The following is a 57671-nucleotide window of genomic DNA, read 5'->3' as shown; positions in this document are numbered from 1 at the left end:
TGCACAAAGGAGACTGTTTGCCCAGTTCTTGCGCAGCCTGTTGATTTTGCAGGCGAGTTGTCGCTTCCCGTGCCCTGTTACTGGGCCCGTGACAGGGAGGTGCAGGCCTCCGGGGTAGCAAAACGGCCGTAGATGTAGCGCAATCTCGCCCCCAGCATCAGGGCGGCACTGGTGAGGCCGACGATAAAGCCAATCCAGAAGCCCTGCGGCCCCATCCGCGGTACCAGCCAGTCGGTCAGACCCAGGATCATGCCGGTGGGCAGCCCCAGTCCCCAGTAGGCGACGATGGTGACGTAGAAGATCGCCTGGGTATCCTTGTAACCGCGCAGCGCAGCGGCCGCGACCACCTGCACCGAATCGGAGAGCTGGTAGATGGCTGCGAAGAACAGCAAGGTGGCCGCCAGGGCGATCACCTGCAGGTCATCGGTATAGATGCTGGCGATGTGCTCCCGTAGCAGCACGGTCACCGTAGCGGTGAGTGCAGCGACACTCACGCCCAGCATAAGACCGGTGCGGGCGGCCACCCGGGCGTGATGGGGCTGGCCTTCACCGATGCTGTGGCCCACCCGGATGGTGACACCCACCCCGATGGAGAGTGGCAGCATAAAGACCAGACTGGAGAAGTTGAGCGCAATCTGGTGGCTCGCCACCGTTTCGGCGCCAAAGGGGGCCAGCATCAGCGCCACCACGGCAAACAGGGTCACCTCGCAGAAGATCGCCATGGCGATGGGGAAGCCCAAGCGAAACAGGCGCCAGATTTGGCTGCCGTTGGGGCGAGCCAGCTGGGAGAAGAGACGGATCTCGGTGAAGTGACGGGAGAGCTTCACATAGAGGATCATCGCCAGCAGCATGGCCCACAGTACGATGGCGGTGGCCACACCACAACCCACCCCGCCCAGTTTCGGCATGCCGAAGTGGCCGTGAATGAAGATGTAGTTGGCGGGAATATTGACCGCCAGCCCGACAAAGCCGATCACCATGGTGGGCATGGTGTGGGAGAGCCCTTCGCTGAAGTTGCGCAGCACCTGGAACATCGCAAAGGCGGGCAGGCCCCACAGAATGGCATGCAGATAGCCGCTGGTCTTGGCGGCCATCACCGGCTCCACATCCATAAATTGCAACGCCAGCGGGCTGTAATAGAGCGCGATCATTGCCAGCGGTGTGACGATCAGTGTCAGCCAGAAGCCCTGATGAACGGCCGGGCGCAACTCTTCCCGTTTGCGAGCACCGTTAAGCTGGGAGACGATGGGGGTCAGCGCCATGATGATGCCCTGCACCAGCAGGATCACCGGTAGCCAGAAGCTGGACGCCACCGACACGGCCGCCAGATCGACCGCGCTCACCTGTCCCGCCATCACGGTATCGACGAAGTTCATGGCGACCTGGGCCACCTGGGCGACCAGAATGGGGCTGGCTAGACGGACGAGCTGCTTCGCCTCGGACCAATAACGTTGCACTGACACCTCCGAGTGGATCAGATAAGAGTAAAAAAGAGCGGAAATCGGGAAGAGCCTTTGCACTTTCGGACGAAAGTGCAAAGGGTGGGGGAGGCATTCTAGCCTGAAATTCATCCAGGACGAAATAGTTGCCGCCCCGGGGGGCAGGATCAGGCGTCTTCGTGATCGCTGATCAGCAGGTTGGCCGCGGCATAGGCAGCCTGCTCACGCAGTTCGGCGGGTACCCGCTCATCGGCGGCTACCGCGTTGAGAGCGCGGATGGTGGCGGCAATGGCGTTTGGCACATAGCCCTGCTCGCCGGAGCCGATCTGGTTATAGGCGATGCGAATAGCTTCACAACATTGATATACCTGCATTTCTTTTTTCCTTGTTTACCCGGATGTGAACGGCGTCACTATAGCGATCGGGCGCAAGCTTGTCAGCCGGTACCCTTGTCTCACTCTCTGCCCGAGGTTAACCTGCCCTTTTTGCCGTCGCAGGAGACGAGAGATGTTCACTGGCATAGTGCAGGGGACCGCCGAACTGGTGGCCATCGAGCAGCAACCCAACTTCCGTACCCATGTGATCCGCATGCCGAGCCCGGCGTGGGGGGAAGGGCTGGCCCTCGGTGCCTCGGTTGCCCACAACGGCTGCTGCTTGACCGTCACCCGGGTCGAGGGGGCGCTGGTCAGCTTCGATCTGATGCAGGAGACCCTGCGCCTCACCAACCTCGGCCTGTTGCAGGTGGGGGACAAGGTCAATGTGGAGCGGGCCGCCCGCTTTGGTGATGAGATCGGCGGTCATGCCATGTCCGGTCATATCATCGGCATGGCAGAGGTCACCTCGGTGATCGACACCCCCAACAACCGTCAGGTGTGGTATCGCCTCGCCCCCGAGTTGATGAAATATGTGCTGACCAAGGGCTACATCGGCATTGATGGCATCAGTCTGACCATCGGTGAGGTGCGCGAGCGGGAGTTTTGCGTTCATCTGATCCCCGAGACCCTGGCCCGCACCAACCTCGGTTGGGTCAAGGCGGGTTGGCAGACCAATATCGAGATCGATCCCCAGACCCAGGCCATCGTCGATACCGTGGAGCGGGTGCTGGCGGCGCGCCAATAGTGGTATCACCGCCCTGGCACTGTGCCGTGTCAGGGCGGTGAGCGCGCATCTCATTTGTATCTGCCTGCTCGAAGAGGCATCGATAACCTTCAGCACCAGGACGGGGTTTATCTCATTCCAACGTTTTGCTGATCCCTGTTTCAACCAGGCTGGATCCTGGACCAGATGGAATACATGGCGGGCAGGAACACGAGCGTCAGGATCGTGCCCGCAAAGGTGCCGCCGATCAGCGTGTAAGCCAGCGTTCCCCAAAACACCGAATGGGTTAGCGGAATAAAGGCGAGGATCGCCGCCAACGCAGTCAGAATGACCGGACGAGCACGCTGCACGGTCGCTTCAACGAGCGCATGGAAAGGGTCTAGCCCGGCCTGCTCGTTTTCACGGATCTGCCCGATCAATATCAGCGTGTTGCGCATCAGGATGCCCGACAGTGCAATCAGGCCAACCAGCGCATTGATGCCGAAGGGCTGCTGGAACAGCAACAGTGTCGGCACCACGCCGATCAGACCCAGCGGACTGGTCAGAAAGACCATGACCATGCCCGCCATCGAGCGCACCTGCAGGATGATGATGAGCAAGGTGATGGCCAGCATGATGGGGAAGACTGGCAACATGGCCGCCATTGCCTTGCCTGACTCTTCGATGGATCCGGCCTCTACGATGCTGTAACCAGCTGGCAGCGCAGCGATGAGGGGTTGCAATTGCCGGGTGATCGCCGTCGATACGTCTGGCGGCTGCAAGTTTTCGGCGATATCACCCCGTACCGTGATGGTCGGTACCCGATCGCGTCGGCGCATGACCGGCTCTTCCATGCGGACATCGACCTTGCCCACTTGCGACAACGGGATCCGCTGTCCATTGGCTCCAACCAGTGTGAAATCGCCAATTCTGGCCGGATCGAGCCGGTTGTTGCCCGCCGATCGCGCAACGACCTGTACCGTGCGAATGTCTTCCCGCACCGCAGTGACCGGTATGCCGCTGAGCAGGAATTGCAGTTGCTGTGCCACCGAGCTTGAGTTCAGCCCCAGCGCTTGCAGTCGATCCTGTTGCAAAGTGAAGTGCAGCGTCGGCACGCGGGCTCCCCAGTCAGTGTTGACCGTGCGCATCAGTGGACTGGCGTGCATGATCTGTTGCACGTCAGCCGCAATGTTGCGCAGCACAGCCGGATCCGGTCCTGCCACCCGGTAGGCCACAGGGAAGGGCGAGTAGGGGCCGAACACCAGTTGGGTGACGCGAACACGTGCCTCGGGGGCCAGTCCCTCGGCAATGGCTTGGCGTAGTCTTAGTTTTAACGCTTCGCGTTCGTTCTGGTTGTCCGTCCGTACCACTATCTTGGCAAACGACGGATCGGGCAGCTCAGGTCCCATCGAGAAAAAGAAACGGGGAGCACCCTGGCCGATGTAGGCGGTGACGATCCTGGCCTCCTCCTGCCTGGCCAGCCAGGCTTCCACCTTGTCTGCCGCCAAGCTGGTCTGGGTAATCGAGGTGCCATAGGGCATCTGTACTTCGATCAGGACTTCAGGGCGGTCCGAGATCGGGAAGAACTGCTTCTTCACCATGCTCATACCCAGCACCGATGCGACGAACAGCGCGCTCACCGAGCCTGCCACGAGCCACTTGCGGGCGATGACGTTGCCCAGCAGTTTGCGAAAGCGGTGATAGTACGGCGTGTTGTAGAGAGCATGGTGGCTGCCTGCGACTTTCTTGACATCGGGTAACAGCTTGACCCCGAGGTATGGCGTGAACACCACGGCCACTACCCAGGAGGCAATCAGCGCGATGCCGACGATCCAGAACATGTTGCTGGTGTACTCACCCGCCGAGGAGCGCGCAAAGCCATTGGGCATGAATCCGACGGCCGTGACCAAGGTGCCAGAGAGCATGGGCGCTGCGGTGTGACTCCAGGCGTAAGCCGACGCCGCGATACGGTCATAGCCCTCTTCCATTTTCACCACCATCATTTCGATGGCGATGATGGCGTCATCCACCAGCAACCCCAGGGCCAGGATCAGTGACCCCAGGGTGATGCGGTCGAAGTTCTTGCCGGTCGCGAGCATCACGGCAAAGACCACAGCCAGCGTCAATGGCACGGCCGCGGCGACCACGACACCAACACGCCAGCCCATGCTGACAAAACTCACCAGCATGACCACGAGTACCGCCGCGAAAAACTTGATCATGAACTCATCGACCGCCGAACTGATGTTGATGGCCTGGTCGGTCACCTTGCTCAAGCTCATGCCCAGCGGTTGCTCGGCATTGATAGCGGTGATTTCGTTATCCAGGGCTTCGCCCAGATTGAGCCCGTTCCAGCCGTCGCGCATCACGACCCCCAGCAGCAGCGCAGGTTCACCGCCGTTGCGGATGAGCAAGGTCGCCGGATCTTCATAACCCCGTTTCACCGTTGCGATATCAGATAGCGTCAGCGTGCGTCCCTGCGCCACGACGGGGGTGTCGCGTATTTTTTGCAGCTCGTCAAAGGCGCCGTCCAGGCGAATGAACACCTCTGGTCCCCTGGTTTCGATGGCGCCGGCTGGCGTCAAGGCATTCTGGCCGTTCAGGGCTGCGAACACGTCTTGCGGGCTGATGCCTAACGTGGCCAGGCGCTCATGGGAAAACTCGACATAGATCCGCTCGGACTGCTCGCCAACGATGTTGACCTTCTTCACCCCGGGCACATGCAGCAAGCGCTGGCGTAGCATTTCCGCATCCCGGACCAGCTCACGCTGCGGTACGCCCCTTGCCTTGAGTGCGAACAGGGCAAAGGTCACATCGGCATATTCATCGTTGAGAAATGGCCCCATCACGCCGGGTGGCAGATTGCGCACTTCGTCGCCGACCTTTTTACGGGCTTGATAGAACTCATCCTGTACTTGCGACGGCGGGGTGCTATCCAGCAAGGTCAGCGTGGTGAAGGCCAGCCCCGGACGGGTGTAGGTTTCGCTGCGGTCATACCAGCGCAGCTCCTGCAGTCGCTTTTCGATCTTCTCGGCGACCTGATCTTGCATCTCCTGCGCAGTGGCGCCGGGCCAGGCGGTGATGATGGTCATGACCTTGATGGTGAATGAGGGATCCTCGGCCCGCCCCAGTTTGAAGAAGGCCGTGACCCCGCCCAGCGAGATCAGCAGGATCAGAAACAGCGTGATGGCGCGTTCGCGTACCGCAAGCGCCGACAGATTGAAGCGGCGTTCGCTCATGGGCGTGCATCCTCTGTTGTCACATCGGCAGAGGGGGCGAGCGTGCGTACCAACTCCCCTTCATGGAGCAAGTGCGCACCCATGGCGACCACCAGATCGCCTTGCTTGATATGGCCTGCAACGCGGGCAGCGTCACTGCCAAGGTTCAACACCGTAATAGGGCTCCATGAGACCCTTGTCGGTTGGCCGTGGACACGCCACACGCCAGGGCCTTTACCGGTATCGAACAAGGCGCTGACCGGGATCTGAATGCCCGCAGTTGCCGCAACCGGATCCTCGGTCAGATGGAGGGTAACCGTGGAGCCCAAAGGTGCATTTTGCAGTGAACCCGTCAGCACATATCGTGCTTCAAAGGTGCGAGTGCTCGGGTCTGCTGCGTCCGACAGCTGCCTTAACGTTGCCGCCGATGTGCCATCGCGCCTTCCGAAGAGTGTTGCCTGACCCAGGGATCCCAATGGCGGGCGCAATATTTCTGGCAATTGAATGACGGCTTCACGCGCCCCCGCGTGGGCAATGCGCACAACGGCTTGTCCGGCATTAACGACTTGCCCAGGCTCCACCAGCGTTGCGATTACGGTGCCATCAACATCGGCGATCAGATCTGTATAACCGGTGGAATTACGGGCCACAGCCGCTTGTGCTTCAGCGGCTCGCAGTTCGGCTTGGGCTGTCTCCATCATCGCCTTGGCCTGATCGTAAGTGGCAACAGAGATCGCACCTGTGCCGCGTAAATTTCGGTAACGGATTTCATCTTCCGCGGTTTGTTTCGCTCTTGCTCTGGCCGCCGCAACGAACGCCTGTTGTGCGTGTGCGGCGAGTTTCAAATCAACAGGGTCAATACGCATCAGCAGTTGACCCTGTTTAACGGTTTGCCCTGTGTCTACGAGGCGTTGCTGTACCTTGCCAGAGACACGAAATCCCAAGTCACTCTCAACGCGAGCTGCGACGACCCCGGTAAAAGAGCGTGATCCAACCTCAGCATCATGGACCGTGACGGTGCGCACCAGCGGTACTTGCGTACGTGGATCAGATGGTTGTTGCTCACCACAAGCCGTCAGGGCCAGCGGTAGCGAAGTGATAATTGCAAGTATGCGGTGACGAGACATACACAAGCCTCCATGAAGAACGGTTCAGGAGGCAATGTAATTCAAGTGACCAAATTGATCAATGGTCACTATTATGGTGCGAGGCTGCGCAGCACCAGGTTAGACAACTGGGTCGGTGCCTTGTCAATGCAGTCGAAGTTGTGTTGCAGCATGAGGGGGTTTAAATAGGGCCTCATAACAAGATAAATTGCCGCAGTTATTTCATCCAACGGGGTTTTTCGCTCAAAGTCACCGGTTTTACGCCCCTCCAGCAGGATATCTTGCAGTAATGTCTGGATGTTCTGCTCATAGACGAGGGTGGCTTGCCAGCGTTCTGCTGCGGCTGAAGCCGCTATTTCATAGAGATTTCGATCAGCGGAGAACAACCGACAACTTGCCTTGATGATCTCTTGAAACATCCGGCGCAGCTTCTCGGGCGGCTGATCAACCTGTTCAATCGCTCTTCGAACATCCTCCTGGATTTCATCGAGGCAGTTTGCACAAATACTCTCGCCAATCGCCTGCTTGGATGCGAAGAATTTGTAAATGTATGCCTTTGAAAATCCGATTGATTTTGCCAAATCAGACACTGTGGTCTTGCCATAGCCGTAGCGGCGGAAATGCTCGGTGGCTGCAACCATAATCTGATCCCGTACATCGTGATCAACAGGGCCTCGATTCAGCGCAGGAGTGCTGTTTTCTTCACTCATCATCTTTCTCTCTGACTGCCATACAGGGGATTTGGAATGTTAACGCGCCATAGTCAGATTGACAACGAGTGACCAATTTGAGATTTGGTTTTGGTTGTTATCTGCAAGTGGTTATCTGCAAGTGGTTATCTGCAAGTTGTTATCTGCAATAAGAATATGTTTCCAAAATACTCTTCATCACGTTTGCAATGGTCAGCTTGCTGACAGGCAGTGTTGATGGGCCTGACGATACCCTTCGGCACTCTCCGCTTTTGGGCAAGTTATAGGGGCAGTTCTCCCGAGCAACCAGTGAGGAGGATGAGAAACGCAGCTGGCAACCGACAGGGGCTTGACCTGCGCAGCAAGAAGGCGAGAGGAATACGGCAAGAGCGGTGGGAGGCGCTTCGGACCAACCTGCAGCACTGGCAGCAAAGCGATTCAAAAGCTAATAAAAACAATGCCAGCCAGACTTGACTGACTGGCATTTTACCCGTTGGGTTGCCTGTGTTCCGGACATCGACTGTTCAGGACCATTGTTCAGGACATAGATTCAAAACATCTGCTCGTCGTCCGCATCCACAAACAACTGCAAACAGTCGCGGGCTTCGTCGCGATGGAGCCGCAGATGGATCGGATTGCAACAGGCCATGCAATCTTCGTAGAACTCCTGATCACCCTGGCTGGCATCCAGCTCGACCATGGTGTGGTGGCCACAGTGGGGGCAGACGATGCGCTTGCTGGTGTACTCGATCATGATAACCTCCTCGGGCCCTGGGGCCGCCTATCTACCCTGATTCTAGTCGGGCTGAAGGGGGTTAACCGCGAGCAAACGCACGTTTATGACAGAGATCAAGCCAGAGAGATGACCGATTGCGACTGATTGGGCGGGTCGTGTGTGAGAGGGGGAATCTGGTTGCGAATGACCGGTGAAAAGAGGGGATTGCCAATGGTTGTTTGGCAATCACAGGGGGCTGGATGCCCCCTGTGAGCATGAGAATGTGTGTGCTAAGAGGCGCCGGGAGGCGTTACTTGACCCAGCTGGCCAGAATCTCGCTATTGAGCTCGGCCAGTGAGCGGAGCTGGTAGTTGGCGATGGCCAGACGCGGATCTCCGACCAACGCCGGGTACATGGAACGATCAGCGCCTCTCGCTGGCTTATTTGACCCAGCTGTCCAGCATCTCGCTATTGAGTTCGGCCAGTGAGCCGAGCTGGTAGTTGGCGATGGCAAGGCGTGGGTCGCCGACTAAAGCAGGATCCGGCACGATCAGCGCGGTCATGGAGGCCGCCTTGGCTGCCAGCAGGCCGGTGAAGCTGTCCTCGATGGCCAGACAATGAACCGGTTCCACCCCCAGCTTTTCGGCGGCGTGGATATAGACATCCGGGTGCGGTTTGCCGAAACGCTCGATTTCCGCGGAGTGAACCGCCATAAAGCGATCGCGAATGCCGAGTTTGCCGAGCACCGCCTCTGCCATGGCAAAGGGGGATGAGGTGGCCAGACCCACTTTCAGCCCGCGCGCTTCGATAAGGTCGAGCGCGTCCAGCACACCGGCTTTGGCCTGACCTTCGCTCAGAATGAGGGCGTTGACCCGATCCAGAATGCGCTGTACCACCTCTTCCTGGGTCGGGCCGCTCCACGGGCGCAGGCGATACCAGTGGGCGACCAGCTGATCGATGCGCACGCCGATGGTCGATTCACAATCCTCGACGGTGTGGGGGTGACCCAGTTCGGAGAAAACGGCGATCTGGGCACGTTGCCAAAATGGTTCCGAGTCGATCAGAACACCATCCATATCGAAGATCACGGCAGCTAACATCTTGTACTCCTGACAAATTTGAAGAGGGGATTATAAGCCTGACGGGGAAATGCAAAAGGGGCATTGCCATGCCCCTTGCGCCCGATCACATCGGCAAACGTTTGTTTTGCTGTGGCAAAAAAAGCCCTTAGAACATCACCTCGACCCTGGCGGCCACGGCTTTGGCGTTTTCCACCGCATCCTGGCAATCCTCTGCGCGGGCCAGCGCCACGCCAAGACGGCGGCGACCGGCGATCTCCGGTTTGCCAAACAGCCGCAGCTGGGCGCCCGGCACCAGCGCCAACGCCTCGCAAATCCCCTGATAGCGGATATTCTGGCTGTGCCCTTCGCGCAGCACCACGGCAGATGCGCTCGGCCCGTACTGGGTGATGGTGCCAACCGGCAGCCCCAGAATGGCGCGCACATGCAGGGCGAATTCGGAGAGATCCTGCGAGATCAGGGTCACCATGCCGGTGTCGTGGGGGCGGGGTGAGACTTCGCTGAACCACACCTCGTCGCCTTTGATAAAGAGTTCGACCCCGAACAGGCCGTAACCACCGAGGGCTTCAACCACCTTGGCGGCCACCTCTTTGGAGCGGGCCAGCGCCAGCTCGCTCATCGCCTGCGGCTGCCAGGATTCGCGGTAGTCGCCATCTTCCTGCCGGTGGCCGATCGGCTCGCAGAAGTGAATGCCATCGATGGCGCGTACCGTGAGCAGGGTGATTTCGTATTCGAAGGGGACGAAGCCTTCGACGATCACCTTGCCACGACCGGCGCGACCACCCTCCTGGGCGTAAGTCCAGCTGTCATCGATCTTGACGAGATCGCGCAAAACGCTCTGCCCTTTGCCGGATGAACTCATCACCGGTTTCACCACGCAGGGCAGGCCGATGGCCTCGACGGCGGCGACAAACTCCTCCTTGCTCTGGGCAAAGCGGTAGGGGGAGGTGGGCAGACCCAGGGTCTCGGCGGCGAGGCGGCGGATCCCTTCCCGATTCATGGTGAGCTGGGTGGCGCAGGCGTTGGGCACTACCTTGACCCCCTCTTGCTCGAGAGCGGCCAGGGTATCGGTGGCGATCGCTTCAATCTCGGGGATGATGAGGTCGGGGTTAACCTCGGCAACCAGGGCACGCAGTGCGTTGCCATCGAGCATGTCCAGCACATGGGCTGCGTGGGCCACCTGCATGGCGGGGGCATTGGGGTAGCGGTCGGCGGCGATCACTTCGATCCCGAACCGTTGCAACTCGATGGCGACCTCCTTGCCAAGTTCGCCGGAGCCCAGCAGCAGGGCACGGGTGGCACCGGGGCGGGTTGCGGTTCCAAACATACGATCTCTCCTGATGTCGTTGGTCACTGTTGATGGCCGCTATTGCACACGTGATTGCGGGAATAGCGGGCAAAAAAAGAGGCACGCATGGCGTACCTCAGGAAACGGGTTTGTGAGCGCGCTGCTCCAGATGGGTCAGCAAGGTAATGGCGCCAATGATGATGGCGGCGCCAAGCCACAGACGGCCGGGGGGCGCCCAGCCAAATACCAGCCAGCCAGCCAGCACGTTCATCGGCAGCTTGGCAAAATCGAAAGGCTGTACGAAGGAGGCCTCCGCCACGCTGTAAGCGCGGGCGATGGACATCTGGGCCAGCGCCGTCAGCACGCCGGAGGCGGCTACCAGCAGCCATTGGCTCTCACTCGGCCACTGCCACTCCGGCAGCGCCAGCATGACGTTGAACGGGGTGCTGAAGATCAGCAGGTAGACCACTATGGTGTGGGATGATTCGTTGGCTGCCTGATAGCGCACCATCAGGGAGTAACCGGCCCAGAACAGCGCCGCCGCCACCGGCAGCAGGGAGGCCCAGTTGAATTCGTCAGTCCAGGGGGCGAGGATCACCATGGCACCGGCAAAGCCCGCCAGGGTGGCCAGTATGCGGGCGCGGCTCACCTGCTCCTTGAGCAGCAGGGCAGAACCCAGGGTGGCAAACAGCGGTGAGGTCATCAGCAGGGCGATCCCCTGCCAGATGGGGACGGGGAACGCCAGTGCCCAGAGCCAGAGCTGGATGCCGACTACCGCCAGCAATACCCGCAACAGGTGCAGCCGGAACTGATTGGTCATCAGGGATTGGCGCAAGCCGTGACGAACCAGCCAGGGCAGCAGGCAGACCAGGGCGATCAGGTATTGATGGAAGGCGACCTGGGTAGAGGCAAGGCCGAGTTTGAAGCTGACATACTGGCTCAGGCTGTTGACGGCGGCGAAGCAGAGTCCTGCCACCATCATCCAGACTGCACCGGCCAAAGGAGAGTGCCTGCGCGAGGGTATCATGGGATCCGGGTCGCTGGAAAAAAGTGCGGCGGATCATAACGGCAATCGTTTGTTCTGCCAAGGGTTGAAGCGCGGCCGCGAGGCTGGCTGGCGAGGAAATGGCCTTGCATCAAAAATTTTGAACAAGTTGAGCATCTATTTTCGCTATCAGCAAATAAGCACAATGTTTAGAGTGACCTCCATCGACAGCAACGCTGTTCAACCGACAACCAAATGGAGTTTCACCATGGCCAATATCCTCGTACTCAAATCCAGCATCCTGGGTCAATATTCCCAATCCAACGCCCTGATCGACGGTTTCCTGGCTGACCATCAAGATGATGCCGTCACCGTGCGGGATCTGGCCGCCCTCAACCTGCCGGTACTGGATGGCGAGCTGGCCTCCGGCCTGCGCGGTGGTGATAACCTGAGCGAACGTCAGCTGGCGGTGATCGCCCAGTCCGACGAGCTGATCGCCGAACTCAAAGCGAGCGATCTGGTGGTGATTGCTGCCCCTATGTACAACTTCAACATCCCGACCCAGCTGAAAAACTGGATCGATCTGGTGGCTCGCGCCGGTGTTACTTTCCGCTACACCGAGACCGGCCCGGTCGGCATGGTTGAGAATACCCGTGCGCTGGTGATCAGCCCCCGCGGCGGCATGCACGTCGGCAGCACCACCGATCTGGTGACCCCCTACATGCGTACCGTGCTCGGTTTCATCGGTATCAAAGAGGTGGATTTCATCTACGCCGAAGGGATGGGGATGGGGCCGGATGCCCAGAGCAAGGGGATGGAAGCAGCCAAGGCGCAGCTGGAAACCCTGGCTATCTAAGGGCTCTATAACAAGGAAAGGGCTTTCTCTTTAAGAGGTAGCCCCGCCAGATACCACAACGCAGCCATCAGGCTGCGTTTGTTTTTTGGTTCGATGTATTGCTACAAAGAGTATCGCGGCAAGCGACCCATCTAAAAGCTCTGGCGGAGTCACTACTCCATCATAAAACGGCGACAACCACGCACCAGCAGCATTGCCACCGCGACCAGCAGGCCAAGCAACAGGGTGGTCAGCCACTGTTCGGTGCTTTGCGGCAATTGGGGCGTGAAGAGGCTGATCATCAACAGAGTACATAGCGTGATCAACAGGCTCTGTCGGGTCATCAATATCATGGGGTCATCCTTGGTTTGCTCACCTGAAACGATGTTAATGCCCTCTTGTGACAGGGTGATGTATCCGTGCATCACCCTGTTGGGGCTCTTCAGACCATATCAGGTTTTTACCGCAGAGCCAGCGCCATCACTGGCGCTGTGATCCCGATCCCGCTACCTATCCTTATCTGAACTGTTTCTGCGCTGGTTGGTAGTGAAAATCGCCGCTGGCGAGTCGCGCTTTCAGTGCTTCCTGATCGATCTCCTGCGCCTTGCAGAGATCATCCAGATCGTCATAGCGATCACGCAGCTGCATATTGACGACGCTCAGCAGCATGTTGATATCCATGGTGGCGAACTTTTTCAAATCCATGATCACTTCTCCCGATCCAGCGATTGCAGTTGCTCGATGGCGGCGCTGACGCTGTGCAGATGCTGGCGGATCGCCTCGCGGGATTCGCTCGGCAGATAGTCGGTCAGGGTATGTTGCCAGCTGCCAGCTTCACTCTTGAGCTGCAGGAAAAGAGCGAGACCGGCATTGGTGAGGGAGACCAGGCTGATGCGTTTGTCTTGCTCGCTGCTCTCGGTGAAGATGATCCCTTTTTCGACCAGGCGGCGGATCTCGCGGGAGATGCGCACCTTGTCCATGCCGCTCGCCTCGACCAGCTCTTTCTGGCTGATGGGGTAGTTGGGGCCGAGCACCATCATCAGGCGCCATTGCGGCACGGTCAGCTGGTAACGTTGTTCATAAAACTGTTCGAAGGTATCCCGTAGCATCTCGGCGGCATGTACCAACTGATAGGGCGGGTAGTGAGCGAGTAACGCTATGATTTTTGACATATTACACCCTGCTGTGACGGCTGCATCAGATGCAGTTTCTTTTGATACTTTGACATTGATGATACGAAACTCAAGCTGATTTGTCTGACCCGGTTGCGATGAAATGTGCGGTGGCGCACGCCCTCAAGGAAAAACCGGGTCTGACCGACGGGATTTTAAGCCATCGTTGTTCAGCCTTTACGCAACCAGATGAGGGCATTCTGCTTGAGCCAGGCCTCGCGGGTGTGCAGGGCGTAGAGCGCGGCCTCATCACGGCTGCCCGCTTGCCAGCTCTGCGGCTCCTGTTTGGGCAGCTTGCGCTGACCCAGCAGGCAGGCCGGAATGTGCGGGTTGGCCTCGATGGCGACCATCAAGTGGGGCTTGGCCGCCTCGGCACCCTCGGTGGCAAAGACCATCAGCGCCTTGTTATAGAGCAACCAGCTGGAAGCTTCATCGAAGCGCACCAGCAGGGCGGCCAGCGCCTGCCAATCCCCTTGCAGTGCATAGAGGGTGGAGAGGTTGTAGCGGCAACCCGGTTCGTCGGCTACGCAGATTGTCAGCAGCGCCAGATACTCCGCTTTGGCTTCACCCAGTTTGCCAAGGCGCAACAGGCAGTCGGCGCGGCCGGCTCTGGCGGCCAGCAGAGGGCGCAGTTCGGGGGCACTCCAGCCGTGGCCGGCGATTTGTTGCCAGAAGGCTTCATCAAAGAGCGGAGTGGCATCGGCGATGATCTTCTCGAACCAGCCGAGGCGGGCCTGATGATCGCGGCAGCTGTCGGCCAGCTCGAACCAGCTCTGCCACTGCTGGGCCTGCTCGCCATTAAGGGCGACATTAGCGCTGGGGGCGGCCTGATACTGGTCGAGGTTGAGCAACTGGTTGAGGGCGGTTTTCATGTTCTGGCGCTGGCGTTTGCAGAACTCGACAAAGGGGAGTTCGCTGGCGGCGGCGCTATAGAGCATCTGGGCCATCTGTTTGTCGCGAAACAGGCTCAGCTCGGCGGCCAGACTGAAGCGGTACTGGGTAGTCGGGTCGTTCAAATCCTTCGGCTTGGGCCAGGTGGCAAAGCCCTGGCTGAAACCGTAGCACCACTGACCGAGGGGATGGCTCTGCTCGAACACCTGCTCCGGGTTATCGCTGGGCAGGCGGCATTGGCTAGGCAGAGCCAGCTGGGCGTCGTCGGCCTGGGCTTCCAGCTCGGCGATCAGGTGGTTGAGGGCCTCTGCACTCTTCTCATCCAGCTCGGCATCCTGTTCCAGCAAACCAGCCAGCGGGCGTTGCCAGTCAGGGCTTGTCGGCCCCAGCAGACGGGCACAGAGAAAACCGTGCAGGGCCGGGTAGGTCATGTCTTGCTGGCTGTGGCTCTGGATCCATTGATTGAGCAGGCGGGTACGAGTGGATGGGTTCATCGACAGTTCCTCTGGATTTGAACAGCCGCGAAGTCTACCTAAAAGTGGGGTTATTTGCAGTAAATGGCCGCCTGTTTGGCGATTTAATCACCATTGGCGGGTAAGATAGCGGCGAAATGGCGGCCCTTGGTGGCTTGGGGACTAGGCCAGATCACCGCTCTTGAGGTAACATGCGCGCCCATAGGGGCCATGGATCAGTTGGCCCATCCGGGTAATGAAAAAAGAGAGCACCATGATACAGATTGGCAAGATGAACACCCTCACCGTCGTTGAACTCGAAGACCGTGGCGCCTGGCTTGCGGCCGATGAATACGGTGAACTGCTGCTGCCCAAGCGTCAACTGCCGGAAGGGGTGAAAGAGGGGGATAGCGTGCAGGTCTTCCTCTATCTGGATGCCGATTGCGAGCCGGTGATCACCACCGACAAGCCATTTGCCATGGTGGACGAATTTGCCGGTCTGAAAGTGGTCAATGCCAACAAGATTGGTGCCTTCCTCGACTGGGGCATGAAAAAGGATCTGTTCGTGCCCAGCCGCGAGCAGAACAAGCCGATGCAGGTGGGCCACGTCTATCTGGTGCGTCTGCAACTGGATAACGAAGGGCGCATGGTTGGCACCAGCCGCATCGAGCGTTTCCTGACCCCGGCCGGCAGCAATTTCAAAGTCGGTGACGAAGTGACCGCGCTGCCGGGTGAACACTCGCCCCTTGGCATCAAGGTGATCGTCAACGGCCAGTATCCCGGCATGCTGTTCAAGAACGAAGTGTTTGGCCGGGTGATGACCGGTCGGCCGCAAACTGCCTGGGTCAAGCAGGTGCGCGAAGATGGCAAGCTGGATCTGACCCTGCAAAAACCGGGTCTGGCGCGGGTCGATGACGCCGGTGAGCGCATTCTGAGCCGGATGAGAAAGCAGGGCGGCAGCCTGGCGGTGGGTGACAAGAGCGAACCCGAGCTCATCTACAAGCTGTTCAGCATGAGCAAGGGCACCTTCAAGAAGGCGATCGGCGGCCTCTACAAGCAGGGCAAGATTGTCATCGAAGATAACGCCATCACCCTGACCGATGCCGGTGCCGCGCAGGCGCAAGCAGGCGAACAGGCGCAGGATAGCGAATAAGATGCCGAGCCCCTGTGTTGGCCTCTGCAAGGCGAAAGATGGGCTTTGCCTTGGTTGTGGCCGCACCCTGACCGAGATTGGTCACTGGTCGGCGATGGAGAGCAAGGCCCAGCTGGCGGTGATTGCCGAGCTGAATGGCTCGAGAAGCACCCACCGCTGTCCGGGTTGTGGCGAACCGGCCTATTGCGCCGTCTCTGCCGGTCAGACCATAGCCCAGTGCTGGTGCAGTCAGTTGCCGGTATTGCCGATGCAGGAGGCCAGCGCCTGCTGGTGCCGCCGCTGTCTGGCCAAGGCCATCGCGGCGCAGGATTAGCAGAAACACGAGAGCACAAAAACAACAAAGGCGCCGATGGCGCCTTTTTTATGCCTGCTGCTGGCGATGCCAGCGCACATGCACTTGATCTTCAGTCAGCAGACGGGGCAGCAGGAAGGTGGCGAAGATCACCTCAAACTCATCCTGATGATCCAGCAAACCGACCCACACTTCGACCCAGCGCTCCATATCGACCGGCTCACCCAGCTCGGTCGACCAGTCGGCATTGGGCAGGGTTGCCTCCACGGCGCCACGCTGCTCAAACTCCAGGGTGATGTCGACTATTTGTTCGGGGGCCAGCATATCGGCGGCCTGCTCAAGAAACTGATCATAGGCCCATTCGACCAGCTGATCCGGGGTACGCTGTTCCATGAAATCACTCCAGATACATCGAGGTTCGCTACTGTAACAATTATTGGCAGTGGCGGCCAGACCAGTGCGCCTAGCGTGCCTGGCCTGTCCAAGTTGCCATTGGGGGAGTATGGTTAAGGCGCGGATCATCTGGCAGGGAGTGAGGGGATGAAACAGCGGGGACGGCGGCAACAGATCAAGCGACGGCGCGAGGCCTGGTGGTGGCACTATCTGCCGCTCCACCGCGAGACGGTGGGCGGTCATCTGGGCCCACCGGAGAAACCCGATGAGCCCTGAGGATCAGTCGGCCTGATGCACCCGATTGAGGGTGATCTGGCCCAGTTGCCCCATCTGGCGGCGGATCCAGACCGAGCGCTTCTGCACATAGGGCGAAGGGGGCTTGACCCGATAGCGCCACGGATTGGGCAGGGCGGCGGCCAGCAGGGATGACTCGTAGCGAGTCAAGCGGCTGGCCGGTTTGCCAAAATAGGTGCGGGCGGCGGCTTCGGCGCCATAGATGCCGGGGCCGAACTCCACGATATTGAGATAGACCTCGAGAATACGGGCCTTGTCCCACCCCAGCTCCATCAGCAGGGTAAACCAGGCCTCCAGCCCCTTGCGCAGGAAGCTGCGATCACTCCACATAAAGAGGTTCTTGGCGGTCTGCTGGCTGAGGGTGCTGGCGCCGCGCACCCGCTCGCTGTGCTGGTTGTGCTTGAGCGCGGCGTTGATGGCATCCATGTCAAAGCCGTTGTGCTCGGCAAAGCGCTGATCCTCGGCGGCGATCACCGCCAGTTGCAGCTCTTTGGAGATGGACTCCAGATCCACCCACTCATGGCGCACCTCGGTGATCTTGGCAGGCGGAAACAGGGCCCGCTCGATACGCCAGCTCCACATCGGCGGATCGATAAAACGCAGTAAGGCGACCGAGCCGACCGAGCAGAGCAGCCCGGCCAGCGCGATCTTGCCTGCCCACCTCAGCACCCGGCGGCCGAGCGATGCAGATGGGCGCTCGGGGGCCACGGCGTCAGGGTCTGACGCCCACTGATAGTGGCTGGGATCATCGGGATCCGGAATTATTGGGGCAGCCATTCGATGTGGCAGAACTTCTCGTCAACACGGCGGGAGAGCAGCATGCGGGCAAACAGGTGCTCATACTCTTGTTCTTCGTTACCAAGGCCAACCCAGATCTCGGCATAGTCGGTGTCGCTCACCGCAAAACCCACGTCCGCTTCCCAGTCATCGGCCGGGTCGGTTTCGGCCAGCAGGCCGCGGTCGTTGAACTCCTGATTGAAGCGGGCGATCTCCTGCTCCGGCAGGTTGTCAGAGGCCAGCTCCATAAAGAGTCCGAGGGCGGTATCGAGCAGTTCCTCGACGCTGTGCATTTCGTCATTCATAGACATAAGCGGTCTGTTCCAGAAAAGAGAAAAAGGTGCCGACGCAGGTCACTGACTGCGGGGCGGCGCTATTCTAGCGGTCGGCAGGCCCCTTGGCGAGATGAGGCGAGCCGCTGTGGCCTGTTTTTGTGCCAATAAAAAACCGGATCCAGTGACAGGATCCGGTCTTCATTGGGGGAAGGGGTCACGCATAGGGCGTCAGCTCATCCCTTCTTGTCATCGGCGAAGGTGATGTTGAGCTCCAGTACCGACAGCTCATCACTCTTCTGATCCAGTTGGACGGTTATCTTCTCCGGATCAATGTTGACGTATTTGCGGATCACATCGAGGATATCCTGCTTGAGCTGGGGCAGGTAATCCGGCCCCCCTCTGGATGAACGCTCGTGAGCAACAATGATCTGCAACCGCTCTTTGGCCAGTTGTGCGGTGTTCTGTTTCTTGTTGGAACGAAAATAATCCAATAATGACATGTTTAACTCCCGAACAGTCGGCTAAAGAAGCCCTTCTTCTCTTCTTCCAGAAAACGAAATTCCTTGGCATCACCGAGCAGGCGGGACACCGCATCTTCGTAGGCCTGACCGGCATCGGACTCCTTGTCCAGAATGACCGGTTCGCCGGAGTTGGAGGCGCGCAGCACCGCCTGGGACTCCGGGATCACCCCGAGCAACGGGATGGCTAGGATCTCCTGCACATCCTGTACGCTCAGCATGTCGCCGCGGTTGACGCGGGTCGGGCAGTAGCGGGTCAGCAGCAGGTGTTCCTTGATGGGGTCTTCGCCACGTTCGGCGCGACGGGACTTGGAGGCCAGGATGCCAAGGATGCGGTCGGAGTCACGCACGGAAGAGACTTCCGGGTTGGTGGTGACGATAGCCTCGTCGGCAAAATAGAGCGCCATCAGCGCGCCCGCCTCGATCCCCGCCGGGGAGTCGCAGACGATGTAATCGAACTTCATCTCCGCCAGCTGATCCAGGATCTTCTCGACCCCCTCACGGGTGAGGGCATCTTTGTCCCGGGTCTGGGAGGCGGGCAGGATAAACAGATTTTCCGAGCGTTTGTCCTTGATCAGCGCCTGATTGAGGTTTGCTTCCCCGTTGATGACGTTGACGAAGTCATACACCACGCGCCGCTCGCAGCCCATGATGAGATCCAGATTTCTCAGACCGATGTCAAAGTCAATGACCACTGTCTTGTGACCACGCTGGGCTAAGCCGGTGCTCAGGGCCGCACTGGTTGTGGTCTTGCCAACGCCACCTTTACCCGATGTAACGACTATGATTCGCGCCATTCTCGCTTCCTTGTAACTCTATTTGATACGGTCTATTCGGAGTTGTTCGTTGTCCAGCCGGACGTGTACCGGTTGCTGGATCAGGCCTGCCGGCAATGCATCGCTCAGCTGGAATGTGCCCGCGATGGAGAGCAGCTCGGCCTGTAATTGCTGGCAATAGATCCGGGCCTGGGTGTTGCCCCGGGCACCGGCAATGGCTCTGCCACGCAGGGTGCCATAAATATGAATGCTGTCGTCGGCGAGCACTTCGGCTCCCGGACTGACGGACCCCAGCACCACCAGTGAGGTGCCGGCGGCGTAAATCTGCTGGCCGGAACGAACCGGTCCCACATGTACCTTGCTCGGGATCAAGGGGGCGGGTTCGGGCTCGGGAACCACCTCAGGGGCGACTGGCGCGGGGGCCGGCTCGCTCTTGCGACTCTTGCCCGAGGCCATCACGGCCAGTCCCACCGCCTTGGCGGCCGTCTTCATCTCTTCGCTGCGCGCACCCGTGATGCCGACCAGCACAAATTCTTCGGACTCCACCAGCTCCTTGAGCTGTTCGAAATCGGGAATATGTTCCAGTCGGGAAACATTGATCACCAGCGGCGCACAATTAAAAAAGTAGGGTGCCTGGGCCACTTTTTCGGCCAACAACTGACGTATCCGCTCAGGCTCGCCATCGCTGATATGCAACACAGAAATAGTGAAGGTGGTCCCTTTCAATTCGTTATCGCGCTCAACCATGAATCTTCCCCGAGGCAGAGATGCTAATCCGTTATTGTTATTCAATTCCTGATGTTATAGTTTGCCCCCATCAGAGGCAATAAACTCGTCGGATTATATCAATTTCCATGTTGTGTGCAGTCTATAAAAGTCGCAAAAAAGCCGAGACCTACCTTTTTGTTGAAAAAAGAGAGGATTTCTCCCGTGTTCCCGAGCCATTGCTGAGCGCATTCGGGCGTCCCGAGCTGGTGCTGATGACCAAGCTGGACCCGGCCAAGCCCTTGGGGCTGGCTGATGTCGGCAAGGTGATGGCTGCCCTGGCCAGCCAGGGTTTCTACCTGCAGGTGCCGCCCCCTCCCGAGAATTTGCTGGAACAGCACAAGGCCAGCCTGAAAAAACCATCCTGAATATCCAGCCCCGTGGTGTGTTCTGCCGAGCGGGGCTAATTCTTTGTGACTCTGCATGACGCATTCCTGGCTCGGCGAGGTGGTTGGCGATAATCCCGTGACCGGATCTGGCGAAATTAAACCCTCCCTTTGGTGATATTCACTTTTCGCTGTTTAAATAGAAAGTCAATCTACCCTCAACACCATATCGTCAACCTTTGCTGGCGCTCACAAAAATAGCGAGCAGCGCGTACTCATATCCTCCATTTCAACGGCTACTGGCTCATTCATCGATTATTTTCAGCCCCTTCCTTGGGATCTCTTTTTGGCCTCCGCTGCGCGATGAGTTGTCCATAAAATGGGGCGCCAAAAGGGGCGATGATAACTGCGCTAAACCAGGTTTGTGCGATGATTTGTGGCCGAAACGATAAGCTAACCCCCTGTTTGTGCTCTGGATTGTTTGCCCTTATTAAGAAGAGCAATCTGCATCCGCCACATAACAGGCAATCAGCGCCGTGGGCGCCGGAGGATAATCCGCGAGTGTGAGCGGTAACCACGTGTTGCCAAATAAGGGGATGCCAAAGGAGCGGATATGGGGTTGCGGGGTCATCCCGATATGGGTCAGTTGGCAAACGGTGGCTGGGGGAAAAGTGCGGGTAACGATTTTTTGAAGGGGGCAGAACGCCGCTTTCAATGCAGTGGAATGATGTAATCAAGGCATGCCATCAGAGAGGCATTTAGACAAGGCAACCAGCATTGCGGTGGCGTAGCAGGTTCGTGTGAGCGATGCTGTGCCGTGAAATGATCGGTATAAGGTGCCTTGGCATCCCTTTCGGGAAATAAAAAAGGCGGGATATCCCGCCTTTTTTCAGATGAGGGTCGCAACCCTTTATTCGCAAGCAACCTGCATCACCTTGATGGCCAGGCCACCACGGGAGGTTTCACGGTACTTGGAGTCCATGTCCTTGCCGGTGATGTACATGGTCTCGATCACCTTGTCCAGGGAGACGCGCGGCTGGGAGGTACGACGCAGGGCCATACGGGAGGCGTTGACCGCCTTCATGGCTGCGATAGCGTTACGCTCGATGCAAGGCACCTGTACCTGACCGGCAACCGGATCACAGGTCAGACCCAGGTTGTGTTCCATGCCGATTTCGGCGGCTTCACAGACGTGCTCCGGGCTACCGCCCATCAGCTCGGTCAGGCCGGCAGCGGCCATGGAGCAGGAGACACCCACTTCACCCTGACAGCCCACTTCGGCGCCGGAGATGGAGGCGTTCATCTTGTAGAGGATGCCGACGGCACCGGCAGCCAGATAGAAACGGGTGTACTCGTCGCGGCCAACCGGCTGGATGAACTTGTCGTAGTACGCCAGTACGGCCGGGATGATACCGGCGGCGCCGTTGGTCGGGGCAGTGACCACGCGGCCACCGGCCGCATTCTCTTCACTGACTGCCAGCGCGAACATGTTGACCCAGTCAACGATGTTCATCGGGTCGTTGGAGAGGTTCTCGTTGGTGTTGAGCTGGCGGTAGAGCGGAGCGGCACGACGGGGTACGCGCAGCGGGCCGGCCAAGACACCTTCGGTGCGGCAGCCGCGCTCGATACCTTCGCGCATGGTGTTCCAGATCTTGCCGAACTTCTTGTAGATCTCTTCCGGGGTGTTGAAGCACTTCTCGTTCTCCAGCATCAGGGCGGAGATGGAGAGACCGGTCTGGCTGCAGTGGGCAACTAGTTCAGCTGCGCTCTTGAACGGATAGCGCACGGACATGTCGCCGCTGTCAGCCTTGCCGAAGTTCTCTTCGTCAACGATGAAGCCACCACCGATGGAGTAGTAGGTCTTGCTGTAAACCACTTCATCTTCGATCAGGGCGCTCAGCTTCATGCCGTTTTCGTGCAGCGGCAGGGCTTCGTCATGGAATACCATGGCATCGCGCGGGAAGCTGACGGTGTGGCAGTGCAGGCCGATCGGCAGGCGCTCGGTCTGTTCAACACGGGAGATAAATTCGGGGATCGCATCGATATCGACATTTTCCGGCAGGTTGCCGGCCAGGCCCATGATGATGGCGGTGTCGGTATGGTGGCCTTTGCCAGTCCAGGAGAGGGAGCCGTAGACATCGACATTGATCCGGGTTACATCGCGGATCTTGCCGCCCGCGCGCAGCTCGTCAACAAACTGTTTGGCCGCTTTCATCGGGCCAACAGTGTGGGAAGAAGAGGGGCCTACACCGATTTTGAAGATATCAAAAACGCTGATCATGTCACTATTACCTCAGGGTAGAAGGGGGCGGCATGCCCACTCACAGAAATTTGGGAGATCCATGGGACGCGCTTGTCAGCGCAGGTCACAGAACCAGATAACCGTAGTGTAACGGCTCCAGACCTAAAAAAAGTTGAAATAGATCTATTTTTGTTGAATCTGAGGCGCGAGTATAAAATTTATTTTTGTGCTTATCCATTTTGTTAAGCGTTTGCCCATAAAAATACCCGGCGATGCCGGGCATTTCGGAACCAAATGGAGTCAATTACCGTTTTTTAACATTCGGTAATGTTAACGGCGAGGCCGCCACGGGCCGTCTCCTTGTATTTGGTCTTCATGTCGTTGCCGGTCTCCCACATGGTCTTGATCACCTTGTCCAGCGACACCTTGTGCTCGCCGGTGCCCCGCAGGGCGAGGCGGGCGGCATTGATCGCCTTGACCGCTCCCATGGCGTTGCGCTCGATGCAGGGCACCTGCACCAGTCCGCCGATGGGATCGCAGGTGAGCCCGAGATTGTGCTCCATGCCGATCTCGGCGGCGTTCTCCACCATGGCCGGGCTACCGCCCAGCAGTTCGGTCAGCGCCCCGGCGGCCATGGAGCAGGCGACACCCACTTCCCCCTGACAGCCCACTTCGGCCCCGGAGAGGGAGGCGTTCTTCTTATATAAGATGCCGATGGCGGCGGCGGTGAGGAAGTAGCGCACCAGGGTCTCGTCATCCACCTTGTGGACGAAGCGATCGTAGTAGTGCAGCACGGCGGGGATGATGCCCGCGGCGCCATTGGTGGGGGCGGTCACCACCCGGCCACCGGCGGCGTTCTCTTCGTTGACGGCCAGCGCAAACAAGTCGACCCACTCCATCACCATCAGCGGATCCTTGTTGAAGTTGGTCTCGCAGCTGAGTTGGCGAAACAACCCCGGGGCGCGGCGCCGCACCTTGAGGCCGCCCGGCAGCACCCCTTCGCTCTTACAGCCCCGCTCGACGCAGCCCTGCATCGCCAGCCAAATCTTGCGCAGTCCCGCTTTTATCTGCTCATCGCTGCGAAAGACCCGCTCGTTGGCAAGGATCAGCCCCGAGATGGAGAGGCCGCTCTCCTGACAGTGGGCCAGCAGTTGCGCGCCGCTGTCGAACGGGTAGGGGACCGGATGTTCGGCATCCGATTTGGCGGCTTCCTCCTTGGCTGTAGCGAAGTGGCTCTCTTCGATGATGAAGCCCCCGCCGATGGAGTAGTAAGTCTGGCTAAACAGCTGCTTGTTGTCGGCGGCAAAGGCGCGCAGGGTCATGCCGTTGGTGTGGGCTGGCAGGGTCTTGCGGCGGTTGAAGAGGATGGCACCGCTGCGGGGGAAGTGGCTTGGTTGCTCGCCCGCCAGCAGCAGGCTCTGCGCCTGATCTATCTGGGCCAGCAGATCCGGAATGGCATCGATATCGACCGATTCGGGTTCAAAGCCAGACAGTCCCAGCATGATCGCCTTGCCGGTGCCGTGCCCTTTGCCGGTCTGGCCGAGCGAACCGTAACACTCCACTTCGACCCGCATGACGTGCGGCAGATGGCCTTGTAGCTTGAGCTGCTGGACGAAGGCATAGGAGGCACGCATGGGGCCAACGGTATGGGAAGAGGAGGGGCCAATCCCGATGGAAAACAGGTCAAACACGCTGATCATGACATCAATCCGGTGATGGTTTATGTCTGTTTATTCTAGGATTTTTGCTGTGGATGGAAAGCGGGGATGTGCGGTGCTGTGACATGGGCACAGATAATGTGACAGGCGGTTGCCAAAGAAGGTTGAAGGGGCTGCCCCCCTTCAACCGGCCGGATCAGTCGAGAAATTCGCACAGATAGGCGGTGGGGGTTTTCACTGCCAGCTTGAAGGAGGAGTGACCCGCGACCAGGAAGGATTCACCCTGATTGTAGGTGTGCCACTCATCTTCATCGGCCAGCTGGATGGTGAGGGCGCCCTTGATCACCGTCACCCGCTCGGGGGCGGCGGTGTTAAACTGGTAGTCACCGCTGTTCATCACCCCAATGGTCGATTTCTCGCCTTTTTGTTCGAAACCGATGGATTTTACATTTCCGTCGAAATACTCGTTAACTTTCAGCATCTTTACATCCCTGTGTGTACGTTTGTGCAGCCAAGCTAGCACAATCTTTTGCCAGTTGTCATGGGGGATGAGGTAAAAATCGCCGAGACCGCTTTGAATCTTTACTTTTTAGCAAACTTATTAATAGTTAAGGTTAACGATTTGCTGATTTAAAACAGCTATTAAATGTGAGATAACACGCGCAAACAGGGGAATGGGCAGCTGCTCATTCCCCTGTTTGGTTAATTGCACTGGGAAAGTGTGAATTTTGCTACATAAAGGAACATATTGTGTTAACTAAAGGACTCATTAAAAACATCGGCTTCCAGGTTGTGGTGGCCATGGTACTGGGCGCAGTGGTCGGCGCGTTCATGGGTGAACAAGCCACCGTGTTTGCACCGCTCGGTACCCTGTTTATCCAGCTGATCAAGATGCTGGTGATCCCGCTGGTGGCGGTTGCCATCCTCTCCGGCGCCGCCAATCTGGGTGCCAGCCCGGCGGCGGGCAAGATCGGCGCAGCGACGCTGGCCTTCTTCCTTGGTACATCAGCCTTGGCCGTGTTGCTGGCGCTGGTGATGGGACAAATCTTCAAACCGGGTGTCGGGGTCGATTTCGCTTCCGTCGCCTCCATGTTTGGCGGTGACTACGCCGATAAAGGGGCGTTGCCGGATGCGGTTGCCACCCTGCTTGGCATGATCCCCACCAACGTCTTCAACTCCCTCAACGAAGCCAACATCCTGCAGATCCTGGTGTTCTGCATGTTCCTCGGCATTGCGCTGGCCAAACAGCCGCGCGAGCGGGCCAAGCCGCTGGTCGATGGGCTCAATACCCTGGTGGATGCCTTCGTCTGGATGATCAACAAGGTGATGATCATCGCGCCGCTCGGGGTGTTCGGTCTGATGGCAGAAGCCATCGGTACCTATGGCTTCGATGTGCTGACCCTGGTGCTCAAGCTGTTCGTGGTCTATGTGGCTGCCATCCTGATCTTCGGCTTTGTGGTCTATCCGCTGCTGGTCGTGATGTTCTCCAACACGCCGGTACGCAAGTACTTCTCGGCCATGAAGAAGCCGCAGATCGTGGCCTTCTCCACAGCCTCTTCCATGGCGACCCTGCCGGTCAATATGGAGACCTGCGAGCATGATCTGAAAGTGACCAACGCGACCGCCTCCTTCGTGCTGCCGCTGGGGGCCACCATCAACATGAGCGGCAACGCCATCTATTACGGTCTGGTCGCCATCTTCTTCGCGCAGGTTTACAACATCGATTTGAGCGTCGGTGCCTGGGCGGCCATCATTGTGACCTCCACTCTGGGCGCGATCGGTCAGGCCGGTGTGCCGGGCCCAAGCTTCCTGGTGGTTGCCGTGCTGCTGGCGGCCGGGATCCCCATTGAAGGGTTGCCGCTGCTGTTCGCGCTGGATCGTCTGTTCGACATGATCCGCACCTCCCTCAATATCACCGGCGATGCGGCCTGTGCTGTCATTGTTGATCGCTTCAGCCCGGAATATGACCCAGAGCGTTGGAACAAGGCATAACAGCTTTGAGCTGAGCTAAAACAGTCCTGAGCCGAGTTATAAAAGCTCTGCTCTGACACTGGGTGACGACGAGCCCCTGCCATGATGGCGGGGGCTTTTTATATCTGCTGGACTGGCATCAGTGGGGAACGCTTGAGTAAGGGGCTGCTAACGGTTGGTGCAGTGGAGGTCTGGCTGAAAAACAATGTCGCGGGCTTTGGGCTTTGTGGTGATGACAAGCCTGTTGTGGCTGCCGGGGCAGGGGGTTGTCAAATGGCGGGTAACAAAAAGGGGAGCTTGGCTCCCCCCGGATATGATCTACTGCTGGTTCTACTCCATCAGGCCAAACAGAGTGTGGTTAAACCATCCTGGTTACACCCTTGTGGCGAAAGAAACAGCGTCAACGTGATGAAATCATATCTATGTTGACCATCTCGACATTGTCACTGAAAAGCGCCAGTTGGTGGCGATTAAACAGACATGCCAGATAAGGTCAGTCCGGATTGATGCCTCTCTATCCGGCTTAGAACTGTGACAGTGAGGGCAGAGAGACAGCAACCAGGGTGAAAAACACCGTGAAAACGGCAGTAACGACAAACTCTTTCATTTTTCTCTCCCCAGGTTGTTGGTTGATGTTGTCAAGATACCATAACAGGGGGTTAAAACAAGCGTAAAATTGATAAAATGGCGTCTTTGCGTGTCAGTGAGGTCGAGGTAGTCATTTTTGACATGTTGCGCTGATTTTATCGCCCGTTGCGACGTTTGACCCATCGAAGATCCAGTTGCTTTCATTATTTTGTTTAAATTCAATACTTTATTGTTTTGCTCATTTATTTTTAGGTGGGTTTTATATGGGGCTTAAATGGAGTTTTATAAGTTATCCCCCTCATAACTGCGTCATGAAGGCCATCAAAAGTGCATCTGGTTATGATTTGAAGATATCTGACGTAGATAGCTCATCCAAAAAAAGTTGGTGGATGAAATCTGGTTGCCAACCCTTGTCGCACCATGACTTTATCAGGCCGATGTCTCCGTGTTTTTACAGCAACACTCCGTTTTACAGGGGGGCTAGCCATGGATTGGGGGGATACGGATTGGCAGTTGGCTGTTTTATCAGCGCCAATTGCACCGGCCGGTGGACGAATAGACAAGGTGGCAGCAAGGGTCAGGTGTGCACCAAGCCAGAGGTGTACTCTGTGGCTGGTCTGGCTGGTCTGGCTGGTCTGGCTGGTCTGGCTGGTCTGGCTGGTCTCGAACCGCGTTCTGTGTGGCCGATGGATCTGGCATAAGTAATGTGATTGCAACGCGAGAGCTGGGCCGGATCATGGTTGGGGAACTGGGGGCGATTCAGATATCTGAATACCGTCTACAAGATTGAGCAAGATTGAGATGCCACAGTGGTGTATGACGAGGAGGCTGAACAAGCTGGTTTCAGGGTCAGCAGAGAGGCAGGCCACTGCAAGCCGGTTCAACAGTGATAAAACATCCACGGCAATATCGGAACGGTATCTTTGGCTGATGCCGGTTGGTGCGAGGAGGGGAAGGTTAACGATCAGTCAGATGGCGCAAGGGTTGGGATGCAGGGCAACCTGCAGGGTGAGGGCTGCACACTGTGTCGAGACATCAGCTTGCGTGAGATATAAAAAAACCCTCCGATGGAGGGTTTTTATCATCAACAACCGGTAAAAAGCCGCGTGGCTTAGAACAGGGTGGTGGAGAGGTTGTAAAGCTCCTGATCGAACGGGCGCTTCATGTTCTCGATGCAGTCGATGATGTCGTGGTGTACCAGCTCGTTGCGCTGGATACCGACGCAGCGACCACCGTGGCCAGCCAGCAGCTGCTCAACGGCGTAAGCACCCATACGGCTGGACATGATGCGGTCACGAGCAGTCGGGGCACCGCCACGCTGGATGTGGCCCAGGATGGTGGCGCGGGTTTCACGGCCGGTCAGGGCTTCGATGTCTTTGGCCAGGGCGTTCACATCGGTGACGTGCTCGCAGATGGTGATGATGGCGTGCTTCTTGCCTTTTACTTCACCTTCTTTGATCTGTTGCAGCAGCTTGTCCTTGTCAAAAGCCACTTCCGGCACGATCACGTACTCGGCACCACCGGCAACGGCGGCAGACATGGCCAGATCGCCACAGTGGCGACCCATGATCTCGACCACGGAGATGCGGTGGTGGGAGCTGCAGGTGTCGCGCAGACGGTCGATGGCGTCAACGACCACGTTCAGGGCGGTATCAAAACCGATGGTGAAGTCGGTACCGGCGATGTCGTTGTCGATGGTACCCGGCAGGCCGATGCAGGGGAAACCCTCTTCGGTCAGCTTCTTGGCACCCATGTAGGAGCCGTCACCACCGATCACCACCAGGGCGTCGATGCTGTGCTTTTTCAGGTTTTCGATCGCTTCGGCACGCACGGCCGGATCTTTGAAGGCAGGGAAACGGGCAGAACCCAGGAAAGTACCACCACGGTTCACCACGTCGGAGACGCTGTGACGCTCCAGCTTGACGATGCGATCCTGATGCAGGCCGAGGTAGCCATCATAAATACCGTAAACTTCCAGGCCATGATGCAAACCGGCGCGAACCACGGCGCGAATGGCTGCGTTCATACCGGGTGCGTCGCCACCACTGGTCAAAACACCAATACGTTTGATTTGTTTGGTCATGAGTGCCTCTGGATCTGAGTTGTCAAATACGAATGTTTGGAAATAGACAAGCCACTTTTACTATATCGGCTTTCGTATGGGATGCGGGGGCCGCCATAGGAAAAGCGATACAAGAGAGGGGCTGTGCCCCTCTCTTTGCCAGTAATGCGAAATTACTTGGCAGCGCCAGCGATGATCTGGGAGAAGTCGTCCACTTTCAGGGACGCACCACCGACCAGGCCACCGTCGATGTCCGGCTGACCGAACAGATCGGCTGCAGTGGCGCCAGTGACGGAACCGCCGTACAGGATCTGTACTTTGGCAGCAACGGCGCCATCAAAACCGGCCAGGTACTGACGGATGTGAGCGTGAACGGATTGAGCGATCTCCGGAGTGGCAGTCTTGCCAGTACCGATGGCCCATACCGGCTCGTAAGCAACAACGGCGTTGTTGAAGGAGGCGATGCCGCAACGGTCGATAACGGCTTTCAGCTGGGTCTCAACCACGTTCTTGGTCACGCCAGCTTCGAACTGCTCCAGGGTCTCACCGATGCACAGAACCGGGATCAGGCCGCCTTTCTGGATCGCTTCGTACTTGGCCGCAACCACGTCGTCAGTCTCTGCGTGCAGGGTACGGCGCTCGCTGTGACCGACCAGGGAGTAGGTGCAACCGAAGGCTTTCAGCATGGAGGGGGCGTTTTCGCCGGTGAAGGCACCAGACTCGTGAACGTCAGCGTTCTGGGCACCGTAGGCAATCTTGCTGCCAGCGGTCAGTTGCTCAACCAGACCCAAAAAGATAACCGGCGGGCAGACGGCGACTTGTACAGAAGGATGAGCGGCAGCAGCCGGGGTCAGTCCTTTGATCAGAGCTTCAACAGAAGCTTTGGTGCCGTTCAGTTTCCAGTTACCCATTACCAGGTGCTGTCTCATCTTGTATATCTCCTAGGCATTTGATTGCGCGACATTATATGAATTGAACCGAGCCCAAGATAGCTGACCCGGCGGCAAATGACGTAATTTTTTTTCGCTTTCCTGATCCAAATCAGGAATGAATCGCTTGATTGCTCATTCGTTAACCTGCCCTCGCAAGCGAGCCCACCATACCCCAATCCATTCGTGGATGGCAGCTTCGGAATACATCAAATAACGCCCTTTGGGTAAATAACTGTAGAGCGGCTGAGGCACCTGGCTCTGCTTGGCGGTGTAGTCGGTGGGGGCCGGCACGGCATTGAGTCCCTGACCCTGATAGAGCGCCATGGCCCGGGGCAAATGGGTGGCAGAACTGACCAATGCCACCTCTTTTCCTTTCAGGTGGCGACTGATACTGACCGCTTCGTCATGAGTGTCTTTGTTGTTTTCAAACAACGTCATCCGCGCGCGGGGAATGCCGAGGCTCATCGCCATCCGGGCGTTGACCTCGGCATTCGACAGGGGATCCCCCGATACATAACCCGAAAAGATCAACTCGGCGTCGGGATAGGCCTGGGCAAGACGCACCCCTTCGAGGGTGCGGGCCAAGGCGATATTGTTCTGCCAGGCGCGCTCGGGCACCGCCGGATCGCTGACATGGCCGTTGCCGAGCACCACGATCGCCTCGATCTTGGGATGCTGGCTCACCTCGAACGGCGGGTAGGTCTGCTCCAGCCCGCGGGCCAGTTCATAGCTCACCGGCCGCATCCCCATCAGCGCCACAATCAGCAGCGAGAGGGTGGCCAGCAGTTTGCCGGTTTTCTGAAAACGGGTGAACCAGAGCAGCAGCAGGGCGACAAGCAGCAGGGAGAGAGAGAAGGGGAGCGGCATCAGCAGCTGACCCAGCCACTTTTTAATCACAAACACGGCAGACACTTCCTTGAGTTTTCAGCAAATTCGGGATGTGACAGAATACCCCTCTTTTTTTGGATGGCCAAAGTTGAGTTTCTCTTGAAGCAAGATCAGAGTTTTGACGGTCGCGCCGACAAGTTCGCCCGCAATATTTACGACTCCACCAAGGGGCGCATTCGCACCACCATCGTCTGGAGCGACATCGAAGCCTGCCTGGCTCGCCTTGGCAATCGGCCGCTGCGCATCCTCGATGCGGGGGGCGGTTTTGGCTACTTTGCCCAGAAGCTGGCGGCCATGGGTCATCAGGTCGAGTTGTGTGATCTCTCCGCCGAGATGCTGGATCTGGCTCGCAGCCAGATCGCCGAAAAGGGGCTGGAAGACAACATTCGTCTTATCCATTGCCCCATTCAGGATCTGAAACAACACGTGACCGGCACCTTTGATCTGGTGCTCTGCCACGCGGTGCTGGAGTGGCTCGCCGAGCCGCGCCAGACCTTGCTGGGTCTGTTCCCTTTCGTCAATGCCGGGGGCATACTGTCGCTGCTTTTTTACAACCGTCATGGCCTGCTGTTCCAGAGCCTGGTAGTGGGCAATTTTGACTATGTGCGGTTGGGCCTGCGCAAGAAGCGCCAGACTGCGCTCACGCCCACCAATCCCCAGTTGCCGGAGCAGGTCTATGACTGGATTGGACGAGGCGGGCTCAAGATCATCGGCAAGACCGGGGTGCGGGTGATCCACGACTATATGCGTCACAAGCAGGATCAGGTCGAGAAGTTCGACGATCTGCTGGCCATGGAGCAGCAATATTGCCGTCAGGAGCCTTTTGTCGCCCTTGGCCGCTATATCCATGTGATGGCGCAGAAACCCGCCAGTTGATGGGGCCTGATTTTTCGATGCTACCGGATGTAGCCGCGCGCGAGTTTGTGCGCTCAATTACAACAACGAGATGACAACGTCATGATGAGTACATCCCGTACCCTGCCCGAGCGTTCTTTGCCGGAGATAGTAGGGTGGGTCAGGCAGGAGGGGTTGGCGCTGAGCCTGCCTACCGACCGGCTGGCCTTTCTGATTGCAATCAAGACACTGTCCGAAGATGAGTCGGACTTGTCGGAAGCGGCGCTGCACGATGCCTTTGGTTACGTCAGCAACGCTTTTGGCCAGATGGACGAGACCCTCACCGGTCGCGCCAACAACGCCATCAACGATCTCATTCGCCAGCAGTTGCTGTCGCGCTTCAACACCGACATGGTGGCGGGGGAGAGCCTCTATCGCCTGTCGCGTCTTGGGATCGGCATCGTCGACTTCTTTCTCGATCAGCGTCAGGTCGACTCCATCAAGCTCTCCATCTTGCTCGAGCATTTGGCGGCCGAGCTCGACACCGCCCGCAAGGCGGCGCTCGAGACCAACACCCGCGAGCAGTGGGACGCCGAGGTGCTGCCACGGCTCACCTTCTCGCTGGAAGAGACGCTGGGGCGCATCGATTTGACCCAGCGCGCCATGGATGAGCAGCAGAATCAGGTCAAAAGTGAGATCGCGGCCCTGCTGACCCAGAACTGGGTCGATGCCATTCACAGCTGCGAAAAGCTGCTGCACGAGACCGGCCAGACCCTGCGCGAACTGCAGGATACCCTGGATGCCGCCGGCCACCGCCTGCAGGCGGGGCTGCTCAACATTCAGGAAGCGGCGCAGGGGCGTGACGATCTGTTCCACGTCGAGGAGCTGACTCACGCGTTGCAAGGTCGTCTTGACGTCATCACCAGCTGGGGCCAGCAGTGCATCGAGCTCTGGTCCCGCTACGACAGACACGTCCACAAGTTCATTCGCAACGCTATCGACATGGACAAGAACCGCGCCTTCAGCCAGCGGCTGCGCGACTCCATCCGCAATTTCGAGCAGCATAACTGGCTGCTGCGCATTGCCGAGGAGCCCCGTCTGCTGGAGCTGCGCGATGAAACCATCGCTATCCACGATGAGGAGGTGACCGGCGAGGTGCCCCTCGAGATGGAGTACATGGAGATGGTGGACATCAACCAGGAGCTGGCGGAGCGCATCGAGCGCTATCTGGCCCGCTATCCCGAGCAGGGCCAGCAGCTGGATTTGGCCGATGTATTGCGGGAATACCTGCTGGATTACCCGGCTCACGCCCATTTCGATGTGGCGCGTCTTCTGATCGACCAGGCCGTGCGCCTGGGCCATGCCAGCGGCGAGCGCGAGTTGCACCGCCAACCCGCATGGAAACCCATTAACCAAGCTGGATCCAAGGTTCAGGCCTATGTCATTGATCAATACTGAGTTTCCCTTGCCGCTGCGGCTCGCAGAGGCGATTGCCAACCCCTTGTTTCCGCGCATCGACACCGCCTTGCGCTCCGGCCGTCACATCAGTGCCGACGATTTCGAACAGCACTCGGCGCTGGTGGAGTACCACAACGAGCTGGAGATCTTCTACGGCCGTTATCAGGTGGAGCTGATCAAGGCGCCGGAAGGCTTCTTCTACCTGCGTCCGCGCCCCAGCGCCGACATCGGTACCACTGTGCTCTCCGAGCTCGATATGCTGGTGGGCAAGGTGCTTTGCTACCTCTACCTGAGCCCGGATCGCCTCGCCTCGGAAGGGGTGTTCGCCATGGGCGAGCTGCAAGAAGAGGTGCTGAGTCTGGCCGACGAGAAGCAGTTGCTGCGGATGGTCAACAGCCGCTCCGGCGGTACCGATCTCGACAAGAAGAAGCTCTTGGAGAAGATCCGCACCTCCATGCGTCGCCTGCGCCGCCTTGGCATGATCACCGCACTTGGCAACAGCGACAAATTCCGGGTCAACGAATCGGTATTCCGCTTTGCCGCCGACGTGCGCTCTGACGAAGATCCGCGTGCCGTGCAACTGCGGATGATCCAGGAAGGAGAAGCCATCTTCCACGACGACGAGATGCCGAGCAGCGATTCGCTATTTGACGATATCGAGGCGGACCTCGATGAAGAACAACTGGATCTGGAGGTATAAACAGTGCGAGGCAAGTTCAAATCCCTGACTATGGTCAACTGGAACGGCTTCTTCGCCCGAACCTTCGATCTCGACCAGCTGGTCACCACCCTTTCCGGCGGCAACGGTGCGGGCAAGTCCACCACCATGGCGGCCTTTATCGCAGCGCTCATCCCTGACCAGTCACTGCTTCATTTCCGTAACACCACGGAAGCGGGCTCTTCCAGTGCCTCCCGTGACAAGGGGCTCTACGGCAAGCTGCAGCGCGGTCCCTGCTATTCCCTGCTGGAAGTGATGAACAGCCGCGAGCAGCGGATCTGGGTCGGTGTCCATTTAGAGCAGATTCTAAATCGTGACAGCAAGGTCAATATCACGCCATTTGCGCTGGTGGATGTGCCAGAACATTTGGTGCCAACCGACTTGCTCATGGAAAAACTGGATGATGGTCGGGGTAAGGTTCGTGCGTTTGCCGATTTGAGTCGGGCTGCGGCGAATCTTGGTGCACTGAAAGTCGCCAAGTTTCATACGGTGACCGACTATCACAACTTCATGTTCGAGTTCGGTATCACCCCGAAGAAGCTGCGCGACCAGAAAGATCGCGGCAAGTTCTATCGCCTGATCGAGGCTTCCCTCTACGGCGGCATCTCCTCGTCCATCAGCCGCTCCTTGCGTGAATACCTGCTGCCGGAGAACTCCGGGGTGCGCAAAGCGTTTCAGGACATGGAGGCGGCGATCTATGAAAACCGCCGCACTCTGGAGGCCATCAAGGAGACCCAGGGGCAGCGGGATCTGTTCAAGAACCTGATCACCGAGACCACCCACTATGTGGCGGCGGACTATGTTCGCAACGCTGCCGAAAAGAGCCGTCTCTCCGAGCTGGCCCTTAAGGCGCGTCAGGAGCTGGCGGAGAAACGCCGCATTCTGGCCGAAGAGAAGCAGCGCGCCATCTATCTGGCCGACGAGGTGGATCAGCTCGCTAATCGTGAAAAAGTTCTGACTGCTGAGGCTGAATCTGCCGCCGATCACTTGGCCAAGGTGATGGCGGCCGTCAGCTTGCAGAAGAAGATCGAGATGTACCGCGCCGATCTGGCGGATCTCTCTGACAAACTCGAGCAACAACAAGCAGTGGTGGAGGAGATCCACGGCCAGCTGCTGGAGGTGGAGGAGCGCAAGGAGCTGGCGCAGGCCGAGGTGGACAGCCTCAAGACTCAGCTGGCCGACTACCAGCAGGCGCTCGACATCCAGCAGACCCGCGCCATCCAGTACCGTCAGGCGGTGCAGGCGCTGGAGACTGCCCGCGAGCAGTGCGAGCTGCCGGGGCTGACCGCCGAACAGGCGAGCGACACCCTGCATCAGTTCCGCAGCGCCGAGCAGAGCCTCACCAGCCGGGTGCTGGGGGCCGAGCAGCAATTGGCGCTGGCCAAGGCGGCGGTAGCCGAACATGAAGCGGCGCTGGCGCTGCTTTTGAGCATCGCCCCCGAGACAGTGCGCGAGGCCGCCTGGCCCACCGCGCAGGCGCTGCTCAAGCGTCACATCGAAGACAAGGCCCGTATTGCCCAGGGGCAGGGGCTGCGCGCCGCGCTGGCTCGCCTCGAGAAAGAGAGTGAAAGCCAGAAAAATCTCTTCAAGCTGCGTGACGAGCTGCAGCAGGCCTCTGGCCAGCTGATTGCCAGCAGCGATGAGCTGGAGATCTTCCTCGAAGCCCAGCGCACCCGTCAGGAGGAGCTGGCCGAGCAGCAGGCCGAGGTGAACCAGCGCCGCGCCAGCCTCGAGCATCAGGGCACCCAGCTGGGTCGCGATATCAGCGATCTCACCAAGCTGGCGCCGCGCTGGCTCAAATCCTTTGAAAAACTCGAGCAGCTGCGCGAGCAGAGCGGTCTGCCGCTCTCCACCGCTGAAGAGCTTTCGGCCGGTATGCAGACAGTGCTCGACAAAGAGCGCGAGTTCGAACAGGAGAGCAACCGCATCGCGGCGCAGAAACAGGCGCTGGAGCTGCAAATTCGCAATCTGCAGCTGGGGGCTGGTGAGGCGGATCCCCGTCTTGCCCGCATTGCCGAGCAGGTGGGGGGCGTGCTGCTCTCCGATGTCTATGACGACATCTCCATCGATGATGCCCCTTACTACTCGGCGCTCTATGGCCCGGCTCGCAGCGCCCTGGTGGTGCTGGACCTTGAGGGCGCCATCGAGCGGCTGAAAAAGCTGGAAGATTGCCCGGAAGATATCTACCTCATTCAGGGCAACCCCGACTCCTTTGACGAGGATCTGGTGGAAGCGGACGAGCTGGGAGACGCCGTGCTGGTGCGCACCAGCAAGCGTCAGGTGCGCTTCTCCCGCTACCCCGAGCTGCCGCTGTTTGGCCGCGCCGCCCGGGAAAAACGGATCGAGCAGCTTGACCTTGAACGCGAAGGGCTCATCGAGGGTTACGCCAAGGCGGCCTTCGAGCAGCAGAAGTACCATCGTCTCTACGGTCACTTCCGCGACTTTATCGGCCAGCATCTGGATATCGCCTTCCGCCCCGACCCGGAAGCCGAAGTGCAGGCCAAGCAGGCCGAACTGCGCGCGCTGCAAGGGGCCATTGGTGAGTGCGACAAGCAGCTGAGTGATGCCAAAGCGGCCGCAGCCCAGCTGACTCGCCATATCCAGCTGGTGCAGGGGATGCTGCCCTTTGCTCACCTGTTTGCCGAGACAGAGCTGGCGGCCCGCCTCGAGGCGGCTCACGCCGATGTGGAAGCGCTAAAACAGGCCGAAGCCTTTATCGCCAAGCACGGCAAGGCGCTCGAGAAGCTGGAGATCCTGGTGCAGGTGCTGCGTCAGGATCCGCAGGATCTGGCCGCACTGCAGGCTGCCTATGATGAGGTGAGCGACTTGCTGGCCGAGCAGAAGCGCCGTTGCTACGCCCTCGATCAGCTGGTGGCCCGTCTGCCGCACTTTGCCTATCAGGATGCGCAAGACCTGCTGGGCAAAGCGTCCGAGATGAGCGAGCGACTCAAAGAGAAGCTGAAAGCGGCCGAGCTGGCGGCCCGCACCGCTGGCGAGCAGCACAAGCAGATTGCCCAGCGCCACACCGAGGCGCTGCAACTGCGCACCGCCCTTAACTCCAGCGTCGAGGCCAAGCGTCAGACCCTGACCGAGTTCGAGCAGGAGCTGGCGGCCATGGGGCTGACCCTCTCTGACGATATGGAAGAGAAGGCGCGCGCTCACAAGAAAGAGATTGAAGAGCTGCTGATCCGCACCCGTTCCCGTCGCACCAGCGCCGAGGCCCAGTTGCAGGTCACCAAGCGCGAGATCGAATCCCTCGGTGGTCGTCTCAAGCTGGAAGGCAAGGATTATTACAGCGCCCGTAAATCCTTGGTGGGCCACAAGGCGAGCTGGTCGCGGGTGGTGCGACTGGCGCGGGAGACCGACGTCGAGAAGCGTTTAAATAAGCGCGAGCTGGCGTACCTCGACAGCGACGAGCTGCGCTCCATGTCGGACAAGGCCCTCGGCGCCCTGAGGGTGGCGGTGGCGCACGATGAGGCCCTGCGCGATACGCTGCGTCTCTCTGAGGGCAACCGCAGCACCGAGCAGAAGGTCGCCTTCTACGTGCAGGTCTACCGTTACCTTAAAGATCGCATCCGCAACGACATCATCCGCTCCGATGATCCGGTGGAGGCCATCGAGGAGATGGAGATCGAGCTGGCCCGTCTCGCTGACGAGCTCAAGCAGCGGGAAACCCATCTGTCGCTCTCCTCTCACGAGGTGGCGGCCAAGATCACCAACATCATCCGCCGCGAGCAGAACCGCATCCGGGTGCTCAACCAGGGCTTGCAAAACATCGCCTTCGGTCTGGTGCGCGGGGTGCGCCTCAACGTCAATATCCGCGAGGCCCATACCCGTCTGCTGACGGCGCTGGCCGATCAAACAGCCATGCACAACGATCTGTTCGCCGACAAGGAGCTCAGCTTCTCCGAGGCGATGGCCAAGCTGTTCCAGCGTCTGAACCCGCAGATCGAGCAGGGGGATCGCAGCTATCAGGTGATGGGCGACGTGCTGCTCGACTATCGCAACTATCTGGAGCTGGAGATCGAGGTGCAGCGCGGCGCCGATGGCTGGCTGCGTGCCGAGAGCGGTGCGCTCTCCACCGGTGAGGCGATCGGTACCGGTCAGGCCATCCTCTTGATGGTACTGATCAGCTGGGAGGAGGAGTCCCGCCGTCTGCGCGGCAAGGATATCGCCCCCTGCCGTCTGTTGTTCCTCGACGAAGCGGCCCGTCTGGATGGCAAATCCATCGCCACCCTGTTCGAGCTGTGCGAGCGGCAGGATATGCAGCTGCTTATTGCGGCGCCCGAGAACATCAGCCCCGAGAAGGGCACCACCTACAAGCTCATCCGCAAGGTGCAGGGCAAGCACGAGCATGTGCATGTGGTAGGCCTGCGCGGCTTCGGCTTTGCCGATGACAAGCTGATTGCCTGAGAAGTCTCTGGCCCATCCCGTCACGGGATGACCGGTAACTAGTTGAAAGGGAGGCATTTGCCTCCCTTTTTACATGGAAGATATGGCAAAGTAGCCGCACTGTCGCTGCTGCCTGACAACAAGGCGAGAAGTTGCTTGCGAACATGCCGCCAGTGTCACCGGCCGCATCGAAGATGCAAAAATAGCGCAGAGTGGAAAGAAGAAGAGAGGAGAGGGGAAAGGTGCAACATATCCAGAAAGGGCTGCTGTTATCTCTTTGCCTGCTGCTGGCGGCCTGTAGCAGCCGTTATGACGAGAGCCACGGCGGCAGCTGGCGCGGCTACAGCGAAACCGGCTATGCCAGCTATTATGCCGACCGCTATCACGGCAAAAAGACCGCCAGCGGCGAGATCTATCGCAATAACCTCAACAGCGCCGCCCATATGGAATTGCCCTTTGGCGCCATGGTGCGGGTCACCAACCTCGCCAATGGCAAGAGCGTGGTGGTCAAGGTCAATGACCGCGGCGCTTTTAAAAGGGGGCGTATTATCGATCTCTCCAAATCGGCCTTTAGCGCCATCGGCAATATTCGCGAGGGGATTATCAAAGTAAAAATAGAGGTGCTCTAGCAGTCCACTTGTTCATTGGCGTGAACAGAGTGTCCGTTCTGCATGGCTATATCCTGCAAGTCGCCACTCTTACACTGCTCCGTATCCAAGAGGTACACCCAATCGAAATACTTGAACGATTGATCTGATAACGGAGCAGATGAAGATGAATGAAGAAAAACTGGTGTCCATCGCAGTGCTTAAAGCCAGAGCCGGTATGAGGAGCAACTGCGCCGGGAGTTGAGCAAGCTTATTGAACCCACTCGGCGCGAGTCGGGTAACTTGGACTATGTGCTGTTTGAATTGCGGGATGAGCCGGGCACCTTTTACATGCGTGAGGCATTCGTCAGCCAAGCTGCATTGGATAGCCATTGTCAGACGGACTATTTTCAGGCCTTTGCCGCTCAGGCTGAGCCTCTGCTTGCAGAGCCACTGCGGCTTATTTTTCTGGATGAGGTGAGCCATTCTTAATCCATTCGGGCCAGTGGTCGGCCCGATTTTTTATTCATATCTCAAGTGCGCAATGGGGATGAAAAAACCGCCAGTTGGCGGTTTCTCTTAATTCGGTAGATCCCTATTTCAGGGCCTTTTTCAGCTTTTTGATCTTGCCTTCGTGCTTGGCAATCTTCTCAAGGCGTGCGGCGATCTTCTTCTTGATATCTTTCTTGCTTGCTTTGGCCATCGTTGGCGCTCCTTTGCAGTGGTGACACACGAGGTGCCATGGTGGGTCTCTTCCTTCGACATCCCAGAGTGCCACATGGCCACCCTGTAAACCAGCACTCCGTTGCATTAATAGCCAACCCACGGTGGCCGGTTGTCTCATAAACGCGGTGTGCAGATCTATCCGCTAGCTGGCAAGGCGGGTGCAGCTTGACGCTGTCGCAGCGCGGACGACAGGCGCTGTGTTGTGTGGTCACGTCGCCCCATCACACCGGGTGAGGGGTGAGCCAGCGCAGCAGTTGCTGGCCCACATGCGGGCTGCCGAGCAGGGCCATATGACTGGTGCGATAGACAATCAGGGTATGGGCGGGCAGAAAGGCCAGCTGATGGCGCGCCTCGCTGTGCTGGCCGAGGGCGCTGCGCAGGGGCACCAGTCCATCGCCAATCAGCCGGTCGGCCAGCAGGCTGCGCTTGGCGGCAGTGGTCGCGGCGATGGCATAGCAGTTGACGCCGCAGGGGAGGGGAAGCGGCTCGCGGGGATCACGCATGGGCACGGCGGGATCGGGTGGGGCGAGCGTCTCGATCACCTTGCCGTGGCGCAGATCCTTGATACCCGTGCTACGCAACCGTGTCAGTCTGACAAAAGGCTCCGTGTAGGCGCTGGCGGGCAGCAGTTGCTCCAGCCAGTGTCCTGCGTGTTCCAGCGGTGCGCCGTGGTGTGGTGTGCCGAGAAAGATCAGGTTGGCAAGGTGCGCAGGCCAGGTGAGCCCGGCCACGCCTGCATGGTGGCAGGCGCTGCGGGCAACCAGCCCCCCCATGCTGTAGCCCATTATCGTTATCTCTTTGAGGTCTCCTGGCCAGTGGGCGAGCAACTGTTCCAGCAACAGGGCCAGTGCCTGCCCGTTTTGTGCAATGGGCAGTCCCGAGTTGTAGCGCACGTAAAAAGGCTGATAGCCAAGCGCGTTGGCAAGTTGATCCCCATGATTGGCCGGTTCACCCTGATAAAGGGTTTGCCACTGCAGATCGTTCATGCACAGGCCATGCACCATCAACAGCACTCGTCCCTTGCGGGGCAGATTTGTCGGCATGGCCTGCCAGTCGAGGGTGTCGCCCTGATAGCGCAGGGTCATGGGGGTGGCGAGGGCGTTATGGCTCTCGACCAGAGCGTCCCCCATCACGCCGTTGAGGGTGGCGATCAGTGCCGCGCGTTTGGGCGTCTCGGGAATATGGTGCAGTGGCGGGGTCGGCGGCAGCCGGGTCAGCAACCCGTTGATGCCGCTGCCGAGGGTATTGGCCGCGCCGTGAACCCCCTTGTAGACCAGCCCGGTGATCCCGGATGTCTTCCCCTCATCCCGCCCCTTGATCCCCATACCGCTCAGTACCGCCTGATGTACCGCTTCGGTGATCTCTACCGCAGCGGGCAGCGCCAGGGTCAGCAGTTGCGCCAGCTCGCGGATATCCGAGATATGCCAGGAGGAGGGGGACTTTTCTGTGGTGTCGGTCATGGGAACGCCTTGTGGAAGTCCATCGAAAAGGGGTCGCCTGGGGGCAGTATATCAACCAGCTTGCGCGGTTTGGCACGGGTTTACCAGTACCAGAGAGTGTGATCCGGGAGCAAAAGGTGCTGATGATAGACCCTTGCGAAGCCGGTCACGGTAACGGCGGGGAAAATCACCTCTACTGCGTCACATTACGTGATGAGGGGAGGATAAGGATGTCGCTGTTTGATGAGGTTCGGGTACAAGCGCTCTGTGCAAGGCTGCTCGATAGCCAGAACGAGCAGGGCTGCTCCCTTGAGAGCAGACATGGCCGCGAGTTGAAGGAGCTGCTGCAGGCGGTGGGCGGAGTCGAGTCAGTTGGGCGCAGTGCCCGTCATGTATTAACCGAGGCGGGACGGACTTATCTGGCTGGACAGCTGGCGCAGGTAGTCCCCCCAGAGCCAGACAAGCGTGAACAGCTGCGAAGCTTGGGTGTGAGCTTGCCTGCACGGCTCAATCAGGCCTGCTTTCATGCACTCTGGCATGGGGACAGCAAGCATCCGCGCAGTGAATGCCCGGATCCACAGCTGGCGGATTTGATGCTCACGCAAGATGAGGTGATCCGCATCCGTACCCTCGAACCGCTCTCGCTGGTCGATCGGCACGGTCAGCAGCACGATATGACGGCGGTGATGACACTGCTGGGGGAGTTGGCGTTGCCGGAGCGGGCATTGGCAACGCTGGCGGCCATCGGCTGGCAAGGGGATCGCGTCATTACGGTGGAGAACAAAGGGGCCTTTGTCGACTACCCGCTGCAACCCGGGCAACTGCTGCTCTTTGCCCCCGGTCGCAATACCACCTTGGCCAAACGGCTGATCCCGCTGTTGCCTGCGGGCGTGCAGTGGGCCCATTTCGGCGATCTCGATCAACGGGGTATCGACATTGCCATCGAGCTGGCGCGTGAGCTGCAGCGTCCGGCCATGCTCTGGCTCCCCAGTGAGCTGCAGCCTTATCTGGATCACTACGCCCGTCCGGTACGCACCTTTGCGACGGACAGTGGCAAGGTGCCCTGGCGTGTGACGAAGCTGGCTGATCAGGGCGATGGTCATGGCACGCCAGCAGGCGTTCCCTGGCTCGATGAACTGGTGACGAAGGGAGCTTGGCTGGAGCAGGAGGTGTTGATCCTGGCTGCACGCTGGCAGTGCTGGCCATTGGCCGCTGCGGGCAGTTGAATCCAAAAGGGGCATTATCATAATGATAACAGCCAGCACGGTTATATCATTTCAGCCCCTGAAACTGACCTTTGATGATAATTCTCACCGACGCAGGGATATTGCCTCTGATTATTATCACTCGGCTATTTTATGGCTTGGCCGTTCCGCTCACCTTTTTATGGAATAAATCGCTGAAATAGCCGCCGCTTTTGTGCTCTGCATCACACACTTTCGCCATTTATTAATATCTCCCTGCATTTTTTTAGTTTGGCACGCTTATTGATTGCCTTACATCGACGCTAACCGATGAGCTCACCCACAACCGGGATGCTGGTGACATCGTGAGTGAAAGGGGAGCTATCCATATCTCATCCAATGATTGGGGCGAACGATGAAAGCAGTTAACGAATTAATCAAAGAGATCAGAGCACTCAAATCCAACCTGCATGAAAAAGATTTTTTGCTGACCTGGGAGCAAACTCCTCAGGAGCTGGAGCTGGTATTGAAACTGGCCGAATCCCTCAAGACCCTGCGCGCCGAAAATATCTCTACCAAACTGTTTAATAGCGGGCTCGGTATCTCGGTTTTCCGCGATAACTCCACCCGAACCCGCTTCTCTTACGCCTCCGCCCTCAACCTGCTCGGTCTGGCCCAGCAGGATCTGGATGAGGGTAAATCCCAGATCGCCCACGGCGAGACCGTCCGTGAAACGGCCAACATGATCTCCTTCTGCGCCGATGCCATCGGCATCCGTGACGACATGTTCCTCGGTGCCGGTAACGCCTATATGCGCGAAGTGGGCGCTGCACTGGACGAAGGATTCGAGAAGGGCGTGCTGCCCCAGCGTCCGGCACTGGTCAACCTGCAGTGCGACATTGATCACCCGACCCAGTCCATGGCTGATCTCGCCTGGTTGCAGGAGCACTTCGGCAGCCTGGAGAGCCTCAAGGGCAAGAAGATTGCCATGACCTGGGCCTATTCCCCAAGCTACGGCAAGCCGCTCTCCGTGCCGCAGGGCATCATCGGTCTGATGACCCGTTTCGGTATGGACGTGACCCTGGCCCACCCGGAAGGGTATGACCTGATCCCGGACGTGATCGAAGTGGCCAAAGAGAATGCCAAGGCCTCCGGCGGCAGCTTCCGTCAGGTCACCTCGATGGAAGAGGCGTTCAAGGATGCGGATATCGTCTATCCCAAGTCCTGGGCTCCCTACAAGGTGATGGAGCAGCGCACCGAGTTGCTGCGCGCCAATGACCACGCTGGCCTCAAAGATCTGGAAAAACACTGCCTGGAGCAGAACGCCAAGCACAAAGATTGGCACTGCACCGAGGATATGATGAAGCTCACCAAGGGTGGCGAAGCGCTCTATATGCACTGCCTGCCCGCCGATATTTCCGGCGTCTCCTGCAAAGAGGGCGAAGTGACCGAAGGGGTATTCGAGAAATACCGTATCGCCACTTACAAAGAGGCGAGCTGGAAGCCCTATATTATCGCCGCCATGATCATGGCCCGTAAATTCTCCGCCCCGGCAGAAACCCTGGAAAATCTGATTAAAGAGGCGCAAAAGCGGGTGAAATAAATAACGGCAGGGCAGGGTGAATATTCATCCTGCCCACGCTGTCGAATTCATTATTTTGAGTTTTCTCCCCGTGGTATCTGAATAACGGATCTCCCGGCGAGGCAGCTCTTTGTCAGGTAACGCCTAGTGAGGTAAGCATGTCCCAATTTTCGCTGAAGATGGATATTGCCGATAACCGCTTTTTTACTGCCGAGCCATCACCGCTGTTTTCCCGAATTGAAGCACAAAAGGCTCGCGCTTTTCATAAAAAACTGGCCGGTTATGAGCCGACCCCATTGTGCGACCTGAAAGATCTGGCCGCCTATATCGGGGTGAAAAATATATTGGTCAAGGACGAGTCAAAGCGCTTTGGCCTCAATGCCTTCAAGATGCTGGGTGGCGTTTATGCCATCGCCAACCTGCTCTGTGAAAAATACGGGGTGGCCATCGAGGATTTCTCCTTCGATCTCATCAAACGCACCATCAAGGAGCCGATGACCTTCGCCACCACCACAGATGGCAACCACGGTCGCGGTGTTGCCTGGGCCGCCAAGCAGGTGGGCCAGCATGCGGTGGTCTACATGCCCAAGGGCTCGGCGCAGGAGCGGGTGGATCACATCCTCAACCTCGGTGCCGAGTGCATTGTCACCGACATGAACTATGACGACACCGTGCGGCTGACCATGAAGATGGCCGAAGAGCGCGGCTGGCACATAGTGCAAGACACCGCCTGGGAGGGCTACACCAAGATCCCGACCTGGATCATGCAGGGTTACTCCACTCTGGCCGACGAAGCGGTCGAGCAGATGCAGGCCATGGGCATCAAGCAGCCCACCCACGTGCTGCTGCAGGCTGGCGTAGGTGCGCTGGCGGGCGGTGTGCTCGGTTATCTGGTGGACTGCTTCGGGGCGAAAAACCTGCACAGCATAGTCGTCGAGCCGGATCAGGCCGACTGTATCTACCGCTCCGGTGTGGCGGGGGAGATGGTCAATGTGGGGGGCGATATGCGCACCATCATGGCCGGTCTCGCCTGTGGTGAACCCAATCCACTGGGTTGGCCGCTGCTCAAGAGTTGCACCACCCAGTTCATCTCCTGCCACGACAAGGTGTCGGCGCTGGGCATGCGGGTGCTGGGCAACCCCCTTGGCAATGATCCGCGCATCATCTCCGGCGAATCCGGCTCGGTCGGTACCGGCGTGCTGGCGGCGGTGCGTCACCACCCGGATCGCGCGGCGCTGATGGAGCGTCTGGGGCTAAGTCGCGACTCCGTGGTGCTGATCATCAACACCGAAGGGGACACCGATGTGACCCATTACCGGGAAGTGGTGTGGGAAGGCAAACACCCGGCCTGCGAGTAACTCCGGCTGCGAGTAAGCAACCACGAATCAAAGAACTGATCGCGCCTCGCCAGCGGGGTGCGGTAACGGGCACAGGGCGCTGCCGATGAAACAGGCCGCGCACTCTCAGTTGTTATGGAGAATCACAATGAGCAAGCAAATTCCGTTTGAAATGGTGTTGGAGAAGGCCTACCAGTACAAGGCCGAGATGAGCCAGTTCCTGCGCGACATGATCGCCATCCCGAGCGAGAGCTGCGATGAAGAGCGCGTCGTGCTGCGCATCAAGCAGGAGATGGAGAAGGTTGGCTTTGACAAGGTCGAGATCGACCCCATGGGCAACGTGCTGGGCTATATCGGCCACGGCCCGCACCTGATCGCCATGGATGCCCACATCGATACCGTGGGCGTCGGCAACCGCGCCAACTGGACCTTCGACCCCTATGAGGGGATGGAAGATCACGAGATCATCGGCGGTCGCGGCGCATCCGATCAGGAAGGGGGCATGGCCTCCATGGTTTATGCTGGCAAGATCATCAAGGATCTGGGACTGGAAGACGAGTACACCCTGCTGGTGACCGGCACCGTGCAGGAAGAGGACTGCGACGGTCTCTGCTGGCAGTACATCATCGAGCAGAGCAAGATCCGCCCCGAGTTCGTGGTCAGTACCGAACCGACCGACTGCCAGATCTACCGTGGCCAACGCGGCCGCATGGAGATCCGCGTCGAGGTGCAGGGCGTCAGCTGCCACGGCTCTGCGCCGGAGCGCGGTGATAACGCCATCTTCAAGATGGGCCCGATCCTCGGCGAATTGCAGGAGCTGAGCCACAACCTTGGCAACGACGACTTCCTCGGCAAGGGCACCCTGACCGTCTCCGAGATCTTCTTCACTTCGCCAAGCCGCTGCGCCGTGGCCGATAGCTGCGCCGTCTCCATCGACCGCCGTCTGACCTGGGGCGAGACTTGGCAAGGTGCGCTCGACGAGATCCGTGCCCTTCCTGCGGTGCAAGCCGCCGGTGCCGAGGTCTCCATGTACCAGTACGATCGTCCGGCTTATACCGGTCTGGTCTACCCGACCGAGTGCTACTTCCCGACCTGGAAAGTGGAAGAGGATCACATCACCGTCAAAACCCTCTCCAAGGCGTACACCCAGCTGTTCAATAAGGCGCCGGTGGTGGACAAGTGGACCTTCTCGACCAATGGAGTCTCCATCATGGGTCGCCACGGCATTCCGGTCATCGGTTTTGGTCCGGGTAAAGAGCCGGAGGCCCATGCGCCGAACGAGAAGACCTGGAAAGAGCATCTGGTCAAGTGCGCCGCTATGTACGCCGTGATCCCCATGCTCTATCTGGCCGAACTGGACAAGTAAGGGGTCTGCCGGGCGGTGACTGCCATCGCCGTCCGGCTGTGGCAAATGTGGCAAGTGCCCCGTCTGTGTTGAGGCGGGGCCTTGCTGTTTGAAGCGATGTGATGTTCGAGGTGGTGGGGATGAAACGGCTGATCAAGAACGGCGTGCTGGTCGATGCACAGGGTGAATATCGTCAGGATCTGCTGATCGAGAACGGGGTGATCCGTATCCGTGCCGCCGATATCCAGCCCGATGGCGAGACCGAGGTGATCGATGCCAGCGGCTGTTACGTGATGCCGGGCGGCATCGACGTCCACACCCACTTCAACATCGATGTCGGGATTGCCCGCAGTTGCGATGACTTTTTCAGCGGTACCCGTGCCGCCGCCTGTGGTGGCACCACCACCATCATCGACCACATGGGATTTGGCCCGGCGGGGTGCAATCTGCATCACCAGCTGGCCCGCTATCACGATTACGCCGCCGATCAGGCGGTGATCGACTACAGCTTTCACGGCGTGATCCAGCATGTGGATGACGCCATCCTCCACGAGATGGCCGCCATGGTGCAGGAGGAGGGGATCAGCAGCTTCAAGCTCTACCTCACCTACCAGTACAAGCTGGGGGACCATGACGTGCTGCGCGCGCTGGCCCGCCTCAAAGAGGTGGGGGCGCTCGCCACCGTCCATCCCGAGAACGATGCCGCCATCGCGGCGCGCCGTGCGGCCCTGCTGGCCGCGGGTCACCATGAACCCTGGTATCACCCGCAAAGCCGTCCGCTGGAGTGCGAAGCCGAGGCGGTGGCCCGGATGATCAATCTGGCGGGGCTCGCTGGCAATGCGCCGCTCTATATTGTCCACCTCTCTAACGGACTGGGACTGGAGTATCTGAAACTGGCGCGCCGTCAGGGTCAGCCGGTCTGGGTGGAGACCTGCCCGCAATATCTGCTTTTGGATGATTCCTGCTACTACCGGGAGAACGGGGTCGACTATCTGCTCAGCCCGCCGCTGCGCGGGCGCAGCGAGCAGGACAAGCTGTGGGTCGGCGTCGCTGCGGGCGACATCGACACGGTGGCGACCGATCACTGCAACTTTTCCCATGCCCAGCGCATGACCCTGTCAGGGGGCGATTTCAGCCTCTGCCCCAACGGCTTGCCGGGCGTCGAGAACCGAATGCTGCTGCTGTTTGCCCACGGGGTGCTCGGCGGGCGCATCTCGCCGTCGCGCTTTGTGGCCCTCACCAGCGCCAATTCGGCGCGTCTGTTTGGCCTCTGGCCGCGTAAGGGCAACTTGCAACCGGGGACCGACGCCGATCTGGTACTGATGGATCCCCGTGGCGAGACCCAGATCCGTCACGCCGCGCTACACGACAACGGTGACTACAGCCCCTACGAGGGGATGCGCTGCCCGGGCCAGATCAGGATGACCCTCAGTCGCGGTGAGATCGTGGCCCGCGACGGCGAATTTACCGGACAACGGGGGCATGGCCGCTTTCTGGCGCGGGCACCCTTTGATCCACTGCTGGGCGAAGCGGTCAGAGAACAACCATCAGCACAGCGATAGACAGAACAACCGAGCCGGTATGACACCGGCCTACCCTTATCATCGGAGAGCACAAGATGAAACAGCGTATCGTACTGGCCCTGGGGGGCAACGCTCTGGGCAACAACCTGCCCGAGCAGATGAAGGCGGTGCAGAGCACGGCGCACACCATCGCCGACCTGATTGCCCAGGGGCACGAGGTGGTGGTCACCCACGGCAACGGGCCTCAGGTGGGGATGATCCAGCAGGCGTTCGAGGTGGCGGCCCGCCACGAGCCAAAATCCCCCCATCTGCCGATGTCGGTTTGTGTGGCCCTGAGTCAGGGTTATATCGGCTATGACCTGCAAAACGCCCTGCGCGAAGCCCTGCTGGAACGTGGCATCCACAAGCCGGTCGCCACGCTGGTGACCCAGGTTGAGGTGGATAAAAATGATCCCGCCTTCCTCGACCCGAGCAAGCCCATCGGCGGCTTCTTCAGCAAGGAGGAGGCCGAGGCGCTGATGGCCAAGGGCGAGCGGCTCAAAGAGGATGCCGGTCGTGGCTATCGCCGGGTGGTCGCATCTCCCAAACCCGTCGACATCATCGAGAAGGAGACCGTCTCTGCCATGCTGGCCGCCGGTCAGGTGGTGATCACCGTCGGTGGCGGCGGCATTCCGGTGCTGCGGGAGGGCAATCACCTGCGCGGTGCCAGCGCGGTGATCGATAAGGATTGGGCCAGTGCCAAGCTGGCGGAACTGATTGACGCCGACATGCTGATCATCCTCACCGCGGTGGAGAAGGTCGCCATCAACTTCGGCAAGCCCGATGTGCAGTGGCTCGATACTCTGAGCGTGGCCGATGCCAACAGCTTTATCGCCCAGGGGCAGTTTGCCAAAGGATCCATGTTGCCCAAGGTGGAGGCGGCGCTCTCGTTCGCTACCTCTTTGCCGGGGCGCAAATCCCTCATCACCCTGCTGGAGAAGGCCGCCGAGGGGATCGCAGGCAAGACCGGGACCGTGATCAGCCTGTAATCATGCGTACTGATCCACAGGGGCATCCGGCCCCTGACAGAGTGTGGAGCCTTGGCTCCACACTCTGTTTTATTGGGATGGCGGTGACGGATCATCACTGTCGATCGTGCCTGTCGATCGTGCTCTGCAGGCCAGAGGAACCGCGCTGTGCGAGTGGCAATAAGGCTAGTTGGAGTGGCAGCCGGGTTTTGTGGATGGCAGAAACCTGTAGAGGCCGATACCGGTGAGCAAACCAATCACCGCCAGCAGCAGCCAGATGGCTGTAGCGGGGCGGCTGCCCGCATCCCCCAGCATAAAACCGATGAGCAGGTTGCCAAAGAGCGCCATGCAGCCGCCAGCGCTGGCATAGAAGCCGTAGTAGCTGCCGAGCTGCTCAGGGGGCGCGTAGCGGGGCAACTGGGCGGCAAAGAGCGGGAAGCAGAGAATGGAGCCCAAGGAAAGCAGGGCCACCTGCGTCAACACGCCCGCCGTCGGCCAGGGGGAGAGCAGCGGCAGGGCCAGGTAGCTCAGCCCCATCATCCCGATACCGAGCCCCATGGCGAGCGGTACCCCAAGGCGGTGCTCCACCAGACGGGAGGCTGGCAGCTGGAGCAGGACGCCGATCACCGCCGAGAGGGTAAAGACTCCGCCGAGCAGGTGGGTGGCGTCCGGCAGGCTCTGGATATGGGCGGGCAGGGCGAGATAGAGCTGGTGGAACAGGATCTGGTAGCTGCCCGCCAGCAGGGTAAACACGATAAAAGGGCGCTGGCGCACTATTTCCCCCCACTGGCGCAAGATAGCGCCGCGCGGGCTCTGGTGGCTCACCGGGCGTTTGGGCAGCACCCGGTATTGCAGCACGCCGAGCAGGGCGAACAGGCTGGCCGCCAACAAGCCGGTCAGGGTATAGCTCTGCTGGGTCAGTGTCAGGCCGACCAGGGGGCCGAGCAGCATGCCCGCCTCGCTGGCGAGATTGTGCAGGGCAAAGGCGCGCTGACGCTGGCTCGGGTTGTGGCATTCGCTGGCAAGGTACGCCTGGGCGCAAGGGGTGAACAGCGCCCCCGCAAAGCCGGTGAGGGCGGCGGCCAGCAGCAGGATGGGCAGCGACTCGGCCCAACCCAGCAGCACGAAACCGACCGAGCGCACCAGGCAACCCCAGACGATGGCGGGGTGATAGCCGATGCGATCCCCAAGGGTGCCCCCCAGCAGGAAGAGCCCCTGCTGGCTGAAGACCCGCATCCCCATGACCAGGCCGCAGGCCCAGCCGGCGAGGCCCAGCCCGCTGCCCATGTGCTGGGCGAGGAAGGGCATCATCATGTAGAAGCCGAGGTTGAAGGCCAGCCCGTTGGTGATAAGCAGGCGGGCGGCCGGGCTCATGCCCTGCCAGTCCCGCCAGTAGGAGGCGCCGTTCATCTTCACCTCCCGCTAGCATGTCGGGAGGGTGCTGCCTGGGTGGTGCTGCGTTGTGTCATGACGCCTTTCGCACGGTTCTGAGGAAGGGGATGCCGCTCTGATCGTGGCTTATCTCCACTGGCACATGGTAGAGGCGCTCGATGAGGGCCGCGTCGAGCACCCGGGCGGGGGGGCCGAAGGCCTGCAGATCGCCCCCTGCCAGCACGATCAGCTGATCGGCAAACTGGGCGGCGAGGTTGAGATCGTGCAGCACCACCAGGGTGATCCACTGCTGCTCCCGGGTCTGCTGGCAGAGGTGCTCCATCAATTGCATCTGGTGGTGCAGATCCAGGGCGCTGACCGGCTCGTCCAGCATCATGATGCGGGGATCGCGCAGCAGCACCTGGGCAAACAACACCATCTGCCGCTGGCCGCCGCTTAAGGAGTAGAGGGGGCGATCCGCCAGATGGGCGATGCCGAGTGCCTGCAGGGCGCGACCCGCCGCCAGGATGTCCTCGTCCGCCAGACGCATGGAGAGGCTGTCGAGGCGCCCCAGCACCACCACTTCGATGACGCTCAAGTCCAGCTCCAGCTGGATGTTCTGGGGCATGTAGCCAAACTGCTGGCGCCATTTGGCCTGGGTCATCTGGCGGGCGCTCTGGCCCTCCAGGCGGATGTCGCCGCCATCCGGGGTCAGTTCACCAAAGAGGGCGCGCATCAAGGAGGTCTTGCCGGTCCCGTTCGGACCGATGATCACATGGACCTGACCCGGGTGCAGGGTGAGGTCGAGCTCCCGCAGCAGGGTCTGCTGGCCGAGTGAGAGGGAGAGTCGGGATATTTCAAGCACGTTTACGCCCCCTGCCGAGGATCAACCAGATGAAGAAGGGCACGCCAATCAGGGCGGTGACGATGCCGATGGGAAAGAGGGCCCCCGGAATGATGGACTTGGAGAGCACCGAGGCCGCCGAGAGCATACAGGCGCCGCACAGGGCCGAGAGCGGGATCAGAAAGCGCTGATCTTCTCCCACCAGCATGCGAGCGATATGGGGCGCCACCAGGCCAACGAAGCCGATGACACCGACGAAACTGGTGGCGGTGGCGGTGAGCAGGGCGACCAGTACCAGGGTCTTCATGCGCAACCTGTCCACGTTGACCCCGAGGCTGCGGGCGCGGGCTTCCCCCAGACGCAGGCTGGTGAGGGCCCAGGCATCCCGGTAGATGAGCAGGGTGCAGATCAGGGTGACGGCGGCGGTGATGATCAGGGAGTCCCAGGTGGTGCGCATCAGGCTGCCAAACAGCCAGAACAGGATCTGCTGGTTGAGCTCGGGGGAGGAGAGAAACTGCAGCAGGGAGAGCAGGGACTGGAACAGGAACAGCAGGGCGATGCCCGCCAGGATCAGGGTCTGGCTGCTGACATGGCGCATCATGGCCAGGCCAAACAAAAGGCTCGCGGCAAACATACAGAGGATGAAGGCGCCAGCCGGAATGGCGATCAGGGGAGGCAGACCGAGACCGCCGGTATAGAGCGCCAGTGCAGCGCCGAGACCCGCTGCGGCAGCGAGCCCCAGGGTGTAGGGGCTGGCGAGGGGGTTATCCAGCAGGGTCTGCATCTGGACACCGCCAAGGCCGAGCGCCGCACCGACCACCAGCGCCATCAGGGCGATGGGCAGGCGCATGTCATGGACTATGGTGCGGGTCATGGGATCGGCCTGGGCGGGGGAGAGCAGGGCATCGACTACTTCGCCAAGGGGCAGCAGGGAGGGGCCGGTGGCGATGTCGAGCACCAGGGTAATGCACAGCACCAGGGTGAGCAGCAGGAGCCAGTGCCCGCGACGGCGCTCCCGTTGCCGCTGGCGTGCGAGGGTCTGCTGGAGGGCAGCCAAATCATTCATGATGACAATCCTGAAACGGGCGCCATGAGAGGCGCCCACGAAGGTTGAAGGTTAAAGAGCGATTGCGAAGGTGCCGTCTGCCTTGACCGGCAGATAACGCCGATAGAAGTCGAGGTAGTTGGCAAGTGGATCCATCTCCTTGAACAGGCTCGGATAGAGCGCCTTGGCCATGAACTGGACCATGGTGTAATCGAGCAGCGTGCGGGAGGCGCCCTGGTAAATCCCATAGATGCGTTTTTCCTTCACCGCTGGCAGGTTCGCCCAACCTTTACGCTCGGTAAAGGCCTGGAGCCGTGCCCGAGCGAGCGCGGGATTGACTCCCTGGCCCAGCAGCACGGCGGTGGGGTTCTGGGTGGATTCAGTGCCGGTGAGGAAGATAACCTCTGGTTTGGAGACCAGAACCTGCTCGGGGTTCATGGGGCCGTACCATTCCACAAAGGGGGCGGCGATGTTGTCGCCGCCAGCCAGGTGGCCGAGCGGACCCCACATGCCCTTGCCATAGCTGAAGCCATATTCGTCAGGCCCCTTGTTGCCAAACTCCACGTAGAAACGGGGCTTGGGCAGATTGGCGGCGGCGATCCGGCTATGTACTTCGTCGATGGCGCTCTGGTACTCGTCTGCGAGCTGGCGGGCGCGAGGCTCGGTGCCCGCAATCTTGCCGAGCAGCAAGGTACTGGCCTTGTGATTGGCTGGGAGTTCCATGTTGTAGTCCACGACCACCACGGGCAGACCGGCCTGTTTGAGACGAGCCACGTCCTGACCGAGCCCTTTATATTGCCAGTCGGCCAGTACGACGATGTCGGGTTTGAGGGCGAGCACTTTTTCCACCGAGAAGGTCTGTACTTCTACCTCGCCTACGTCGGCTATCTCCTTGAGGGATGGGCGATGAGCGGTAAAGAGGGACCAATTGGCCGGACGCCAGCCTTCCCAGGCCTCGCGGGAGATGCCGACGACCCGATCGAATGCCTGTTCGCCACCGATAGCCATATAGTCTTCGAAGTAAAATGCGAGCACTACCCGCTTGGCCGGGAGATCGACCTGGACTTCCCGTCCCAGCACATCTGTCAGGGTTTTGACCTTCGCTTGTGCGGTGCCAAAGAGGCAGCAAAGGCTTGCCAGCACCAGGCTGGCATAGCGGGAGAAAAGTTTCATCTGCGTGTGAACTCCATCTTGTCTTGTGGTTTTTTTGTCGTTTTTGTCACCGGCAACCTGAGGTCGTCGGTGGGCTCTCCACCGGGTGGGGGAGGGAATGAGCCGGAGAGACCCCGGCCCGAAACTCAATGCGCGTTGTGCTGATGAATGCCCAGCATAAAGGTGCCCTGGGGACGGATGGGCAGGTAGCGCTGGTAGAACGCCTGATAGGTGGCCAGGGGATCGAGATCCTGGAACAGATCCGGGTAGAGGGCTTTGGCCATGAACTCGATAAGGGCAGCATCCATGATGCTGCGGGTGGCGCCGTGATAGACCGCATAGAGGCGACCCTGCTGCACGGCGGGCAACTCGCTCCAGCCCGGACGGGCGGCAAAGCCCTGCAGGCGCTGGCGCACCGTCTCGGCCGACACATCCTGGCCGACCTGCATCGCCTCTGCGCTGCTCACGCTCTCGTAGCCCGCCATCAGGATGACCTCGGGTTTGCTCGCCAGCAGTTGCTCAGGGTGGATGGGGCCCCAGCGCTCGACGAAGGGCGCCGCGACGTTGTCACCGCCCGCCAGCAGGGCCATGGCGCCCCACATGTCCTTGCCATAGGTGTAGCTGTATTCGGCCGGTCCCTTGTCCCCGAGCTCGATATAGACCCGGGGGGGCTGGCGCTTCGCGTTGGCAACGCGGGAGGTGATGATGTCAATCTTGGCCTTGTATTCGTCGGCCATCTGTTGGGCACGAGCCTCCTGGCCTGTCACCTTGCCCAGCAGCAAGGTACTCGCCATGTGGCGCTCCAGGGTCTGGGCATTGTAGTCGATGACCACCACCGGGATCCCGGCCTGCTCGAAGCGTGGCAGATCCGGGCCGAGGGCCTCATATTGCCACTTCGCCAGGATCAGCAGATCGGGCTTGACCGCCAGGGTCTTCTCGATGGAGAAGCTCTGATCCTGCACGTTGCCAAGGTCAGGCACCCTGGCCAGTTGCGGCAGGCTGGCGACATAGAGCGACCAGATGGCGGGGCGGGATTTGACGAACCAGCCGCGGGACATGCCCACCAGCCGATCGGCGCCGCCTTCACCGGCCACGGCCAGATAATCCTCGGGATAGAAACCGAGCACGATACGGCTGGCCGGCAGGCTGAGGGAGACCTTGCGGCCCATCACATCTTCTACTTCAACCGGGGAATTTGCCTGCGCCATCCAGCTCATCAGGGCGAGCTGACCGAGCAGCAGCAACTTTGCCAGGGGGTGACGAAACATCTTGTGAAAACCTTGAACGGATTTTGGGGTGAGAAGTATTAGCATTTGCGTTTGATGATGGCAATCGATTTTACCAGGGGTCACATAAGGGGCGTATATAGCGTATTAGTCGTTCGAGGCCCACCTTGGCAAGGTTCTTCGCCAACGCCCCTCTTCAGGGGGCGTGCACGTTTGGGCTGTCGGCCCCCACAAGAGTAAGATGGTCCTTTTCGGGGCTGGTTAGCCCGGCATGCAGGCGCACAGACGCCAAAAAGGCAGAGTAATGAGCACAAAGATCAATATGGCGGCGCTGGGGGGACTCGTCCTGCTCACCGCTATCTGGAGTTACAGCTGGATCGTGATGAAGCAAGTGATGCTCTACGCGGGGGCGTTCGAGTTTACCGCCCTGCGCTGTCTGTGCGGTTCATTGGTGTTGTTGCTGGTGCTGGCCCTGCGCGGCCGCCGTTACCTCAAACCCACCCCGTTTCGCTATACCATGGCCATCGCCCTGTTCCAGACCTGCGGCATGGTGGGGCTGGCCCAGTGGGCGCTGATCAGCGGCGGGGCGGGCAAGGTGGCCATTTTGAGTTACACCATGCCGTTCTGGGTGGTGATCTTCGCGGCGCTCTTTCTCGGCGAGCGGATGCGCAAGCTGCACTATCTGGCGGTCGGGGTGGCGGCCTGCGGCCTGCTGTTGGTGATCCAGCCTTGGTTACTGCATCTTGAGTCCCTCAAGAGTGCGCTCTTGGCAATCCTCTCCGGCATCTGCTGGGGGATCAGCGCCATCATCGCCAAGCGGATGTATGCCCGCCACCCTTCGGTGGATCTGATGTCCCTCACCACCTGGCAGATGATCTACGCAACCATAGTGATGGCACTGGTGGCGGCGCTGGTACCGGAGCGTCCGATCGACTGGCAGCCCTACGTGATGGGGGCGCTGGCCTATAGCGCCATCTTCGCTACTGCCATCGCCTGGAGTCTCTGGCTGTTTGTACTGAAAAAACTGCCAGCGGGGATTGCCAGCCTCAGTACCCTGGCGGTGCCGGTGACCGGTGTGCTGCTCTCCTGGTGGCTGCTTGGGGAAAACCCGGGGCCGGTGGAGGGGAGCGGCATCGCCCTTATCGTGCTGGCTCTGCTGGTTATCAGCCGCAAGGGCAAGCGCTCCGTGGTGTCGGTGGCGGGGGAGACCCGTATCAAGCACGGCTGAGTGGTGACTGGGCTGTCAGTGGTACGATAAATGGCACTCAAAAGAGCCCGCGACAGGGGACCAGCCCCTCGTTACAATGGCGCTACATAGCTGTGTTGACGCGCAGGTATTTGATTCATCGTGATTATTTCAACAAACGTAACGGCAAGGATGAAACCGTATGATGACGCTGGTGTGGTTGGCCGTGGGGCTGGTGTGTCTGGTGATGGGGGCTGAGTATCTGGTGCGGGGGGCTTCGCGCCTCGCCACCATGATGGGCATCTCCCCGTTGGTGGTGGGATTGACCATAGTCGCTTTTGGTACCAGTGCTCCCGAACTGGCGGTGAGTATCCAGTCTGGCCTCGAGGGGCAGGCGGGGATCGCCGTGGGTAACGTGGTCGGCAGCAATATTTTCAACGTACTGTTTATTCTCGGTATCTCGGCTTTGATCGTGCCGCTGGTGGTTTCCCAGCAACTGGTGCGCTTCGATGTGCCGCTGATGATCGCCATCTCGCTGCTGGTGCTGCTGTTTGGTTGGGATGGCCGTATCTCAGCCTTCGAAGGAGCGCTGCTCTTTGCTGGGGTCGTTGCTTACACCGCGTTTCTGTTTGTCCAGAGCCGCCGTGAAACCAAGGCGGTGCAGGCGGAATATGAGCAGGAGTTTGGCCAAAAAGAGCCCGAGACACCTCACAGCTTGCCCCGCAATCTGCTCTTTATTGCGGCGGGATTGGGGATGTTGATCCTGGGCTCCCGGCTGCTGGTCAGCAGCGCGGTGGAGATTGCCCACTACTTCGGGGTGAGCGATCTGGTGATCGGTCTCACCATCGTTGCCGTCGGCACCTCACTGCCGGAGGTGGTGACCTCCATCGTCGCCGCCTTGCGCGGGGAGCGGGATATCGCGGTGGGCAACGTGGTGGGCAGCAATATCTTCAACATCCTCTGCGTGCTGGGGCTCACCTCCATCGTTACTCCCGGTGGGCTCGAAGTGTCGGCTACCGCTCTGCAATTCGATATTCCGGTGATGATTGCGGTGGCGCTCGCCTGCCTGCCCATCTTCTTTACCGGTTACACCATCGCCCGCTGGGAAGGGGCACTGTTTCTGGCCTACTACATCGGCTACACCTGCTGGCTGATCCTGCACGCCACATCCAGTCCGCTGCAAGGTCAGTTCAGTGCGGCGCTGACCGGTTTCGTGCTGCCGCTGACCGCGATCACTCTGGTGGTGCTGGCGGTGCGAGCCTGGCGTTTGCAACGAACCCGGCCGTGACGCATGTTTCCCTGATGTAAAGGGGGCGGCATAACGCGACAGATCGAAAAAAGCCCCACTATCACGGTGGGGCTTTTGCTTGGTGCTGAGGGGGACGCGCTGTGCCCTTATCTGCGCTGTGCCAGATGCATCATGGCCTCCAGCACGGCGCCGCCGATAGCGCGGGCCTTGTCAGAGACGGTGGTGGCATCGGCACGCTCGCCGCGCGGATCGATATCGCCAATCTTGAAGCCGACCGGGACTTCGATGCCATCGCTGAGCAGCCCCCGTACCATACCCGAGAGCGGCGCGATAATGGGAGCATCCCCCACATGGGCAATCACATCCCCCTCCTGCACCAGATCGCCGAGCTTGATCACACTCTTCATCACGCCGGGGGCGGGGGCGCGTACCACCCGGCGGGCGGAGTGTCCCTCGATCACCCCGGGAATGCCGGTATTGGGCTGGGCGGGGCCCTGATAGATGACCCGGCCCAGATGGTGGCCGCGGTTGGTTTCGATCACCGCATCGCAGTCCCGTCCCGCCTCAAAGCCCGGGCCCAGGGCCACCGTGATGGGGGCCATCTCCTTGT

52 protein-coding genes and 1 pseudogene (1 of these 53 only partly in view) are annotated in these 57671 nt (G+C 59.5%); 21 read left to right on the top strand and 32 right to left on the bottom strand.

The window, feature by feature from the left end:
* Positions 1-77: 77 nt before the first annotated feature.
* Entirely contained in the window at positions 78-1457 is a 1380-nt protein-coding gene (locus BN1115_RS12825) for an MATE family efflux transporter (protein WP_042657451.1), read from the bottom strand.
* 149 nt (positions 1458-1606) lie between these two features.
* The gene (locus BN1115_RS12820; protein WP_005345813.1) at positions 1607-1813 is read right to left on the bottom strand and encodes a YaeP family protein; all 207 of its coding nucleotides are present in this window, start codon (positions 1811-1813) and stop codon (positions 1607-1609) included.
* Positions 1814-1946: 133 nt separating this feature from the next.
* Here BN1115_RS12820 and BN1115_RS12815 point away from each other — a divergent pair, with 133 nt between their 5' ends.
* On the top strand, positions 1947-2558 hold the full coding sequence (locus tag BN1115_RS12815; protein ID WP_042657450.1) for a riboflavin synthase: 612 nt from the start codon (positions 1947-1949) through the stop codon (positions 2556-2558).
* A 140-nt stretch (positions 2559-2698) separates the two neighbouring features.
* Here BN1115_RS12815 and BN1115_RS12810 read toward each other — a convergent pair whose 3' ends face one another.
* From BN1115_RS12810 to BN1115_RS12770, 7 genes are all read right to left on the bottom strand, one after another.
* Positions 2699-5755 carry an efflux RND transporter permease subunit gene (locus BN1115_RS12810; protein ID WP_042657449.1) on the bottom strand — a complete coding sequence of 1019 codons (3057 nt, stop codon included), beginning with the start codon at positions 5753-5755 and terminating at the stop codon, positions 2699-2701.
* On the bottom strand, positions 5752-6861 hold the full coding sequence (locus BN1115_RS12805) for an efflux RND transporter periplasmic adaptor subunit (protein ID WP_042657448.1): 1110 nt from the start codon (positions 6859-6861) through the stop codon (positions 5752-5754). The genes BN1115_RS12810 and BN1115_RS12805 overlap by 4 nt, the downstream gene beginning before the upstream one ends.
* Positions 6862-6932: 71 nt before the next feature.
* Positions 6933-7553: a TetR/AcrR family transcriptional regulator gene (locus BN1115_RS12800; protein WP_208597760.1), complete on the bottom strand. Its 621-nt coding sequence runs from the start codon at positions 7551-7553 to the stop codon at positions 6933-6935.
* A 526-nt stretch (positions 7554-8079) separates the two neighbouring features.
* Complete coding sequence (locus BN1115_RS12790) at positions 8080-8283, bottom strand: CPXCG motif-containing cysteine-rich protein (RefSeq protein ID WP_042059056.1); 204 nt, start codon at positions 8281-8283, stop codon at positions 8080-8082.
* A gap of 401 nt (positions 8284-8684) precedes the next feature.
* Positions 8685-9344: a hexitol phosphatase HxpB gene (hxpB, locus tag BN1115_RS12780; RefSeq protein WP_042657444.1), complete on the bottom strand. Its 660-nt coding sequence runs from the start codon at positions 9342-9344 to the stop codon at positions 8685-8687.
* A gap of 127 nt (positions 9345-9471) precedes the next feature.
* Positions 9472-10650: a formate-dependent phosphoribosylglycinamide formyltransferase gene (purT, locus tag BN1115_RS12775; RefSeq protein ID WP_042657443.1), complete on the bottom strand. Its 1179-nt coding sequence runs from the start codon at positions 10648-10650 to the stop codon at positions 9472-9474.
* 97 nt (positions 10651-10747) lie between these two features.
* Positions 10748-11638, bottom strand: coding sequence for a DMT family transporter (locus BN1115_RS12770; RefSeq protein ID WP_042657442.1), 891 nt, complete (start codon positions 11636-11638; stop codon positions 10748-10750).
* A 226-nt stretch (positions 11639-11864) separates the two neighbouring features.
* Here BN1115_RS12770 and BN1115_RS12765 point away from each other — a divergent pair, with 226 nt between their 5' ends.
* The gene (locus BN1115_RS12765; RefSeq protein ID WP_042657441.1) at positions 11865-12452 is read left to right on the top strand and encodes an FMN-dependent NADH-azoreductase; all 588 of its coding nucleotides are present in this window, start codon (positions 11865-11867) and stop codon (positions 12450-12452) included.
* A 152-nt stretch (positions 12453-12604) separates the two neighbouring features.
* On the opposite strand, the gene BN1115_RS12760 is transcribed toward BN1115_RS12765, so the two are convergent.
* From BN1115_RS12760 to BN1115_RS12745, 4 genes are all read right to left on the bottom strand, one after another.
* A complete protein-coding gene (locus tag BN1115_RS12760; protein WP_042657440.1) occupies positions 12605-12784 on the bottom strand; it encodes a hypothetical protein in 180 nt (59 codons plus the stop codon).
* 163 nt (positions 12785-12947) lie between these two features.
* On the bottom strand, positions 12948-13136 hold the full coding sequence (locus tag BN1115_RS12755; protein WP_042657439.1) for a DUF4250 domain-containing protein: 189 nt from the start codon (positions 13134-13136) through the stop codon (positions 12948-12950).
* 2 nt (positions 13137-13138) lie between these two features.
* Positions 13139-13603 (bottom strand): MarR family winged helix-turn-helix transcriptional regulator, encoded by a 465-nt coding sequence (locus BN1115_RS12750; protein WP_005336856.1) that lies wholly within the window; start codon positions 13601-13603, stop codon positions 13139-13141.
* A 170-nt stretch (positions 13604-13773) separates the two neighbouring features.
* Positions 13774-14988, bottom strand: coding sequence for a UPF0149 family protein (locus BN1115_RS12745; RefSeq protein ID WP_042657438.1), 1215 nt, complete (start codon positions 14986-14988; stop codon positions 13774-13776).
* Positions 14989-15220: 232 nt separating this feature from the next.
* On the opposite strand from BN1115_RS12745, the gene BN1115_RS12740 reads away from it, so the two are divergent.
* Complete coding sequence (locus tag BN1115_RS12740; RefSeq protein WP_231554908.1) at positions 15221-16099, top strand: CvfB family protein; 879 nt, start codon at positions 15221-15223, stop codon at positions 16097-16099.
* Position 16100: 1 nt separating this feature from the next.
* Complete coding sequence (locus BN1115_RS12735) at positions 16101-16412, top strand: DUF1289 domain-containing protein (protein WP_042657437.1); 312 nt, start codon at positions 16101-16103, stop codon at positions 16410-16412.
* Between the two features lie 48 nt (positions 16413-16460).
* On the opposite strand, the gene BN1115_RS12730 is transcribed toward BN1115_RS12735, so the two are convergent.
* Positions 16461-16784: an HI1450 family dsDNA-mimic protein gene (locus BN1115_RS12730; protein ID WP_005336851.1), complete on the bottom strand. Its 324-nt coding sequence runs from the start codon at positions 16782-16784 to the stop codon at positions 16461-16463.
* Between the two features lie 147 nt (positions 16785-16931).
* Between BN1115_RS12730 and BN1115_RS22885 the strand changes: the two genes are divergently transcribed.
* On the top strand, positions 16932-17060 hold the full coding sequence (locus BN1115_RS22885) for a hypothetical protein (protein WP_019445852.1): 129 nt from the start codon (positions 16932-16934) through the stop codon (positions 17058-17060).
* A gap of 3 nt (positions 17061-17063) precedes the next feature.
* Here BN1115_RS22885 and mtgA read toward each other — a convergent pair whose 3' ends face one another.
* The 5 genes from mtgA to minC all read right to left on the bottom strand — a co-directional run bounded on the left by mtgA (position 17064) and on the right by minC (position 20171).
* Positions 17064-17855, bottom strand: coding sequence for a monofunctional biosynthetic peptidoglycan transglycosylase (gene mtgA, locus BN1115_RS12725; protein ID WP_042657436.1), 792 nt, complete (start codon positions 17853-17855; stop codon positions 17064-17066).
* Entirely contained in the window at positions 17840-18166 is a 327-nt protein-coding gene (locus BN1115_RS12720; RefSeq protein ID WP_082034843.1) for an HI1450 family dsDNA-mimic protein, read from the bottom strand. Before BN1115_RS12720 ends, mtgA begins: the two co-directional genes overlap by 16 nt.
* A 197-nt stretch (positions 18167-18363) precedes the next feature.
* Entirely contained in the window at positions 18364-18630 is a 267-nt protein-coding gene (minE, locus tag BN1115_RS12715) for a cell division topological specificity factor MinE (RefSeq protein WP_005336848.1), read from the bottom strand.
* 2 nt (positions 18631-18632) lie between these two features.
* Complete coding sequence (gene minD, locus BN1115_RS12710; protein WP_005336847.1) at positions 18633-19445, bottom strand: septum site-determining protein MinD; 813 nt, start codon at positions 19443-19445, stop codon at positions 18633-18635.
* 18 nt (positions 19446-19463) lie between these two features.
* On the bottom strand, positions 19464-20171 hold the full coding sequence (gene minC, locus BN1115_RS12705) for a septum site-determining protein MinC (RefSeq protein WP_042657434.1): 708 nt from the start codon (positions 20169-20171) through the stop codon (positions 19464-19466).
* 107 nt (positions 20172-20278) lie between these two features.
* Between minC and BN1115_RS12700 the strand changes: the two genes are divergently transcribed.
* Positions 20279-20557 (top strand): YcgL domain-containing protein, encoded by a 279-nt coding sequence (locus tag BN1115_RS12700; RefSeq protein WP_042657433.1) that lies wholly within the window; start codon positions 20279-20281, stop codon positions 20555-20557.
* Positions 20558-21425: 868 nt separating this feature from the next.
* Here BN1115_RS12700 and BN1115_RS12695 read toward each other — a convergent pair.
* The 3 genes from BN1115_RS12695 to ppnP all read right to left on the bottom strand — a co-directional run bounded on the left by BN1115_RS12695 (position 21426) and on the right by ppnP (position 24896).
* Positions 21426-22796 carry an L-serine ammonia-lyase gene (locus BN1115_RS12695; RefSeq protein WP_042062664.1) on the bottom strand — a complete coding sequence of 457 codons (1371 nt, stop codon included), beginning with the start codon at positions 22794-22796 and terminating at the stop codon, positions 21426-21428.
* Between the two features lie 275 nt (positions 22797-23071).
* A complete protein-coding gene (locus BN1115_RS12690) occupies positions 23072-24457 on the bottom strand; it encodes an L-serine ammonia-lyase (protein WP_042657432.1) in 1386 nt (461 codons plus the stop codon).
* 154 nt (positions 24458-24611) lie between these two features.
* Positions 24612-24896 (bottom strand): pyrimidine/purine nucleoside phosphorylase, encoded by a 285-nt coding sequence (gene ppnP / locus BN1115_RS12685; RefSeq protein WP_042657431.1) that lies wholly within the window; start codon positions 24894-24896, stop codon positions 24612-24614.
* A 269-nt stretch (positions 24897-25165) separates the two neighbouring features.
* On the opposite strand from ppnP, the gene BN1115_RS12680 reads away from it, so the two are divergent.
* Positions 25166-26407, top strand: a complete 1242-nt coding sequence (locus BN1115_RS12680; protein WP_082034842.1) for a dicarboxylate/amino acid:cation symporter — start codon at positions 25166-25168, stop codon at positions 26405-26407.
* A 1678-nt stretch (positions 26408-28085) separates the two neighbouring features.
* On the opposite strand, the gene pfkA is transcribed toward BN1115_RS12680, so the two are convergent.
* From pfkA to elyC, 3 genes are all read right to left on the bottom strand, one after another.
* Positions 28086-29057, bottom strand: a complete 972-nt coding sequence (gene pfkA, locus BN1115_RS12665) for a 6-phosphofructokinase (RefSeq protein ID WP_042657428.1) — start codon at positions 29055-29057, stop codon at positions 28086-28088.
* Positions 29058-29209: 152 nt separating this feature from the next.
* Complete coding sequence (gene tpiA, locus BN1115_RS12660; RefSeq protein WP_042062658.1) at positions 29210-29965, bottom strand: triose-phosphate isomerase; 756 nt, start codon at positions 29963-29965, stop codon at positions 29210-29212.
* A gap of 135 nt (positions 29966-30100) precedes the next feature.
* A complete protein-coding gene (elyC, locus tag BN1115_RS12655; protein WP_042657427.1) occupies positions 30101-30871 on the bottom strand; it encodes an envelope biogenesis factor ElyC in 771 nt (256 codons plus the stop codon).
* 84 nt (positions 30872-30955) lie between these two features.
* Here elyC and cmoM point away from each other — a divergent pair, with 84 nt between their 5' ends.
* The 6 genes and pseudogenes from cmoM (at position 30956) to BN1115_RS21675 (ending at position 39337) form a co-directional block, all read left to right on the top strand.
* Positions 30956-31732, top strand: coding sequence for a tRNA uridine 5-oxyacetic acid(34) methyltransferase CmoM (gene cmoM, locus BN1115_RS12650; RefSeq protein WP_042657464.1), 777 nt, complete (start codon positions 30956-30958; stop codon positions 31730-31732).
* An 81-nt stretch (positions 31733-31813) separates the two neighbouring features.
* Entirely contained in the window at positions 31814-33148 is a 1335-nt protein-coding gene (gene mukF / locus BN1115_RS12645) for a chromosome partition protein MukF (protein ID WP_042062655.1), read from the top strand.
* Positions 33129-33848, top strand: a complete 720-nt coding sequence (gene mukE, locus BN1115_RS12640; RefSeq protein ID WP_033135263.1) for a chromosome partition protein MukE — start codon at positions 33129-33131, stop codon at positions 33846-33848. Before mukF ends, mukE begins: the two co-directional genes overlap by 20 nt.
* A 3-nt stretch (positions 33849-33851) precedes the next feature.
* A complete protein-coding gene (gene mukB / locus BN1115_RS12635) occupies positions 33852-38279 on the top strand; it encodes a chromosome partition protein MukB (RefSeq protein ID WP_042657426.1) in 4428 nt (1475 codons plus the stop codon).
* A gap of 221 nt (positions 38280-38500) precedes the next feature.
* On the top strand, positions 38501-38887 hold the full coding sequence (locus BN1115_RS12630; protein ID WP_042657425.1) for a septal ring lytic transglycosylase RlpA family protein: 387 nt from the start codon (positions 38501-38503) through the stop codon (positions 38885-38887).
* 139 nt (positions 38888-39026) lie between these two features.
* Positions 39027-39337, top strand: a pseudogene (locus tag BN1115_RS21675) (putative quinol monooxygenase).
* Between the two features lie 455 nt (positions 39338-39792).
* On the opposite strand, the gene BN1115_RS12620 reads toward BN1115_RS21675, so the two are convergent.
* Positions 39793-41031, bottom strand: a complete 1239-nt coding sequence (locus tag BN1115_RS12620; RefSeq protein WP_042657423.1) for an esterase/lipase family protein — start codon at positions 41029-41031, stop codon at positions 39793-39795.
* Between the two features lie 209 nt (positions 41032-41240).
* On the opposite strand from BN1115_RS12620, the gene BN1115_RS12615 reads away from it, so the two are divergent.
* From BN1115_RS12615 to arcC, 6 genes are all read left to right on the top strand, one after another.
* On the top strand, positions 41241-42236 hold the full coding sequence (locus BN1115_RS12615) for a Wadjet anti-phage system protein JetD domain-containing protein (RefSeq protein ID WP_042657422.1): 996 nt from the start codon (positions 41241-41243) through the stop codon (positions 42234-42236).
* Between the two features lie 373 nt (positions 42237-42609).
* Positions 42610-43797: a knotted carbamoyltransferase YgeW gene (gene ygeW / locus BN1115_RS12610; protein ID WP_042657421.1), complete on the top strand. Its 1188-nt coding sequence runs from the start codon at positions 42610-42612 to the stop codon at positions 43795-43797.
* Positions 43798-43934: 137 nt separating this feature from the next.
* Positions 43935-45134, top strand: a complete 1200-nt coding sequence (gene dpaL / locus BN1115_RS12605) for a diaminopropionate ammonia-lyase (RefSeq protein WP_042657420.1) — start codon at positions 43935-43937, stop codon at positions 45132-45134.
* Positions 45135-45261: 127 nt separating this feature from the next.
* Positions 45262-46479: a YgeY family selenium metabolism-linked hydrolase gene (locus tag BN1115_RS12600; protein WP_042062638.1), complete on the top strand. Its 1218-nt coding sequence runs from the start codon at positions 45262-45264 to the stop codon at positions 46477-46479.
* Between the two features lie 119 nt (positions 46480-46598).
* Positions 46599-48020, top strand: a complete 1422-nt coding sequence (gene hydA, locus BN1115_RS12595; protein WP_042657463.1) for a dihydropyrimidinase — start codon at positions 46599-46601, stop codon at positions 48018-48020.
* Between the two features lie 56 nt (positions 48021-48076).
* Entirely contained in the window at positions 48077-49009 is a 933-nt protein-coding gene (gene arcC / locus BN1115_RS12590; protein ID WP_042657419.1) for a carbamate kinase, read from the top strand.
* A gap of 165 nt (positions 49010-49174) precedes the next feature.
* Here the strand turns inward: arcC and BN1115_RS12585 are convergent, their stop codons facing one another.
* The 5 genes from BN1115_RS12585 to BN1115_RS12565 form a co-directional block, all read right to left on the bottom strand.
* On the bottom strand, positions 49175-50398 hold the full coding sequence (locus BN1115_RS12585; protein ID WP_042657418.1) for an MFS transporter: 1224 nt from the start codon (positions 50396-50398) through the stop codon (positions 49175-49177).
* A gap of 55 nt (positions 50399-50453) precedes the next feature.
* The gene (locus BN1115_RS12580; protein WP_042657417.1) at positions 50454-51224 is read right to left on the bottom strand and encodes an ABC transporter ATP-binding protein; all 771 of its coding nucleotides are present in this window, start codon (positions 51222-51224) and stop codon (positions 50454-50456) included.
* Complete coding sequence (locus tag BN1115_RS12575) at positions 51217-52269, bottom strand: FecCD family ABC transporter permease (RefSeq protein WP_042657416.1); 1053 nt, start codon at positions 52267-52269, stop codon at positions 51217-51219. The genes BN1115_RS12580 and BN1115_RS12575 overlap by 8 nt, the downstream gene beginning before the upstream one ends.
* Before the next feature lie 51 nt (positions 52270-52320).
* The gene (locus BN1115_RS12570) at positions 52321-53421 is read right to left on the bottom strand and encodes an ABC transporter substrate-binding protein (RefSeq protein WP_042657415.1); all 1101 of its coding nucleotides are present in this window, start codon (positions 53419-53421) and stop codon (positions 52321-52323) included.
* 125 nt (positions 53422-53546) lie between these two features.
* Positions 53547-54668, bottom strand: coding sequence for an ABC transporter substrate-binding protein (locus BN1115_RS12565; RefSeq protein WP_042657414.1), 1122 nt, complete (start codon positions 54666-54668; stop codon positions 53547-53549).
* Positions 54669-54930: 262 nt separating this feature from the next.
* Here BN1115_RS12565 and BN1115_RS12560 point away from each other — a divergent pair, with 262 nt between their 5' ends.
* Together BN1115_RS12560 and BN1115_RS12555 are read left to right on the top strand one after the other, a co-directional pair.
* Positions 54931-55854, top strand: coding sequence for a DMT family transporter (locus tag BN1115_RS12560; protein WP_042657413.1), 924 nt, complete (start codon positions 54931-54933; stop codon positions 55852-55854).
* Positions 55855-56014: 160 nt separating this feature from the next.
* Positions 56015-57100 (top strand): calcium/sodium antiporter, encoded by a 1086-nt coding sequence (locus BN1115_RS12555; protein ID WP_042657412.1) that lies wholly within the window; start codon positions 56015-56017, stop codon positions 57098-57100.
* A 107-nt stretch (positions 57101-57207) separates the two neighbouring features.
* On the opposite strand, the gene yqeB is transcribed toward BN1115_RS12555, so the two are convergent.
* Positions 57208-57671: the final stretch of a selenium-dependent molybdenum cofactor biosynthesis protein YqeB gene (gene yqeB / locus BN1115_RS12550; protein ID WP_042657411.1), read on the bottom strand. Its footprint extends 1129 nt past the window's final position; 464 of the gene's 1593 nt are visible here — the last part of the coding sequence; its start codon lies beyond the right edge, outside the window — the gene reads right to left on this strand; its stop codon occupies positions 57208-57210.

Origin of the sequence: Aeromonas allosaccharophila (assembly GCF_000819685.1) — a bacterium.
Classification (GTDB): domain Bacteria; phylum Pseudomonadota; class Gammaproteobacteria; order Enterobacterales; family Aeromonadaceae; genus Aeromonas; species Aeromonas allosaccharophila.
This window is presented reverse-complemented; position numbering and strand designations above follow the sequence as displayed.

Bases quoted from the DNA above. Each gene is read 5' to 3' on its own strand.
- BN1115_RS12820 (WP_005345813.1), bottom strand. From the start codon at position 1,813: ATGCAGGTATATCAATGTTGTGAAGCTATTCGCATCGCCTATAACCAG.
- BN1115_RS12815 (WP_042657450.1), top strand. From the start codon at position 1,947: ATGTTCACTGGCATAGTGCAGGGGACCGCCGAACTGGTGGCCATCGAG.
- BN1115_RS12810 (WP_042657449.1), bottom strand. From the start codon at position 5,755: ATGAGCGAACGCCGCTTCAATCTGTCGGCGCTTGCGGTACGCGAACGC.
- BN1115_RS12805 (WP_042657448.1), bottom strand. From the start codon at position 6,861: ATGTCTCGTCACCGCATACTTGCAATTATCACTTCGCTACCGCTGGCC.
- BN1115_RS12800 (WP_208597760.1), bottom strand. From the start codon at position 7,553: ATGATGAGTGAAGAAAACAGCACTCCTGCGCTGAATCGAGGCCCTGTT.
- BN1115_RS12790 (WP_042059056.1), bottom strand. From the start codon at position 8,283: ATGATCGAGTACACCAGCAAGCGCATCGTCTGCCCCCACTGTGGCCAC.
- hxpB (WP_042657444.1), bottom strand. From the start codon at position 9,344: ATGTTAGCTGCCGTGATCTTCGATATGGATGGTGTTCTGATCGACTCG.
- purT (WP_042657443.1), bottom strand. From the start codon at position 10,650: ATGTTTGGAACCGCAACCCGCCCCGGTGCCACCCGTGCCCTGCTGCTG.
- BN1115_RS12770 (WP_042657442.1), bottom strand. From the start codon at position 11,638: ATGATACCCTCGCGCAGGCACTCTCCTTTGGCCGGTGCAGTCTGGATG.
- BN1115_RS12765 (WP_042657441.1), top strand. From the start codon at position 11,865: ATGGCCAATATCCTCGTACTCAAATCCAGCATCCTGGGTCAATATTCC.
- BN1115_RS12760 (WP_042657440.1), bottom strand. From the start codon at position 12,784: ATGATATTGATGACCCGACAGAGCCTGTTGATCACGCTATGTACTCTG.
- BN1115_RS12755 (WP_042657439.1), bottom strand. From the start codon at position 13,136: ATGGATTTGAAAAAGTTCGCCACCATGGATATCAACATGCTGCTGAGC.
- BN1115_RS12750 (WP_005336856.1), bottom strand. From the start codon at position 13,603: ATGTCAAAAATCATAGCGTTACTCGCTCACTACCCGCCCTATCAGTTG.
- BN1115_RS12745 (WP_042657438.1), bottom strand. From the start codon at position 14,988: ATGAACCCATCCACTCGTACCCGCCTGCTCAATCAATGGATCCAGAGC.
- BN1115_RS12740 (WP_231554908.1), top strand. From the start codon at position 15,221: ATGATACAGATTGGCAAGATGAACACCCTCACCGTCGTTGAACTCGAA.
- BN1115_RS12735 (WP_042657437.1), top strand. From the start codon at position 16,101: ATGCCGAGCCCCTGTGTTGGCCTCTGCAAGGCGAAAGATGGGCTTTGC.
- BN1115_RS12730 (WP_005336851.1), bottom strand. From the start codon at position 16,784: ATGGAACAGCGTACCCCGGATCAGCTGGTCGAATGGGCCTATGATCAG.
- BN1115_RS22885 (WP_019445852.1), top strand. From the start codon at position 16,932: ATGAAACAGCGGGGACGGCGGCAACAGATCAAGCGACGGCGCGAGGCC.
- mtgA (WP_042657436.1), bottom strand. From the start codon at position 17,855: ATGGCTGCCCCAATAATTCCGGATCCCGATGATCCCAGCCACTATCAG.
- BN1115_RS12720 (WP_082034843.1), bottom strand. From the start codon at position 18,166: ATGTCTATGAATGACGAAATGCACAGCGTCGAGGAACTGCTCGATACC.
- minE (WP_005336848.1), bottom strand. From the start codon at position 18,630: ATGTCATTATTGGATTATTTTCGTTCCAACAAGAAACAGAACACCGCA.
- minD (WP_005336847.1), bottom strand. From the start codon at position 19,445: ATGGCGCGAATCATAGTCGTTACATCGGGTAAAGGTGGCGTTGGCAAG.
- minC (WP_042657434.1), bottom strand. From the start codon at position 20,171: ATGGTTGAGCGCGATAACGAATTGAAAGGGACCACCTTCACTATTTCT.
- BN1115_RS12700 (WP_042657433.1), top strand. From the start codon at position 20,279: ATGTTGTGTGCAGTCTATAAAAGTCGCAAAAAAGCCGAGACCTACCTT.
- BN1115_RS12695 (WP_042062664.1), bottom strand. From the start codon at position 22,796: ATGATCAGCGTTTTTGATATCTTCAAAATCGGTGTAGGCCCCTCTTCT.
- BN1115_RS12690 (WP_042657432.1), bottom strand. From the start codon at position 24,457: ATGATCAGCGTGTTTGACCTGTTTTCCATCGGGATTGGCCCCTCCTCT.
- ppnP (WP_042657431.1), bottom strand. From the start codon at position 24,896: ATGCTGAAAGTTAACGAGTATTTCGACGGAAATGTAAAATCCATCGGT.
- pfkA (WP_042657428.1), bottom strand. From the start codon at position 29,057: ATGACCAAACAAATCAAACGTATTGGTGTTTTGACCAGTGGTGGCGAC.
- tpiA (WP_042062658.1), bottom strand. From the start codon at position 29,965: ATGAGACAGCACCTGGTAATGGGTAACTGGAAACTGAACGGCACCAAA.
- mukF (WP_042062655.1), top strand. From the start codon at position 31,814: ATGATGAGTACATCCCGTACCCTGCCCGAGCGTTCTTTGCCGGAGATA.
- mukE (WP_033135263.1), top strand. From the start codon at position 33,129: ATGTCATTGATCAATACTGAGTTTCCCTTGCCGCTGCGGCTCGCAGAG.
- BN1115_RS12620 (WP_042657423.1), bottom strand. From the start codon at position 41,031: ATGACCGACACCACAGAAAAGTCCCCCTCCTCCTGGCATATCTCGGAT.
- BN1115_RS12615 (WP_042657422.1), top strand. From the start codon at position 41,241: ATGTCGCTGTTTGATGAGGTTCGGGTACAAGCGCTCTGTGCAAGGCTG.
- ygeW (WP_042657421.1), top strand. From the start codon at position 42,610: ATGAAAGCAGTTAACGAATTAATCAAAGAGATCAGAGCACTCAAATCC.
- dpaL (WP_042657420.1), top strand. From the start codon at position 43,935: ATGTCCCAATTTTCGCTGAAGATGGATATTGCCGATAACCGCTTTTTT.
- BN1115_RS12600 (WP_042062638.1), top strand. From the start codon at position 45,262: ATGAGCAAGCAAATTCCGTTTGAAATGGTGTTGGAGAAGGCCTACCAG.
- hydA (WP_042657463.1), top strand. From the start codon at position 46,599: ATGAAACGGCTGATCAAGAACGGCGTGCTGGTCGATGCACAGGGTGAA.
- arcC (WP_042657419.1), top strand. From the start codon at position 48,077: ATGAAACAGCGTATCGTACTGGCCCTGGGGGGCAACGCTCTGGGCAAC.
- BN1115_RS12585 (WP_042657418.1), bottom strand. From the start codon at position 50,398: ATGAACGGCGCCTCCTACTGGCGGGACTGGCAGGGCATGAGCCCGGCC.
- BN1115_RS12575 (WP_042657416.1), bottom strand. From the start codon at position 52,269: ATGAATGATTTGGCTGCCCTCCAGCAGACCCTCGCACGCCAGCGGCAA.
- BN1115_RS12570 (WP_042657415.1), bottom strand. From the start codon at position 53,421: ATGAAACTTTTCTCCCGCTATGCCAGCCTGGTGCTGGCAAGCCTTTGC.
- BN1115_RS12565 (WP_042657414.1), bottom strand. From the start codon at position 54,668: ATGTTTCGTCACCCCCTGGCAAAGTTGCTGCTGCTCGGTCAGCTCGCC.
- BN1115_RS12560 (WP_042657413.1), top strand. From the start codon at position 54,931: ATGAGCACAAAGATCAATATGGCGGCGCTGGGGGGACTCGTCCTGCTC.
- BN1115_RS12555 (WP_042657412.1), top strand. From the start codon at position 56,015: ATGATGACGCTGGTGTGGTTGGCCGTGGGGCTGGTGTGTCTGGTGATG.